Here is a 45,937-nt window from a genome sequence, read left to right as displayed (position 1 = left end):
CGGTACATACTCGTCTTCGTTTTTCTCGGGTGCAATCTGGCCGGAAAGGATTAGCTGGCGCTCTTCCTCTGTAATCCAGGGGTGCGCGTCCGGGCCGCTCTTGTAAATAATCATCCAGGGCACCAGCCAGATGAAGCCGAGCAGCGCGACCACTACAAACGTTGCCTGCCAGCCAAGGAATGCATACAGGAAGGCAACCAGCGGCGGCGCAATGATGCTACCGGCCGATGCGCCTGCGCCGAAAATACCCTGCGCAAGTGCACGCTCCTTGGCCGGGAACCATTCGGCATTGGCCTTGGTTGCGCCAGGCCAGTTGCCCGCCTCACCGAAACCGAGCAGCGTACGGAAAATGCTGAAGGACGCCACGGACGTAGCCAGTGCATGCATGGCAATCGCCACCGACCAGACGATGATGGAAAGCATAAAACCGAGACGTGTGCCGATCGCATCAAAGACGCGACCAAACACCGCCTGACCAATTGCATAGGCAATTAGGAACACGCTCATGATGTTCGCGTAGTCGTGGCTGTCCATGCCGAGGTCATCGGCAATGCCGGGCCACATAACGGAAAGCGCGGTGCGGTCGATGTAGTTAATGATGGTGGCGAGTGCCACCAGGGACACAATGGCCCAGCGTAAGTTCTTCATTATTATTATCCTGATTAGTTATTCAGAAAATCTTCCCGGTAGGGGCTGAAGGTGTCGAGCAATACACCGGCTTTTTTACACACAGCTCCGTGCTCCAGGTGCGGTGCGATGTAAAAACTATCTCCTGCCGTCAGCAGCTTTTTCTGGCCATCGACCTGGACCTCAAACTCACCACTTTCCACATAGCTAACCTGTGTATGTGGGTGTTTGTGTACATAGCCGATGCTTCCCTCCTCAAACCAAACGCGAACAATCATCAGGTTGTCATCGTGGCCGAGGATCTGCCGCTTGATACCACCACCGAGATCTTCGACCTCGACATCCTGGGCTTGGACAAATGCGTCAGTTGCGGGCATAACGTTCTCCGCTAAATCCGTTAGTTAGTGATTTGGAAAAATTTGGCACGGCCGCTAAATGCGTAGCGATTGCCGCGAAATTCAAATTGGCTGTTGCTCTCACTGGTGGTAGAGGCACTACGGTTAAACGCCAGTAGTTGGGTGCTGCCGTTCTTTCTGTCGATGGCCACCAGTTCAACTTCGCCAACCTGCTTATGCGTCAGTCCCTGGATGCCACTCTCTGCATCGAGGGTAAATTCTTTGGCTGGGTTGTATTCACCGTGCGGCTCCAGCACGCTCACGAAGGTGTGTGCCTGCGAGTCTTCACGGCGAGCGATAAACGACTTTTCCGCACGCAAATTGAAGTCGGGATCATTGGCACCGAGTTCGGTGAATAACAACTGGGTATCTCCGTCTACCAAACTCGACTGGGTGTAGAAGCGACCGTTGTTATTCAGCCAGGTTACCTGGGCCAGGCCAGCGCTGGGCTTGGCAGTGGCTTTCAACCACAGGTGTTGATATCCGTTGTTCTTGCCCAGTGCGGAAATACCATCGGCGAAGCCGCGTAGCGCGAAGTTGGTGTCCACCAGCTGGCCACTGTAGTGCACAGGTAAATCAATCTGATGGGACTTCTCGGATGTTACCTCAAACAGGTCAATCGCATAGCTGGATTGATCATCTGGATTGTTTACCAGTGCCAGGGTGCGGGTGAGCGTCACACCGGGATACGCTGAGTCAATCTCTGCTGCGCTGATTTTTACCTGGTCATCAGCGTGGAAGAAATTCAGAGTCGGGTGATGCTGATTGGCAAACGGCAGGTTGTTGTCGAAGTGGGACGTTTCGTCCAGCACAACGGTATTGTGCGCAACGGTTTGTTTTGCCCAGGTCTCATTTTCCGGCAGATAGCGGCCGCCATTTTTGGCTTCAACATTCAGGAAGCGCGCGGCGCCGTAATCGGTGACAATTTCCGCGCCGCGGTCATAAAACTGCCAGCTCAATTTGTCGAAGTGACCATGACCCAGGCCCTGCGCGGCAGGTTTGAATACCAGTGCCTGATCACCATTGGCCTGCTGGCGCATCACCACCAGCGCGCCCTCATCGCCATCTTTGCCGTCACGGAATGCGGTAGATTTGAACTGATAGGGCTGTTGTTTGCCCGCGTCGAGCGCCTGTGCGACTTTCAGGCCATCGCCGGAAAGCAAAATCTGGTTTTGCTGCGCAGCAATATCGAGCAATTGCGGATTCGCAGATTCCCCGTGGGCGATGGTCACACCGAGGACCAATTCGGAGGTATCGATTCTTTTGCTTTTGATCGCATCGTTCAGCGGGAAGAACAGGCCGTTGTAGCTCAGCTGGATCGTAGTATCGATGGCCTTCATCACGATGCCGTCGCGGTATTCGAAAATACCGCGCTCCGGCTCGTTGTTTTCAATCGCCTTGGCGAAGGTTACAAATGGCATCAGCGCGTAGCGCTGGTAGTAGGGGCCTTCGTTGTAGTAGCCATCGGGGGAGAACAGGATATTCAGCTGGCGCAGAAAGCCGCCCTTGCCAGACTTATCCAGGTCCAGCAGCGCCTGTTCCACCCACTCGGGCTCATCCAGCACGTAGCCGGCCATTCCCACGCCGGCAGTTAACCAGGTGCCGTGGTTGTGCACCTTATTGAAGGTTGCCGGGGAACCTACGGACAAAAATTTAACCACCGGGCGCAGCGCACCCTGTTCGATCTTTTCCGCCTCACTTCGATTAAGCGCCGGCCGGATCAGGTCATAGGCCTGGATGGTGTAGACCAGCCAGACTGCTTCGTTCAGGCTCTGCCAGAAAAGCTTGCCGGGGTTATCGGCACCGGGGCGGCGTTTCGGATGCAGCGGCAGTGTCGGGTACAAATCTGCATAGGCCAGCAGCATATCGCGTACGCGTTCCGCATACTTTGGATCCTGGGTGATCTGGAAGAGCACACCGGCGTTGTACATCAGCTGGTAGTTTTTCTTGTGTTGCTCGTGGGTATAGCCACCACCAGCGTCTGCGGGCACTGGTACAACAAAGGGTTGTTGCAGGGCCTTATCCACAGAGGATTGGGTCGACAAAAATGCGTTGCGGAAGCGCCCGGGAACTTTAACTGCACCCTGCATGGCATCGACATCCGCCGCATCGATCACCAGGTTCGGGTGGGAAGCGGCATTGGCAGATAGCGGATATACGCCAAGCGTGGCCGTAGCGACACCACCCGCCAGTGCGATGCGGGCGGCGAAGGTCTTTGGCTTGTTGAAAACGGATTGAGCAAACATGTTAATACTTCTTGGCTCTTATCAGTTTCTAGCTTCGTTATTTGCAAGAATTGCAGTGTGCGGGCCTTCCGCGACCAGTTCCTTCACCTCTGGCAGTGGTGCCTTGAAAAACTGGTTATTGGCGATGCGGGTCACCGGTTCACCTACCGTGTGCTCGACAACAATGCCGGCACTATTTTCGATAAGGTTGTCACGCACATCGGCAACCTGCACACCATGCAGTTTGAGTAGTGCCTTCGCGTTATTACGCTTGCCTTGTGAAGACTCGGCGACCACGTTGTTACTGAAATCGAGATGCGGACCAAAGGTACTTTCGTCGGTACCACCGCGGTACAAGTCGACTAGAGCACCCTGTACCTGAATAAACGTGTTACCAGTGACGGTCACATATTCGGCGTTGTAGACTCCCAGGTCGTCCTTCTCTTTATTTAGCTTGAGCAGATCACCGGTAATATTTTCGAAGTGATTGTTCACCAGGATGATGGTGTCCGCGAAAGCGCGATGGCCAGAATCGAAAAAGTGATACGAGTGGTTGATATCCAGGTTTTCCACGCGGCTATTGGTCATGGAGAAGCGATAGTTCTTCAACATCCCCCAGGGCGCGGTGCGGATCAGAATATTACCGGCATTGTCCGGGCTGTTTGCGCCAGAGATTACCAGGCCATCCAGCGACAGGCTGCCGCCGTTTTGGATTTCAAACATTACCGGGCGTTCGCCGGTGATTGTCACCTTGCCTTGTCGTTTGGCCTTGATGGTCAGCGTCTTGTTCACGGACAGGCGCTTGCGCGCATTGTAGCTACCGCTTTCCAGCACCAGCGTATCGCCATCTTCGGCGTGCTCGATGGCATTGAACAATGCATCTTCGCCGGGGCTGACACGCGTGGTTTTACCACTATCGAACGGCGTAACCGGCTCTGATTTCGGGTACCAGGATACGCCGGTCATTTCCTTGGTGGTGACCGCCAGATCACGGCTTGCGCCTTTGTCGGCTGCCGCCGCATTTTTCGGGTAGAGGAGTCCGTTGGCTGCACGGTCCAGCTTGCCCACACCGCTTTCGATACCCTGGTGAATCTTCTGGTCAACAAATCCATTGGATACATTGTTGGCAAAGGTAATACCGGAAATATCATCAAATACGGAGAAGGGTGATTTTCCATTCTCACTGTAGAAAATATTCTCAGAAATTATGGAGTCTTGCGGTGTCGCGCTGCGTTCCTGGTCGGCGCCTGCGGCCAGATGGATGTGGTTTACATTGATAAAGCTGTTGTTTTCAATGTTCGCGTTGACCACACGGTGGTAACGGTTGATGGGAGAGTTGGGAACACCGTTCATTACGGTGAACCCGCTCCCAAATCGATAGCCTGTGAGACCCTCGAGATAATTGTTGCGCACTTGCTGGTCTGCATTGATTACGCGGATACCGCCGGTGTGATCTACGCCATTGCCGAGAAACACGTTGCCCTCGATCAGGTTGCCGTTGCCGTGACGCATGGTCAGGGTGCCACGTGATTCGAAAAAGGTGTTGTTGCGTAGAATATTTTTGCCGGATTTGACGGAGATGATCTCCACCTCGCCGTCGCAGCGGTCGAAGTAATTGTTTTCCACCACCGTGAAAGAATCGGTCAGAGAATAGTGGCTGGTGCCAATACGCAGGGTCTCGCCGCCGTTGGAGCCCAGGGCCGGGCGCGGACCGAAATAATTGTGGTCGATACGATGGTGGTTTTCCTGGCTCGCTTCGGTATTCAGGCGTACCGCCATGGTCACACCCTTGTTGCGCTTACCGGCAAGATGGTTGTGATCAAAGCGATTGTTCTTGCCGTAAATGCTAACCCAGTAATCCGACTCCATACGCTCAGGCTTGCTGAAGTCTTCGATCACGATTTCGGTCACCCGGGAATTATTCGCCAGGTGTTCCTTGTTGCGGCGGAACGCTACCACTTCACTACTTGGGGTGTAGCCGTCCTTAAACACCAATCCCGATACCACCAGATGCTCACCGGCGAGGCGCAGGTTCGACTGGCCACTTATAAAGACCTTGCCCTTTTCCTGAGCGGTTAGGGTGATCGGATTCCCTTCTTCGCCATTTCCGGTAAACAGAATTTCAAAGTCACGCCAAACACCATTCGCCAGTACTACGGTATCGCCGGCTTCAAGGTTTTCAGCCACTTTGGCGTAAGCCGTCTGGTCGTGTACCAGGTATTCCGCGGCGGATGCCTGAACACAAAACAGGGATGCCTGCGCGCCAGTCAGCAGTGCAGCGGCCAACAGTGGTTTTATTCCTGAAGCTCTCATGATCACCTGTTTTGTTTTTCTGGGTTTGGTTGCCCGCAATTTCCATTTCCAGTCGCACCAATAAGAGGCATTCGCTGGAGTCGCGGAGTTATTATGGGGCCAGACTAAATTGGTAAAAAATAATTGTCAACCAATCGGGTTAACCAGTTAGCGTCGAAATTTTGTGCCGTTTTGGTGCGCCACGCAGAATATTTCGAAAAAATGCACAAAAAGTGTTCAGGGGTCAGTCCAAAATGTGAAGTTTTTCTGAAAATTGGTTGACTGGGGTGTAGGTGGGTGAGAATTTGTGCATGCCAGATCGCGGGCAGCCCACCCAAAAGAGGTTGTCACTGGTCGATAGGCTGATAAAAAAAACCGCGAGATGAGCGATGAGGAGGCGCCATAACAGGGCGCCCTTGTTACTATCAACGAACGCAGACATCCTTGGGGGTAATCATGCGTGATAATAATAAAGACGCGAGAGATGTAATGGCTAACGAGAAAAATTTTAAGAAGTCGCTTCTTGTAAGCGCTATTGCCGCAGTTACTTATGTCGGTTATGCCGGTGCAGTTTACGCCCAGGAAGCAGCATCTTCTGAGCAGGCGCTGGAAGAAGTCGTGGTTACCGGTTCCCGTGCCACTATCCAGTCGACCATCGACATTAAGCGCAACTCCGTAACGATCGTAGACGGTCTGTCCGCCACCGAAATCGGTGAGCTGCCGGCACTGTCGATCGGTGAAGCGCTGGAATCTGTTACCGGTGCCTCGTCCCACCGCGAAAACGGTGGCGCAACGGAAATCTCCATTCGTGGTATGGGCCCTTACCTGAGTGCTACTACCTTTAATGGCCGTGAAGCGACCAACGGTAGTGGCGACCGCTCAGTAAACTTCTCCCAGTTTCCTTCTGAGCTGATGCAAAAAGTTGCTATTCGCAAGACCCAGGATGCCAGCCTGATTGAGGGTGGCGTCGCGGGCCTGATCGAACTGGAAACCCTTAAGCCGCTCGATTACGGTAAGCAGCGTATCCAGATTGATGCCAAGGCAAATATCAACCCGAATCAAGCGAACATTGACGACCCGATGGCCGGCGATACCGGATTCCGCGGTACCGCGAGCTATGTTGACCAGTTTGAATTCGACAACGGCATGGCACTCGGTGTTTCCGTGGGCCTGCAACAGAGCGATATTTCCCAGCCGGAATCTGAAATGCGCTCTTCCAGCCCCACCGGTTCCTCCCGTTGGGCGTGTATCAATGATCCAGGCGTAACCTACGAAGGTTACTACCGTGATTCCGGCGGTGATTGTGAAGACCAGGTGGCTGATGCACCGTTCGATCACGATGGTGACGGCAAGTTCAAAGAAAGCAATATGGGCTACCGCACCGAGGTAGACCCCGCGACCGGTAAAGCGTACAGCGATGGTTTGGACTACGCATTCGCTACCAGCTCCAACGGTTACCGCCAGAACGACACTCGTGATGAGCGTGATTCCGTGTTTATAGCGCTGCAGTTCCAGCCCAACGATAAAACCGATATCAACTTCGATCTGCAGCAGTCCGAACGTGTGCAGTCCGAGCAGCGCCACGACCTGAATTTCGCCAACATGAAGCGTGTAACTCCAGGCGTTACCGCTGAATCCCTGGTGGTTACCGACACCGGTACCGTGCTGAACTGGGAAGGTGAAACTGCGATTGAATCAAACAGCGAAACCTATGAGCGTGCGGAAGATTACTTGGGTTACGGTCTGAATGTTTCCTATGCGTTTACCGATAATCTCACCATGTCTGCGGATTACTCCTTCTCCGAAACCACGCGTACCGAAAACCAGATCCTGCTGCGTACCCAGTCCGACAGCCGCGACGTGTTCGGTGAGTCCACCGATGGCGGCTACCGCCCAATGGTGCAGTGGGACATGGACTCCGAGATCCGTCAGTACACCATTACTGACTTCGATGTAACCGACCACACGCTGTTCTCTGACGAGTATCGTATCCGTGTAGATAACGATGTAGATCGTCGTAACACTAATGAAGCCTTCCGTGCTGATTTCGATCTGCGCCTGGATGGTGAACTTGTTACTGCGGTACGCGGTGGCCTGCGCTTCTCCGAGCTGGAGTACGTCGATCTGGGTAATGCTCGTGATACCTACGAGATTGATCGCGGAGACGATGAAAGTGAAGCGGCACTGCTGGCAATTAACGAAGCCTGTGCGATAGCTTTCCCGGAAAGTGATTTCATGAATGCCGAAAGTACCGGCAGCCTCATCACGATGCTGGACGGCAATGGCAACCAGACCGGAATGACCAACTCTTGGGCCACTTTCGATACCCAGTGTGTTGCCGATATGGTGCTATCGCACCTGGGTGAAGAGTTCGCCTATCCGGAGCTTGAAGAGAAAAGTGACGGGGTTACCGACGTCACCGAGACCACCACTGCCGCATACGTGATGGCAGACTTCAGCAGCTCGCTGGCGGGAACCCCGATCAACGGTAACTTCGGTGTGCGTGTCGTGCAGACAGAAGTGGATTCCCTTTCTTACCGCAATGAATACAGTATCGTTACTAATGAAGATGGTAACTACAACATCATCCCAACAGGTGAGCTTGAGCGTGTAAGCAGTGGTGGTGACTACACCGAAGTTTTGCCCAGTTTTAACCTGGTAGCCGACGTGGCCGAGGATGTGCTGGTGCGCGGTGCTGTTTACCGCGGCCTGTCTCGCCCAGACCCTTCCGATTTGGGTTACAAGCGCGCACTCAGCACTATTGGCCAAGAAGACGAAGCAAGCACTACTGCTGATCTGCTGCGCGGCATTGTTGGTGACGGTAACCCGGAAATGAAACCGCTGACGTCCTGGAATTTCGATACCGCGATCGAGTGGTACCCGAATGAAGACACCATGCTCGCGTTTGGTGTGTATCACAAGCGCTTCCAGGGTGGTTTTGAGACCGTAAACGTTACAGAAAACATGGTGGTCGACGGAGTCGAAATCCCAGTTGCATTTGACCTGACTCGCACCAACGAAGACACCAGCTCCCTGACCGGTTTTGAGGTTACTGGTACACACCGCTTCTCTTACCTGCCGGGCTACCTGAGCGGCCTGGGTATGAAGGCGAGCTACAACTATGCTGACTCCAACTTTGAGTTCGAAGACAGCAACTACGGCGATTCCGTGGTGTTGGATGAGAGTGGCAATGTGGTATCCCAAAATATCGGTATTATCGCTCCGGGCAACATCCCCGGTTTCTCTGAAAACGTCTTCTCCGGCCAGCTGTACTATCAGATCGGCGATTTCGACACCAGCCTGATCTACAAGTACCGCAGCGAGTACTTCCAGCCTTACACCAGTAACGGCACGCGTCTGCGCTTCGTTGGTGATGTTGGTGTATGGGAAGCGAAGGCGTCTTACCAGGTAACCGATAATGTGAAGCTGAGCCTCGAAGCCATCAACCTGTTTGATGAGCCGAAGAAGCAGTACTTCTACACCCGCGATAACCTGGGTGAGATGAATAGCTACGGCCCGCGTGTATTCCTTGGTCTGAAAGCCAAGTTCTAAGCGCGATCCAAGGCATATAGCCTGCAGTCCAGCACCCCGAAAGGTGGGCTGCAGGCTTCGGTTTGATTGGTTGTCTCTTCTCCATCCGAACAGGTGCCGCCTGTCGGACATGATTCGCCCGCCTTGTGCGGGCTTTTTTGTGTCTGACGCTGGGATAGCGCTTGGTCGGCTGCAACAAAAAAGGCCATACCGTTTCCGGTATGGCCTTCTAAAATGCGTGAAGAAAATTCTTAGTGCGCGGACTCGCCCAGACGATCGATGGAGAAGCGCTTGCGGCGCTCTGATACTTCGCGGCGTACCACCTCAACGGCTTTTGCTTCAGAGGCATCGTGCAGCGCATTCAGTGAGCGATTGAAGTGCAGGCGCATAGCCTTGCGTGCGGCATTGGGGTCGTGATTTTCCAGTGCCTGCAGAATCGCTTTGTGTTCTGCAAGGCGCTTTTGCCCATCTTTTTTACACACCGACTTGTGTACTGTCTGGATTTCCGGAGAGTGCCCCTGGATGTCCCACAGTTTATCGATGGTGCTCATTAATACCCGGTTATTGGTTGCCCGGGAAATCACTTCGTGGAACTTGCGGTCGGCGCGCTCTGAGGTGAGGTTGCCTTCCTCGTTCTCACGCACCATGTCGCGGTAGGCCAGACGCAAGTCTTCCAATTGCTCCTCGGTGATCATGGTCGCCGCAAGTGCTGCCAGTTCACCTTCAATAAGAACACGTGCTTCGGTCAGTTCAAACGGACTGAAATCCTTGGCGTCGGAAAACGAATTTACTGGCTCAATAACGTAAACCCCGGAACCGGTGCGCACAGCGACACGACCCATGACTTCCAGCGCAATAATCGCTTCGCGAATGCTGGGGCGGCTTACTTCGAACATCTCCGACAGTTCTCGCTCGGATGGCAGGCGCACACCGGGTGGGTACTCGCCACTGTCGAGAAGGGTCAACATTTTTTCTACCACCTGCTGATAAATGCGGCGGGAGCTTCCTGAAAAATCGCTTTTCATAGCACGTAAATTCTATCGTTGTCTTGCTGGCGCAATAGGCCTGAATACGTACTCGAGTCTACCATAATTGGTCTTACAGGCAATGTTTATTGGCCAGATGGCTGGGGTTGATAGCTAGGTTTGCCAGTACCGCCGGAGAGGCTTTCCCCGGGTAATTACCTGCTAGCTATTGCTCTTGCCGACAGAGCTCAAGCCAGCGCTCGATACCGGCACTGCGGTACTTTTGCCGGTGCAGCACGAAGTAAAATTCCCGGCTGAAATCCCGTTGCGGTACCGGTAGCTCGACCAATGCACCACGGCGAAAGGCGTCGGTCAGGGAAACTCGCGACAAACAGCTGATCCCGAGCCCTGCCTCTACCGCGCGCTTGATAGCTTCGGTATGTTGCAGCTCCAGGCGAATATTGAGTTCTGGCAATAGTCCCGCGAGCGCGCGCTCGAAGGTCTGGCGGGTACCAGAGCCTGTTTCCCGCAGAATCCAGGTTGCCTCGCGCAGGTCTTCGTCACTCAATTGCGCGCGCTTGGCCAGGGGGTGATCCGGAGCGCAGAACACCACCTGCTCATCTTCGCGCCACGGGATCATTTCCAGATCCGGATGATTCAGTTCACCCTCGATCAGGCCCAGGTCCAGTTCGAAATTCAGCACGCCCTGGGCGATTGCCGCGGTGTTGGCGACTTCCAGTTCTACACGCGCTGCGGGCTGCTCTTCCATGTAGCGCGCCATGATGCCCGCCGCCAGATAGTTGCCGATGGTCAGTGTGGCGCCAATCTTAAGGCGGCCCAGGTCACTGTGTACCATCAGGGTGGCTTCCAGTTCGCGCGCGCGCTCCAGCAGTTCCTCCGCACGGGGCCTCAACTGCCGCCCCAATTCGTTCAGGCGCAGGCGTTTACCGGTGCGCTCGAACAGGCGCAGGTCAAATTGCTGCTCAAACTCCTTCAGTGCGGTGGACGCCGCGGACTGCGACATATTCAGGCTCTCTGCCGCGCGGCTGACATTTTCGTAGTGGGCACAGGCCAGGAACACTTCCAGCTGACGCAGGGAATAGCGCATAAGTGCCAGTCTCCAGATATCGGCAAAATAGATAACAAGTATCAAAATATCCCATTTTGCCAATAGGTTTGCCAGCATTAGAATGCAGCGAGAAATTGAGGAATAAGCGGTTCTATTGTTATGTCTAATCTGAATAAAGAGACGGTGCTTGAGGTCCATCACTGGAACGACACGCTGTTCAGCTTCAAAACCAGTCGTGACCCCGGTTTCCGCTTTGAAAATGGCCACTTCACCATGATCGGCCTGGAGCAACCTAATGGTCGCCCGTTGCTGCGCGCATACTCTATTGCCAGTGCCAACTACGAGGACGAGCTTGAGTTCTTCAGTATCAAGGTTCCGGACGGCCCGCTGACCTCACAGCTGCAAAAAATTAAGCCCGGTGATGAGATTTATGTCAGCCGCAAGCCCACCGGTACCCTGGTCGCCGACCACCTGCTGCCGGGCAAGCGCCTGTGGCTTCTCTCTACCGGTACCGGCCTGGCACCGTTTATGAGCATCATCAAGGACCCGGACGTCTACGAACGCTTCGACCAGGTGATCCTCACCCATGGCGTGCGCTTCAAATCTGAGCTGGCGTACCAGGATTACATCGAGAAGGAACTGCCGGAGCACGAGTACTTCGGTGAGATGGTGCAGAACGGCCTGCTGTATTACCCCACAGTGACCCGCGAGCCGTATCGCAATAATGGCCGCCTCACCGACCTGATGCTGTCCGGCAAGATGTTCAGCGACCTCGGCCTGCCGCAGCCGAATGTGGAAGAAGACCGCTTTATGCTGTGTGGCTCCCCAGCCATGCTCAAGGATCTCACCAAAATCCTCGACGACTGGGGTTTCAGTGAAACCCGTGCCGGTATCCCGCGCGAGTACGTGATCGAGCGCGCGTTCGTCGAGAAGTAAGCCGAAGTAAGTAGTTGCTGACGGGGCAGGGCAGCGGCGTCGGTACTTAGGAGTGTTTGCGTGAGGGATCGCGCAAGGACGGAAAAGGGTTTCTCCACTCCCAAGTGTCGACCCCGGTGCCTTGCCGCATAACCGGCAGTACCACACCAGTGAAAGGGTTAACCCCTGTGTTGATAACCACCTTCGGGTGGTTTTTTTGTTACGGCGCCCGTCTCCGCAGAAATGCGTCTATTTAAACCCCTCCGGTCACCGATTCTCCGGTAAACCCTGCGCTTTGGTTCTATTACTAGAGAGCCGCAAGCCGCGCAGGCACACACCTCTTGACATTAGTTACACGCGTAACTAAATTCGTTGCACCTGAAACCAAGCGGACCCCGCGGCCACAAGCCGCTTGCCGGTCCTAATAATGAATCCTGTATAACGGAGGATCACATGGCCGATTTGTTTGAGAACCCCATGGGCCTGGACGGCTTTGAATTCGTCGAATTCACTGCACCTGAGAAGGGTATTCTGGAAACCGTTTTCGAGGCCATGGGCTTCACCAAGGTCGCTCGCCACCGCACCAAAGACGTGGAATTGTGGCGCCAGGGCGACATCAACTTCATCACCAACTATGAGCCGGGCAGCCACGCGGACTACTACGCCCGTGAGCACGGCCCCTCGGCCTGTGGCCTCGCGTTTCGCGTGAAAGATGCCACCTTCGCCTACAACGAGGCGATCAAGAAGGGTGCGCAGCCAGTCAATGTTGCTACCGGCCCCATGGAATTGCGCCTGCCGGCGATCAAGGGAATCGGCGGTGCCACCCTGTACCTGATCGACCGCTACAAGGAAGGCGAGTCCATCTACGATATCGACTTCAACTGGATTGAAGGCGTCGACCGTCATCCGGAAGGCTGTGGTTTCCACACCCTCGACCACCTGACCCATAACGTATACCGCGGCCGTATGGACTACTGGGCCAAGTACTACGAGGACCTGTTCAACTTCCGCGAGATTCGCTACTTCGACATCAAGGGCGAGTACACCGGTCTGCTGTCCAAGGCGATGACTGCGCCGGATGGCAAGATCCGTATCCCGCTGAACGAAGAAGCCGCCGGTGGCGGCGGCCAGATCGAAGAATTCTTGATGAAGTACAACGGCGAAGGCATCCAGCACATTGCCTTTGCCTGTGACGACCTGATCGCCTGTTGGGACCGCCTCAAGGCTCAGGGCATGGAGTTCATGACCGCGCCGCCGAACACCTACTACGACATGCTGGAAGAGCGCCTGCCGGGTCACGGTGAGCCTACCGAAGAGTTTAAGTCCCGCGGCATCCTGCTCGACGGCACCACCGAAGGTGGCCAGCCGCGCCTGCTGCTGCAGATCTTCTCCGCCAACATGCTCGGCCCGGTGTTCTTTGAGTTTATCCAGCGTAAAGAAGACGAAGGCTTCGGCGAAGGCAACTTCAAGGCCCTGTTCGAATCCATCGAGCGCGACCAGCTCGAGCGTGGTGTGATCGGCAAAGAAGACAAGCCGGCGGCCTAAGCGCCCCGGTTCCATCCTGGATAACTTGGATATATAGCTATGGCGATTCAACGAATCCACCATGTGGCCTACCGCTGTAACGATGCCAAGGAGACCGTGGAGTTTTACCGCGATCTCCTCGGTATGGAATTCCAGCTCGCGATCGCCGAAGACAAGGTGCCCTCTACCGGGGCACCGGACCCTTACATGCACGTGTTTCTGGATGCAGGGCAGGGCAATGTACTGGCATTTTTTGAGCTGCCCAATTCCCCGGATATGGGCCGCGATGAAAATACACCCCAGTGGGTACAGCACATCGCGATGGAAGTAGAGAGCATGGACGAACTGCTGTCCATGAAGCAGAAACTCGAAGATGCCGGTATCGACGTGCTGGGCCCTACCGATCACACTATCTTCAAGTCCATCTATTTCTTCGATCCGAACGGCCACCGTATCGAACTCGCTGCCAATACCGCCAAGCCTGGTATGCACAAAGAATTGAAGCGGGTTGCCGAAGATATGCTGGAAGAGTGGTCTCGCACCAAAAAGGCACCGCGCCACGCGGCCTGGATGCATGGTGAAGAAGAGTTCAAGGCTCTCGACCCCTAAACCAATCAATTATTAAGAGGACGGCACAGTGAAGTTAGCCAGCCTGAAAAGTGGCCGCGACGGCAAGCTCGTCGTGGTGAGCGATGATTTAACCCGCATGGCGGATGCCAGCGAAATCGCACCCACATTGCAAAGCGCACTGGATGAGTGGTCAAGTGTTTCTACCCAGTTGGAAGCACTGCAAAGCAAACTCAACAGCGGTGAGATCGCGGGAGAGGCCTTTGACCAGGCCATGTGCCATTCACCCTTGCCGCGTGCCTACCACTGGGCCGACGGCAGCGCCTATGTGAACCACGTTGAGCTGGTGCGCAAAGCGCGCAACGCCGAAATGCCAGAGAGCTTCTGGACCGATCCGCTAATGTACCAGGGAGGTTCCGATACCTTCCTCGCCCCCCGTGCCCCGGTGGTTATGCCCCAGAGCGAAGGCTTCGGCATCGACTTTGAAGCCGAGATTGCCGTCATCACTGATGACGTGCCTATGGGTGTTTCTCCCGAAGATGCACTGAAACACATCAAGCTGGTGATGCTGGTCAATGACGTGTCCTTGCGCGGTCTGATTCCGAACGAGTTGGGCAAGGGCTTTGGTTTCTACCAGTCCAAGCCATCCAGTGCCTTCTCCCCGGTGTGTGTCACTCCGGCGCAGCTCGGCGACGCCTGGCAGCAGGGCAAGCTGCACCTGCCGCTGGTATCGCACCTGAATGGCGACAAGTTCGGTGAACCCAATGCTGGTGTGGATATGACTTTCCACTTCGGCCAGTTGATTGCCCACGCGGCAAAAACCCGCCCACTGGGTGCCGGCACCATTATTGGCTCCGGTACCGTATCCAACAAGCTCGACGGCGGCCCCGGCAAGCCGGTGAAAGAGGGTGGTGTTGGTTACAGCTGCATTGCGGAAATCCGCATGATTGAAACTATCCAGGACGGCAAGCCCACCACGCCGTTTATGCAGTTCGGTGACAGTATCGCCATCGAAATGTTGGATGACAAAGGCCAGTCCATTTTTGGTCGTATCGAGCAGGTGATAGAGCAGCAATAAGCGGCTATTGCGGTGCGTAAAAAAGGCCACCCTTTGGGTGGCCTTTTTTGTTAATCGCTTTCGCTCATGGGCGAAATAACCTAAGTGAGCTTGGCTACTCTTTCGAACCCCACGGGGCCGGTGGTGTAGCTATCGGCTTCTGCAAATCAAACTCCACCCGGAACTTGCGTCCACTTGGACGGGTAAGCTCATATGCAAATATGTTTCCCGGATGTATCTCCATAGCCCAGGTATTTTCTATGGATGCGCTTAGCCCTTCCTTCTTAAACATTGCAATGGATTCTGCATCCACAGGGAATTCCTGACGACTTTCGCTACCCGCCGTTTCACTATCGCCACCGTACATGGTGACAGCATCTTCGCTACCGTCTTTATGCCGGTGGTCGTGCTTCAGGCGCAGGCCTGTACTGGTGCGGGTGAGTATCCAGGTACGGGAATGGTCGTCGCCGACATGAAAGGGGATCTTTATTTGGGTTTCGGGTGTTTCGCAGCCCCGCACATGCATGATTAGTTGCTTGCCTTCAAATGGATCTGGCGTATCGGTTCTTGGCTCATTGGCGACGATTTTGCCGGCAAACGCCTTACCGCAATAGGTAGAAATATTTTTCAGGAACGCATCGGTAGGCACCGCGCCGGCATTCTTTGGTTGGCAGCCCTGCAGCAGACCGATCAGGCCCACAAAGCATCCTGCGGTGACCATGGATAAGCGCATCGCATTTACTCTCAACTTAGATCGAATTTGAACGGGGATGAATGTCATGCTGTATTTTTGTCGTCTATTATGCGCTGCAATTGTGCTTCAAAGGTTGCTGCCTCCTGTGCACCACTTAACGCATATTGCCCATCAAAAACAAACAGTGGCACGCCACGCACCCCTTTGCTGACGATGCCCTGTTCCAGCTGGCGAACTTCATTAGCATAGGTCTGCTGTGCCAACACATCGCGCGCGGCAAAGCCATTCAACCCCACGCATTCTGCCGCGGCAATCAACACGTCGAATGCACTGACGTCTCTTCGATGGCTGAAGAAATCTGTGAAGAGCTGCAGGCTAAGCGCATGCTGTTTGCCTTCACCGACAGCCCAGTGTAACAACTGGTGTGCGTTGAAGGTGTTCACCATGCGCATTTCATCAAAATAATCAAAATGGAAACCCACATCGGCGCCCAGTTTGGTCAGGCGCTCGCGGGCGGCTGTACTTTCCTCCGGGCTAGTACCGTATTTCTCGACGATATGCTCCCGCAGGTTCTGCCCCTCGCTGGGCATATCCGGATTCAGCTCGAAGGGCAACCAGTTAATCTTGGAATCAATAGTATCCTCAAATTTATCCAGGGCCTGCTGCAGTCGATAGTAGCCGATAACACACCAGGGGCAGACTACATCGGAAACAATGTCGATTCGAAGGGGAAGCTTCTGCATAACAATTTGACTTGTGTTGTAGTTTGGGCTGGGGAGACGCGTAGTGTTCAGGGCAACAACCCTCAACATTACCAAGCCGGAATCATCTAAGAAATAGTGCCCATGATATTGCGCGGCCGCGCATAGTGTAGTCCCGCGGACAGAGAACACCACCTTTTTGATCCGCGACTGCATCAAACTAGTATGGAGAACTTTATCGGGAGGTACACCATGGATCTACAGCTAAATGGGCGCCTGGCCTTTATCAGTGGCTCTACCAAAGGCATCGGGCGGGCGATTGCCATTAGCCTGTTGCAGGAGGGCGCCCGGGTAATCGTTAATGGCCGCGCCGGCAGTGCAGAAACGGCGGTGGAGCTGACCCAGTATGGAGACGCCGTCGGGATTGATGGTGACTTGTCGGATCCCGCTGACGCCGAGCGTATTTGTGCCGAGATCGACAAACACGGTGCACTGGAAATCCTCGTAAACAACATGGGGATCTTCAACCCAAAACCCTTTGCCGAAATTACCGATGATGAGTGGCATCAGTTTCTCAATGCCAACGTCATGAGTTCGGTGCGACTCTCGCGCCACTACTTTCCCAAGATGCTGGAGCAGGATTTCGCACGCATCATTAACATTTCAAGCGAAGCGGGCATGCGGGGCCTGGAGAGTATGGTGCACTATTCGGTCACAAAAGGTGCGCAGCTTGTGCTCGGTCGCGGGCTTGCGAACCTAACGCAAGGTAGTGGGCGCGATGTAACAGTCAATTCGGTACTCCCGGGCCCGACCCTTACCGATGGTGTGAAAAACTGGTTGAGGGAAAGCGCTCAGGTGCAGGGGAAAACTGAAGAAGAATTTGTGCGTGATTTTTTCAAGGAAACCGAGCCCGACTCGCTGCTGCAACGCTTTATCAAACCGGAGGAAATTGCTGCGGTGGTCGCATTTATTGCGTCACCACTCAGCGCTGCAATAAACGGCTCAAGTATCAAGGCCGAGGGTGGTCTGATTAAAAATATTGCGTGATACTGGTTGCATCTTTCATAGCCGCCGCATGGAAAGCAGCGGCATACTCTTGCGCACCTTTTCCAGCTTCTTGCCATGCAGGTCAGCGATAATTACCGCTTCGCCCTCATCCGCTTCCGCCAGAACATCGCCCCAAGGGTCGATAATCATCGAGTGCCCCCAGGTACGCCTTTTTGACGAGTGTGCTCCACCCTGGTTTGCGGCAATGACAAAGCAGCCATTTTCGATTGCGCGAGCCCGCAATAGCGTCTGCCAGTGTGCCTGGCCGGTCGTATAGGTAAAGGCTGCTGGGACCATGAATATTTCTGCGCCGGCGATCGCCAGTTGGCGGTACAATTCCGGGAAACGCAAGTCGAAGCAGATACTCAGTCCCAGGTGGCCAAAGGGCGTTTCCTGTACGTAAAGCCCTTCACCGGGCTCAATACTGTTGGACTCCCGGTAGCTGCCAGCAGCGTCATCCACATCCACATCGAATAGATGGATCTTGTCATACCGGGCACGCTCATTTCCCTGCTCGTCAAACAAAAGGAACGCTGAGCGGCATCGTTTCGCAGCGGTAGGCGTGCCATCCGGCCGGCTCCGCAGAGGTATGGCACCGGCCGCAAGCCAGATGCCAAAGTCCCTCGCGTAACGTCGCAATGCGGCCTGAATGGGTTGGGTCTGCGGGTCAGGGGCTGTATCAGCCGCGTAGGTTTCCGCTACCGCAAAGCTGCCTCTGTCTGCCAGGTGGGCAAAGTTTTCCGGCAGCAGGGCAAGCCTCGCTCCTTGGGCAGCCGCCTGCTGTATCAGGAGGCGGGCGCGGGCGAGGTTGTGGCCGACATCGTCACCACTCACCATCTGTATCGCTGCGACCGAAACGTTATCCAAGCTTCCTTCTCCCATGTCGTCATGGATATAACCCAAGACTCTAGCATGCCCGGTGGATAATTGGCGCCAGCGGGGCGAAACCCACCGATCTGATCGTGGTATGTTTGTCGGTAGTCGAGTACTGAATCGGAGAACTCTATGTCGGCCCAATTTCTATCCAGTCGTGCGCTGCCAATGCTATTTATAGCCACCCTGCTTATTTTCTGGGTGTCGGCACCGCGGGCGGCTTCTCCCCAGCAGCAGCTGCAGCAGGTGATCGATGATCACTGGCAGTACTACCTGAAGGAAAATCCAACTAGCGCCAGTCGCATGGGTGACAAACGCTATAACGACAGGTTGCCCGGTGTATCTGAGAAAGATCGCGCTCGTCGTTTGCAGGCCGAGAAGCAATTTGTAGAGCGGTTGGAGAATATTGATCGAACAGGGTTGAGCAGCGATGGCCGGGTAAACCGCGATCTGCTGCTATGGGTTCTGAACAACTCTATTGAATCCAGTGAGCTCTACCAGGAGCGCGTTCCGGTCAATACGTTTTACAGCTTCTGGAGCACTGCGCTCGGCGCCAGCCGCGGCCTCAATATGCCGCAGGTATCTGACTACGAGGATTACATCAAACGCCTCGAGGACACTGGTCGCTTCTTTGATGAAAATATTGCGAATATGCGTGCGGGTATCAAAGACGGTTTCGTGTTGCCGAAAATCGTGATCGAGGGTATTGCGCCGACGGTACGTGCGCAGGTGTATGTGGATCCGACCAAGAGCAGCCTTTACGAACCCTTCAAAAAGTTTCCCGAGAGCTTTGCAGAAAAAGACAAACTGCGCCTGCAGGCGCAGGGCAAGCAGGCCATTCGCAAATACGCCATACCTGCGTTTGATCGCGTGGCGACCTTCCTCGAAGGCGATTACCTGAACGCGGCCAGCGACAGCCTCGGCGCTGAGCAGTTGCCCGGTGGCGAAGACTACTATTGCCATGCCATTCACACTTATGTGACCTTGGATATGGACCCGGATGCCATCCACAAGATTGGACTGGCGGAAGTGAAGCGTATCCGTGGGGAAATGAATCAGCTGATTGAAGACAGCGGGTTCGAGGGCAGCTTTGAGGAGTTCACCGAATTCCTGCGTACCGATCCGCAGTTCTATGCGGAAACACCGCAGGAGTTGCTCAAGGAAGCCGCGTACATCGCCAAGAACATCGATTACCGCCTGCCAGAATTCTTCGGCAAGCTGCCGCGCCTGCCCTACGGCGTGGTACCGGTGCCCGATGAAATCGCCCCCAACTACACCACTGCGTCTTACAATCCCGCAGCAATAGGCGGCACCCGCGGTGGCGCCTACTGGCTGAATACTTATGCCCTGGACCAGCGCCCGCTCTACGAGCTGGTCGCGCTGACCCTGCACGAAGCAGTACCCGGCCACCACCTGCAGGGCGCCCTGTCACTGGAACTGGAAGACGTCCCTGCATTCCGTAAAAACCTGTACCTGAGCGCTTTTGGCGAGGGCTGGGCGCTGTATACCGAGCGCCTCGGTGAAGAGATGGGCGTATACGACACCCCTTACCAGAGTTTCGGGCGCCTGAGTTATGAAATGTGGCGCGCCGCGCGCCTGGTGATTGACACCGGTATCCACTCTCAGGGCTGGAGCCGTCAGCAGGCTCTGAATTTCCTCGCCGACAATACCTCCTTATCCGAAGGCAATGTACGCGCGGAAGTAGACCGCTACATTTCCTGGCCGGGGCAGGCACTGTCTTACAAGATGGGTGAGATCAAGATTCGCGAGTTGCGCGAAAAAGCCGAACGGGAATTGGGCGATCAATTTGATTTGCGCGCATTCCACGATGCGCTGCTCGCCAACGGTGCGGTGCCCATGGAGATGCTGGAAGCGCAGATGACTCAGTTTATTGCTGACCAGCGCGGCGCAAACTCGCACCCAGCACAGTGAAGTAATCCGTAAAGGCAAGATTGATCCGCGTGCGCTGTGCGTCCTGTGGATACAGCCCCAATCTTGCCTCTTCCGTTGCCTTGGTGCCGGCGACCAGAAAATTATTGGAGATGGTCGCATCCTGCACAAAGGCTTCGAAGGCCCGCGCGCACATCTCGGCCGGCGATGCGTAGTAGACGCAGCCATTCGCCTTATCCGCCGCTTTTGATGCACGGAACATATCACTGGGATGTTCTCCACTTTCATCCAGCATAATCGCGCGGAAACAGGCAAACAGCCGGTCATTGATGGGGTGGGGCACCGGTGTGGCTTCGCGCAGCCAGGCTTCCGAGGCAAACATGTTGCCCGGTGCATCGCTAAACGCTTTGCCGGCGAGGTAGTGGTCCAGCGCGTGGAACCACTCGTGGGCAATGGAGCCGGGGCCGGCGTTTTTTGCCAGGGCAAAGGTGCGGGTTCCGGGCTCATAGTGGGCACAGATACCCGGACGGCCGCCGGTGCCATACTGGAAAGCGAGGGTGCCGCGCAGGGAAATGAGTAATTCCGGCCCCTGTAGAATAGTCATCAGATCTTCCAGTGCGCCGTAAAACAATCCCGCCGCACGGGTTTTTTCCGCCTCGGTGACCCAGCGCCCAATAGCAATGGAACGAAAGTCGAAGCGTTTGCGCACATCGTTAAAGCCCACAGTCTCCTGTGCACCCGATTGGGGGCTGAGGTGTGGGTTGAGATGCGGGCTGCGTCGGTAAAACTTGCGATCTAAAACCATGCTTGCAGAAGACTATTCGTTCCAGAACCTTGCCAGTGCGTCGGACAGCGACTGACCGTTGCGGCAGCTGTGTGGTTGCCAGTGCTGTGGGTAAAGGGCCCGATAAAACGGGTCGGCGAAGCGGTAGTCTGCCAGAATCACTACGCCGCGGTCGCTCTCTGTGCGTATTACCCGCCCGGCGGTTTGCAGCACCCGGGTGAGCCCGGGGTAGCGATAGGCGATGTCAAAGCCATTTTCCCCTTGCTGCTCCCAGGTTGCGCGCAACAGTTCCTGCTCTTCATTGACCTGCGGCAGGCCGGTGCCGACCACAATGGTACCGATCAGCTGTTCGCCTACATAGTCGATCCCTTCACCGAAGATACCCCCCATAATGGCAAACCCCAGGGTGCGGTTGCCGGCCTGAAACTGCTGCAGGAATTCCGCGCGCTGCTGATCGGAGCTGCCGGATTCCTGTAGCAGCAGTGGGATCTCCGGGTAGGCACTGGCGAAGCGTTCGGCGACCTGTTGCAGGAAGCGGTAGGAAGGGAAGAACACCAGGTAGTTACCCGGGCGGCTTTGATACGTGCGTGCAATCAGCTCCACCAGCTGCTCACCGGCCCGGTCCCGTGCACGGTAGCGGGTATCTACATATGGACACAGGAACAGCCCCAGCTGTTCGCTGCGAAATGGCGAGGGCAGGGCAAGGTAAGGGGCATCCTGTTGCCAGCCGAGCTGCTGGTAGATGTAGCCGGGCGGGCGCAGGGTGGCGGAAAATCCGATGACCGCGTGGAAGGCTTGGTATCCCTGCCGTAAATACGTGGCGGCATTCAGGCACAGTAATTCGACTTCCTGTTCCCGCCAGCGGCTATCCGGCTTGGAAGCGCTCTGGGCGCGGGTAATACAGCGGTGCTGCTCCGCCACCGACTGTTCAATCACCTGATAGCGAAATAGCGACCGCAGCCAGTCATTGATGTCTTCGGGTGGTTGCTGGCCTTGCTCCCACAACTGGTTCACAACCAGCAGCACTTTTTGCACTGCGGCACTGATCTTTTGCGGTGCGCCGTCGCTCAGTGAAGTTATCCACAGCTCGCGATTTTTTGTTCCCGCGGTGGGAAAATTTGCCGCTGTGGATATCTCGGCAGTGTTCTCTGCCGGACCCTCTGCATTGCCGCGCTGCTCCCCTACCCATTTGTCCAGTGCTCTGACCAGAGACTGGATAGCCCGATGCAGGCTCGGATGGGAACTTTTACAGGTGGCTGCGGCATGGCGGCTGTCGCTGCGTTTGAGGGTTGCGCTGAACATGTTGCGGGCGCGATCCCCCAGATTGTGCGCTTCATCGACTAACAGAGCCCGCTGCCGGCTGGTGTCCAGCAAACCGTGCATTTGCACCAAGGGGTCAAATACGTAGTTGAAATCGCATACCACCAGATCCACCCAGGGGCGCATCTGTAGCGACAGTTCGAAGGGGCACAGCTGCAGGCGGTCGGCTTCCTCGGCAATCACTTCCGGGGTCAGTAGCGGTTTGCCCAGGAGGTTGGTACGCGCTTGCGGCAAGCGGTCGAAGAAGTTGCGCGTGCGTGGGCAAATCCCGGCGTCGTCGCGGCTACACAGGCCCTGGCTGCATGCACAGGTCTTGTCCCGCGCCTGAATCTCCAGCACCGACAGAGTTAGTCCGCGATCATGCAAGCGTGTGGCCGTTTCCCGCACTACCTGGCGGCCGGAATTTTTTGCGGTCAGGTAAACCAGCTGATCGAGCCGGGTTTCTCCCATCGCCTTGATGGCCGGGAACAGCGTACTGATGGTCTTGCCGATACCGGTGGGTGCCTCCACCACCAGCTCGCCACCGTCGCGCAGGCAGCGGTAGGCGGCTACCGCCAGTTCACGCTGGCCGGCGCGGTAATTTGGAAATGGGAATGTCAGCGCTCGAGCTGAATCGTGTACGGCATGCCGGTGCGCCTGCCAGCACCGATGCCATTCTAAGTAGGTGGTGAGCGCTTCGCGGGTAAAGGTCTCAAGTTCTCCCCAACGGAACTCGCGGGATTCGGGGTAGGTTTTCTTGTCCTTGAGGTTGTGCCAGAGCATTTGCAGGGCTACAGGTGTATCGGCCGTGAACTGGTGCTGCAGGCCGTAACAAAAGCCGTAGATTTTCAGCTGTGCCCAGTGCAGGGCGCGTGCGGATTCCGCGAGCATCTCCGGTGGCACGTAGGTAGTTTTGATCTCATCGAGTTGGACAGGGGTGTGCAGGTCCACCTGGGGGTGCAGTATGTCGACGCGCCCATTCAGCGCCACTGCTTGGCCGTCCTGCTCCAGTTCCACCTGCAGGCGATATTCCGCCTCGCTGCCTTTCGGGCGTTTGCGTTGCAGGCGCTGGTGCGCGCGGATGCCCTCTGCGGCAGTGGGGCCGCCGTGCCGTTGTTCGCTGACCAGGTCGCCACTGCGACAGGCAAACTCCACCAACTCCCCGACCGAGAGCTGCAGGACATCTTCGGATTTTGTCTGGCATTCATCCTTGCTTACACGGCTTATCTCGGTGCCGCTCACAAGGTGCCCCACTCAACATGTAGCACCCGGTGGGGGATCTGGTGCTGGGCGAAATAAGCCAGCCAACGCTGCTGGTTTTGTTGCAGGCGGTCTCCAGGGCCCTTGACTTCCACTAGTTCATAGCCGCCCCCGGCGGGGAACAGAATCAGGTCAGGAAGGCCACTGCGGTGTTGGCCAATGTCATCCAGCAACCGGCGAAACAATGCCAGCCAGTGCTCGGTTGGGATCTGGGACAGCGCCAGTGTCAGTAGTGGCTCCGAAAGTGCTTCCCAGTGCACCAGCGGATTGGCAATACCCCACTTCTCGCCGAAGTGGTGCCATACCCAATCATCGAGCCCGGCTTGCTTGAGTTCTGCAAGCCGCTGGGTAAAAGCGGCGCGGCGCTGAGGATAAAAATCTGCGCTGCGAAAATCGCTCGGTGCAACCTGAAATGGATTGAAGAAAGCACCGGGGATCGGCGCGAACAGGATATCCCATATCGCCAGGCCTAATACGCCGTTGATCAGGGTGTTTTCCACATAAAAGCACTGACTGCCGGGTGCGATTTCAGCGAGATATTGTGCAGCCCGGACTTCGACCCTTTGATCGGTTTGCACGAGGGTCACGGTATGTGTGGGTGCCCGATAACGCTTTGGCGCAGGCCAGGTATCGCAGTGTGGCGTTTTCTTGGCGGTGCGATGGCCGAAGCTCGCCGCAAATGCGCGCTCCTGCTCATTCTCGGGCTGCGCCAGTATCTGTGCACAAATTGTCAGTGCGGAATCGGTGTCGCCTTGACTGGCGGCGATACGGGCGCGGCGTTCACGCGCCGGCGGGCGCTGACACTGCAGGTACAGGCTACTGGCCGTGTCCAATGCATGCAGCCGCTCCAGCTGGCGTGCCAGTGCCAGGCGCAAGCGATCCAGTCGCCGTTGCAGCGTGGTATCACCCTCTACACTTTCCGGCAGTTCGGCGGCCAGAGTACTGATGGCCTCCGCATCTTCGCAGAGCACTTGCTCCGCTTGTGCCAGACACGAGTAAAAAAGCAGATGGCGCTCGACCTGTGCGCGGCTTTTAAATGGCAGTTGTGACTGCTCCAACGGATAATTTTCGTAGCGAAACAGTCCAAGATCCCGCAGCACGTAATCGGTAAGGTCCTGATTCAGGTTGCCGAAGAACAATAGCTTGAAGGTCTCGAAGTGTGCCGCCGCTTGTACTGCGAGCAGTGGTTCACCACGGGTGAGCCGTGCATGCACAGTGGCGTGGTCCTGCTCCAGAAGAGCTTGCTCCAGTGCCGGGCGCTTGAGTGCCTTGGGCAGTGGTTCGTTACTGCTGGCAAGTAGTTCGTTTTTGGTGAACAGCGACAGAATTTCTGTCAGGTCCAGTGCCGGGTCGCGCAGGAACAGGCGGTTGGCTACCAGGGTGTCTGCTGCTTGCCGCAGATTGTGAATTTCCTGGTACGCCAGTTTAGATTGTCGAAACAGTGCGCCGGTGGAAGTGGGCACCCCCTTGCGTGACAACAGGCGTACGTAGAGCCGCTGGCTGTCGGTATCGAGTGCACTGAAGCACTGATGGAAGCTCCGTTCTTCGTCAGACAATAGCGGCGCATAGCGCGTCACCACAAAGTCCACGAGGGCGTGGAAATTGCTCAGGTAATAGTCTGGTGCCAGTTCAATAGGCTCGGCCATGGGCGTCTTAGTGGGGGAGACCAATTCTGGTTGCGGGGTATAGGCATCGTCTTTAACTGTATGGTTATACAGCATGAAAGGAAGTGGGACAAACTTCACATCGACCGGTGAGCCATACACAGTTCGCTGGCGCTTGCCCCCGGAATATCGTTACTCTCTTATACCAATCTCAAGACTTCGCGGCACCGATCCCAAGCGGGGCTTGGAAAATAAAACTAAGGAATAGCAGATGGAGCAAACCCGGCACGTATGGCGCACACACAAGGCCGGTGCGATCAGCAGTCTTCGGCTGATAGAAGAGCCTCTTGCGCCCCTCGCCAGTGGCAAGGTGCGCGTGGCAGTCAAATCCGTCGGGCTTAATTTCGCAGATATTTTTGCACTGACCGGTTTGTATTCCGCGACCCCGGAGGGAAGTTTTATCCCCGGCCTGGAATTTTCCGGCGTGGTAAGTGAAGTGGCCGCAGATACGCAAACAGATCTGCAGTTGGGCGACCGTGTATACGGTTGTACCCGTTTTGGTGGCTATGCCACCGTGATCGATGTTCCCGCACAACACTGCCGCAAGATCCCGGATACCTGGAGTTTTGCCGAAGGCGCCGCTTTTCCAGCCCAGAGCCTCACGGCCTACTATGCATTGACCGACCTTGCGGCCGTAAGGCCGGGACAGCAGGTGCTGATCCAAAGTGCCGCGGGGGGAGTTGGCTTGCAGGCGATGCGCATGGCTGCACAGATGGGGGCCAATCCCATCGGCACTGTGAGTGCGGAAAACAAACGCGAATTTCTTGCCGCGCAGGGTTTTTCCGATGTGATTGTGCGCGGCGAGCATTTCTCCGATCAGTTAAAGCTGCAGTTGAGTGGCCAACCACTGCATGCCATTCTCGATGGAATTGGTGGCAAGCTTCAGCAGCAGTGCTTTGCGGCGCTCGCGCCCACCGGACGCTTGGTAGTCTTCGGTGCGGCGGAGTTCACCCCCGGGGATAAACCCAATTGGCTGAAAGCAGCCTGGTTGTACCTGAAGCGTCCGCGCTATGACGTGATGGATATGATCAGCACCAACAAATCGGTGCTGGCATTTAACCTGATTTGGCTGTGGCAGGAACAGGCCCTGTTCGATGAGCTGTTGAGCGGCTGCGCAAGCCTGGATTTGCCTGCACCCCATGTCGGTCATGAATACGACTTTGCGCAGGCCCACGATGCCATCGAGTGCCTGCGCAGTGGCACTTCCATGGGTAAGGTGGTTCTCACAGTGTAACGGCGTTGCTCTCTGACCAGGCGCGCAGCTGTTCCAGTATGTCCAGCGCGCTGCGGCCGAAGGCGGTAAGTTCGTAGGTGACTGCCACTGGTCGCTCGCTGATTACATTGCGAATGACCATGCCACGGGACTCCAATTCCTTTAACCGCTGGTCGATGATTTTCTTACTCGCCCCGCCCAGCATTCGCACTAGATCGTTAAACCGCACTGGCTCATCTTTCAGGTGGTAAATGATGGATCCGGTCCACTTGCCTCCGATCAGACGCATTCCCTTTTCAATTGCACAGGGCTCCATGCAGGGCGCAATACTGCGCTTGCGTCCGCGCTCGTCGGTTTCGATACGGATACTTCCCGTTGGCGCCATGCCGGTACCTCCCAGATCTGACTGATTGTTCGCGCCGTTTTGGTCTGCATACGGCTGTGGGACGAAGCGATTCCAGGTAACCAAAAAGTAACTAATTGAACCGCGCACTAAGGTTACCATAGTATTCCAGGTATACATTAGTAACCTGATTAAATATCGGGGTTGAGCAACGGGAGGTCACGGTGAAAAAAGTTCTTATCATCAATGCACATCAGAAGTATCCGTTCGCGGAAGGGCGTCTGAATGAATCACTGGTCAGTCGCGCTACCGAGCAGCTGCAGTCCAAAGGGCACGCGGTACGCCTGGTGGAGGTCGATAATGGCTGGGATGTAGACGCAGAATTGGAAAGTCACCAGTGGGCGGATGTGGTCTTGCTGCAAACACCGGTGAACTGGATGGGGGTGCCGTGGAAGTTTAAAAAATACATGGACGAGGTGTACACCGCGGGTATGTCCGGCGCCCTGTGCGAGGGCGACGGTCGGCACCATGATGCGCCGAAAAAGAATTACGGTGCGGGCGGTACCCTGACCGGCAAAAAGTACATGTTGTCGCTCACTTTTAATGCGCCGGAAGAGGCATTTAATGATGCCAGCGAGTACTTATTCCAGGGGAAAGGCGTGGATGATTTGTTCTTCCCCATGCATATGAACTTCCGCTTCTTCGGCATGGAACCTCTTGCCACCTTTGCGTGTTATGACGTGATGAAAAATGCGGATGTTGAAAACGACTTCAAACGATTTGCCGCGCACATCGATACGCATTTTTAAGCTCCACTGCGCGGCGTGCTGCATCCAGTTGCCGTCGGCCCGCGTCTAAATGGTCAATTTCATCCATTTGTAGGAATTAGAGAGAAACCATGATGACTCGAGCAGTGTTACTGGCCGCAATTTTCACCAGCCTCACCGGGTGTGTGTCGATCAATGTGACCGAAACTGGCCAGAGTGGCTACAGCAACAGCTGTAAGCGCACTGCCTATCTGGTACAGACTGGCTCACTGCGTAGCGATGATGCGCTCGCCAGTTACCGCATGGCATACGCCGAGCAGGTGGAAGACTTCGATGGTCAGGTGCTGACGCAGCAATCCCCCAGTGCGGTGTTACACGGTGGCCAGTCTGGTGCCGACGTGGTCATGCTGACGCGCTTCCCGTGTGAGAGTCGTGCGAAAGCGTTCTGGCGTAGCCAGGGGAATGCCGAACTGTCTGTGTTGCGCGAGCAAGCCGGTGACTTGACCGTAGCAATTTACGAACGCGGTTTGCACGTCAATTTCTAGGTAGGTTTGTTCGGTGCCAACTGACGCCGGCAGAAAAATCGTCTGTGGTAGTAAGGCCGCGCCAATGATGGCGCGGCCGTACTATTTTATCCCGCTTGTAACTCCTCCAGGCGCAGACACGCACTCTGGTGCTCCATGCTGCCACGAAGGCTGGGAATTTCTTCGGCGCATCCTGCGTCCGCATGCGGGCAGCGAGTGTGGAACACACAGCCGCTGGGCGGGTTAATGGGGGATGGCAGCTCGCCTTCCAGCAGCTGGATCTCTTTGCTCTTCTCCACATTTGGGTCGGGGATCGGTACCGCCGACATCAGGGCCTGGGTGTAGGGGTGCTGGGGGTTAGCAAACAGAGCCTCTGCGGAACCCACTTCCACGGCATTACCCAGATACATCACCACCACGCGGTCGGAGATGTGTTTTACCACTGACAGGTCGTGCGCAATAAAGATAAGCGACAGGTTCATTTCCCGCTGCAGCTGCTTGAGCAGGTTGACCACCTGGGCCTGAATGGACACATCCAGTGCAGATACTGGCTCATCGCAGATGATCAGCTTCGGCTCTAGAATCAGCGCGCGCGCAATGCCGATACGCTGGCACTGGCCGCCGGAGAATTCGTGGGGGTAGCGATTGACCAGGTTGGGCAGCAGCCCCACCTTCATCATCATCGCCTGTACCCGGTCGCTGACTTCCTGTTTGGGAATATCCGGGCGCAGGGTGCGCAGGGGCTCGGCAATAATATCGCCGATGGTCATACGCGGGTTCAGGGAGGCCAGCGGATCCTGGAAGATCATCTGGATATCCGAGCGGGTCGCGCGCAGGGCTTTGTCGTCCAGCTCGGTGAGATCCTTGCCTAACCACAGCACATTGCCCTCGGTGGCCTTGATCAGGCCGATGATCGCCCGGGCCAGGGTGGACTTGCCACAGCCAGATTCACCCACCACGCCCAGGGTTTCACCCGCATACAGTTGCAGGTCGACACCGTTTACCGCTTTCAGGTCGGCCGGTTTGGTCCAGGGCCAGGCATTTTCTTTCTTGATCTGGAAATGGACTTTCAGGTCCTGCACATCCAGCAGTAATTCTTTCTCTGCAATAGTCATTAGCTGGCCTCCAGAATCTGATTGGCATCTGCATGGCAGGCACGCAGGCGTTCGGCATCAAAATTGTGCAGTGCCGGTGCCTCCTGGCGGCAGCGGTCCTGCACCCGGTGGCAGCGTTCCTGGAACGGGCAGCCGCTAGGGAGGTTCAGCAGGTTGGGTGGGTTGCCGGGAATGGTCGGCAGTTCTTCTCCCGCGCTGTCCAAGCGCGGAATGGCTTTGAGCAGGCCTTCGCTGTAGGGGTGGGTCGGGCGATAGAAAATATCATCCGCGCTGCCGTACTCCATGGTGCGGCCGGCGTACATCACCAGTACCTTGTCACAAGCACCAGCAACGACACCCAAGTCGTGGGTGATCATGATAATGGCAGTGTTGAAGTCGCGCTTTAACTCGTTCAGCAGTGCCAGAATTTGTGCCTGTACGGTAACGTCCAGAGCCGTGGTCGGCTCGTCGGCAATCAGCAGTTCCGGGCTGCACAACAAGGCCATGGCAATCATTACCCGCTGGCGCATGCCACCGGAGAATTCGTGCGGATACATGTTGAGGCGCTTTTGCGCTTCGGGAATTTTTACCGCATCCAGCATGCGCACAGCTTCCGCGAGCGCTTCTTTCTTGCTCATGCCCTTGTGCTTCACCAGAACCTCAGCCAGCTGATTACCCACTTTCATATAGGGGTTCAGCGAGGTCATTGGGTCCTGGAAAATCATCGCGATTTTTTCTGCACGAATTTTGTTGAGCTCGCGCTCCGGCAAGCCGAGGATTTCCTGTCCCTTGAATTTGGCACTGCCACTGACGATGCCATTCTTGGCCAGCAAGCCCATCATGGAACACACGGTCTGGGTTTTACCCGAGCCGGACTCACCAACAATACCCAGGGTTTCGCCGGCATTGAGCGAAAAATTCAGATCGTTGACGGCAGTCACCGCCCCTTCCGGCGTGGTGAATTCCACGCGCAGGTCTTTCACATTCAATAAAGTCATGGCGCAGCTCCTTAGCGATCTTTCGGGTCCAGCGCATCGCGCAGGCCGTCGCCGATAAAGTTAAAACAGAACAGGGTGGTGACCATGAATACGGCCGGCACCATCAATTGCCACAGGGCAATTTCCATGGTCTGCGCACCTTCGTTCAACAGGGAACCCCAGGAGGTCATTGGCTCCTGAACACCCAGACCGAGGAAGCTGAGGAAAGATTCAAACAGGATCATTTGCGGCACGAGCAAGGTCGCATATACCGCAACAATACCGAGCACATTGGGCACGATATGTCGGGTGATCATCGCCCACTTGGACACACCGTAAACCGTGGCCGCCTCGACAAATTCCTTGCCCTTGATGCTCAGTGTCTGGCCGCGCACGATACGTGCCATATCCAGCCAGCTCACCGCACCAATGGCGATAAAGATCAGCAGGATGTTGCGACCAAAAAACGTCACCAGCAGGATGACGAAGAACATGAACGGGAAGGAGTACAGGATTTCCAGGGTACGCATCATCACGCGGTCGGTACGGCCACCGACAAAACCGGCTGTGGCGCCGTACAGGGTGCCGATCAACACCGCTACCAGGGCACCCAGGACACCGACCATCAGTGAAATTTGTCCACCCATGGCGATGCGCACAAACAGATCGCGGCCGAGGGCGTCGGTACCGAAATAATGCCCGGATGCCAGCGACGGCGCCGCGTGCATCGCACCCCAGTCTACTTCGTCGAAAGCGAACTGGCTGAGCATGGGGCCAACAACAACAAACAGGGTGATGAGGCTTAAAATAACCAGGCTGGTCAGCGCGGCGCGGTTATTGAAAAAACGACGGCGGGCATCGTCCCACAAGCTGCGGCCCTTGACCTCCAGCTGTTCGGAAAAATTCTCAACCGCTTCTTTATTGGCTGTAGTGGATAACATCTCGTAAGCCTCTTATGAGTAGCGGATTTTTGGGTCGACCACTGCGTACAGGATGTCGACAATCGCATTGAAAGTAATGGTCAACGCCCCCACCAGAATAGTGAGACCCAGCACCATGGAATAGTCGCGGTTAAGCGCACCGTTCACAAACAGCTGGCCAATACCAGGCAGGCCGAAGATGGTTTCGATCACGACCGAGCCGGTGATGATGCCCACCAGTGCTGGGCCGAGATAGGAAAGCACCGGCAGAATCGCCGGGCGCAGGGCATGGCGCACGATGATGTAAGGCATCGACAGGCCTTTGGCCTTGGCGGTACGAATAAAGTTGGAATTCAGCACCTCGATCATGCTGCCGCGCATAATCCGTGAAATAGAGGCGATGTAGTACAGGGACATGCCGATAACTGGCAGGACAACATATGGGGCTGCGCCATTATGCCAGCCACCTGCGGGTAGCCATTCGAGCCCAATGGCAAAGATCAAAACCAGTAGCGGCGCCAGCACAAAACTGGGAATCACAACGCCGGCCATGGCGCTGGTCATAATCGTGTAATCGATCCAGGTGTTCTGGCGCAGTGCGGCGATGGTGCCAAACGTCACCCCGAAGGTGACCGCAACAGTAAAGGCAAACAGGCCGATCTTCACCGATACCGGTAGTGCCTGGGCGACCAGCTCATTCACGGTGAAATCTTTGTATTTAAACGACGGCCCCAGGTCGCCCTGCAGCAGGTTGCCGAGGTAAGTGAAGTACTGTTCATGTACGGGCTTGTCAAAACCGTACTTGGCTTCGATATTTGCCATGACTTCGGGTGTCATGGCAATTTCGGCGGAGAAGGGATTTCCCGGCGCAAAGCGCATCAGGAAGAAAGAGACGGTAATCAAAATAAGCAGTGTGGGAATGGCTTCCAACACCCGCTTGGCAATAAAACTCAACATAAGCGTCTTCTGTTATAGCTTTAGTTTGGAACCTACTTGTTCTGAAGCGCTTCCATACCTCTTGGGAACTTTTGGCTTCCCTGGAACTGACAAAGCCCGGGAGCGGCAAAGCGTTCCCGGGCTTTTTATCAATTAATGTTCGATGATCCACATGTCCTTGGAGTAGTAGTTGTCCAGTGGATCGGGTGCATATCCACCCACATGCGGCTTCACCAGGTGTTGGGTCACGTACTGGTAAATTGGGGCGATTGGCATATCCTGCGCGAGAATTTCTTCGGCCTTGGCGTAGTATTCCGCACGCTTGGTCACATCGATCTCTTTCGCACTTTTCGCAAACAGCTCGTCATACTTCGGATTACTGTATTTTGCGTAATTGCTGCCGCCGTCGGTTAACAGAAGCTTCAGCATGGTGGATGGTTCATTGTAATCACCGATCCAGCCGGCGCGGGCGATGTCGAAGTCGGTATTGGCGCGGGTGTCCAGGTAGGTTTTCCACTCCTGGTTTTCCAGCGTCACATCCACATGGCCAAGAGTTTGCTTCCACATAGCGGTAATCGCTACAGCCACTTTTTTGTGGTTGTCATTGGTGTTGTAGAGCACACTGAACTTAAGCGGATTCTGCTCGTTGTAGCCAGCTTCTGCCAGCAGCTCTTTTGCCTTGGCGACTCGCTCAGCTTGAGTCTTCTGGCTCCATGCGGTGGGCGGGGCATCAAAGCCTGTTACGATTCCTGGAGTCAGGTGGAATGATGGCTTCTCGCCGCGGCCCATCACTTTGTTGGCCATGATTTCACGATCGATTGCATAGGCAAGTGCACGACGCACGCGGGAGTCATTAAACGGCGGCTGGGTGGTGTTGAATTCGTAATAGTAGGTTCCGATATACGGCGCTGTTCTTACTTCATCAGCACGCTCTTTGCGTAGACGATTGATATGTTCAATGGGCACTTCGAAAGTGAAGTCGATCTCGCCCGCTTCGTAGCGTTTCAGCTCAGCATTCGGTGATTGTATTGGCAAGTTGCGCACTTTTTGCAGCTTCACATTGTCGGCATCCCAGTAGTGCTCATTTTTCACATATTCGATGCGTTCATTCACCACCCACTCGGTCAGCCGGAAGGCACCGTTGCCAACAAAGTTGCCAACGCGGGTCCACTGGTCACCGTGCTGCTCAACGGTGCCTTTATGCACCGGCGAGGTGGAAGCATGCACCAGCATAGAGATGAAGTAGGGGACCGGCGCTTGCAAAGAAACCTTTAGAGTATGTGCGTCCAGCGCTTCAACACCGAGGTTTTCTGGTGGCTGTTTACCTTCGGTAATTTCCTGGGCATTTTTCACCTTGCCGGCGGCCAGATACCAGGCGTATTTGGATGCTGTAGCGGGATCCAGAATTCGGCGCCACGAATAGACAAAGTCCTCGGCCGTTACCGGATCACCATTCGACCACTTGGCATCCTTGCGCAGGTTAAAGATGTAATGCTGGTTGTCCTCTGTGGTCCAGCTTTCGGCAACGCCCGGGCGTACACCACCGTCGGCCGAAGCAATAACCAGTGTTTCCATCAGGTCACGCAAGATGGCCGATTCGGGAGTGCCAGAAATCTTGTGCGGGTCGAGGGTTTCTGGTTCTGAGCCGCCACCGCGCACCAGGGTTTGGTCGGCTGCCAGTTTGGTCGGGTCTAATTTGACCGCCGCTTGCTTGCTGGTCTCGGAGCCTGAATCGGAGGCGCCGCAGCCGCCGAGCGCTAGCAGTGCTGCCAGTACCGGCGCAAGTTGCCAGATACGGCTGCGTTTCAGATGCAGTTGGGGAAACATTATTTAGTCCTCAATGGTTCTCGGGGAACCTGTGCTTATTTTGTGTTTGAGTTTCGTGAATTTATTAGTTGGTCAGAATTTATACATCAGACCGGCGCAAAAAGTTCCGCGTTAAGCACAGAAAATACCGGTCTTGTCATTCAATTGCTAGGTATAGCAAAAGGTAGCGACTCCCGCCGAGCGGATTACGGGTGTTGACCGTCCCCCGGGCCCAAGGCGCCTTAAAAATATACAAAGATGCTACTCCTCCTGTCGTAACAGGCCTTCGTATTACCGAAACTGTCCACTGATGGGCCAATAGTGCCAATAAACCGGTTGTGGCCCTGTAGCCAATGCAGGCTTTTCCCGTACACTCAGGTTGGGTGATCTAGTTGCGTACCCAAGGCCTATAAAAATACTTTGAACACATACTCAAGGATGTTTTATGTTGCTTCGTACCGCTCTCGCCGTCCTTTTAGGGTTCACCTCCGCAGTTGCTCTGGCGGATGACAGTCAGCCCAAAGCCATCCCTGTTCAGTCAGCGGTGATCTCCGCCGACAAGAATGTCTACTCACACTTTTTCCGCGATGCGCTCAAGGGCGCCGATGTGGTGGCCTATTACAGCCTGAAACCCGGCGAAAAAGCGGTTAAGGGGTTAGCTAATATCACCTATGAATGGGGTGATGTGACCTGGCGTTTCGCCTCTCGGGAAAACCGTAATCTATTCGCCGCAGACCCTGCAAAGTACGTGCCCGCCTATGGAGGCCACTGTGCCTACGCCATGTCCAAAGGGTTCGAAGCTCCCCCCCGGCCAGACAGCTGGGTCATCATCGACGGCAAGCTGTATCTGAACAACAACGCGAAGTCCTTTGAAATCTGGGAGCGGGATACCGCCGGCAACATCAGCAAGGCGAACCAGAATTGGCTGGAAATCAATACAGCAGAGTGAGCGGCTGATCGAGGGGCACGGAGCGGGAGGGAAGGTTCCGTGCCGTTGCGGTACTGCGGGGGCACGGGCCCGGTCCTGCTGGAATACCTCAGACCCGACTCAACAACTTTTCTGGCTGTGAGTGCCCAGCTCCATTGTTCTAGCTCCAATGTACTAATTCCAATGTAACTGGACCTTGAGCGGACCCGTATCGTCGCCGAGCCCGCACATTTCCTCGTAGGGAGTGCGCTGCTCAAGCCAGACTTCGTCGTAAGCACGGGGGTTGACGTAGTCCTTGATCTCCTCAAGGCAATGGAATCGCAGAGGCCGGTGATCGCGACCCTCAAGTGGATGAACACCGTTCTCATCTACGGTGTTAACCAAGTACGTCTGTCCTTCCAGCGAGATGATCTGCAGATTCATATTGCCTCCTTCCACGGCTCTTTCAGAATGAAGAGCCGCACTTACACAGTAAAAGCTTAATGTGGCGAAGCAGGCGCAAACAGGTCAGCAGTCAGTAGGGTGCTGGCTCCTTGTCAGTGCCTGACTTCGTAATTCAGCGACCTCCACCTGTATCTACGATTACGCTTTGCCAGCGGATGATGCTTGAAACATTCCGGCGCGCTGTTCATTCGGTGCGGCACCCTCTTCTGCCGGTGTTCGGCAGGAGTAGTAAAGCACCGCAATACCGGCTACTGCTGACAGGAAGGATCCAAGCAGTACACCCACTTTCACATTTTCTTGGTAGGAAGGGGGATACCCCTCAAACGCCAGGGTGCCAATAAACAAGCTCATGGTGAATCCGACACCACACAGCAGGGCAACACCGTAAACATGTATCCAGTTGGCGCCAGCCGGCAGCCGCGCGAGACCACTCTTCACGGTGAGCCAGGCGGTGGAAAAGATGCCCACCTGGTTACCGAAAAATAATCCGAGGGCGATGCCAAGGGTGACCGGGTTCAGCAAACGCTCGATAGAAAAACCACTCAGGGAGACGCCGGCGTTCGCAAAGGCAAATACTGGCAGGATCATTAGTGTTACCCAGGGCAGCAAGCCATGTTCCATCCGGTGCAGCGGCACACGGGGCTTTGCGCGGTTGACGCGCAGCGGGATAAACCAGGCGGTAAGGAAGCCCGCGAGCGTCGCGTGCACACCAGACTTGAGCACCGCAATCCAGATGATGATGCCGATTAGCACATAGGGGGCGAGATTAGTAACGCGCGACCGGTTGAGCATAAACAGTGCCGCGAAACCTGCGGACGCGACCCCCAGCGAAACCATGGACAGGTCACTGCTGTAGAACAGCGCAATAATCAGGATGGCACCGATGTCATCAAAAATAGCCACCGACAGCAGAAACAGCTTCAGGCTGACCGGCAGGCGCTTGCCAAACAAGGTGAATACGCCGATGGCAAAGGCGATATCGGTTGCCGAGGGTACCGCCCAGCCGCGCATGGTTTCCGGGTTATCAAAATTGATTGCGGTATAGATGAGTGCCGGGAACGCCATGCCTGCAATGGCCGCGAGGCCGGGCAATATCACCTGATCCTTGGAAGACAGGTGGCCTTCCAGGACTTCGCGTTTTATTTCCAGGCCTACCAGAAGAAAGAACAGCGCCATAAGTCCGTCGTTGACCCACAGCAACAGCGGTTTCTGGATGGCGAAGTCGCCAAAAATGACGGCAACGGTGGTGTTCAGCCCGTCGAAGTAAAAACCCTGCAGTGCGGAGTTTGCCAGAAGCATGGCGATGACGGCGGCGGACACCAGCAGTATCCCGCCGAATGATTCGTGTTCAATCAGTTTTCGTACAGCAGTCATTGCTGCTTGTCCTCCATGATCGCCCCGGGCGCACACCGGCGCGCGGGGCTCATCGTGTTATTTTTCCAGATAGAGGCGCGTTGATTCAGCGCATTATTGTGCCATCGCTCACGCGAACAGCGTGTGTATATACGTTGCGAGCGAGAGATAGATTGGTATCCCGATTAATACGTTGAACGGGAAGGTGATCGCCAGTGATGCGGTGAGTGGCAGGCTCAGGTTCGCCTTTGGCAGGGCGACGCCCAGGGCTGCCGGTGCCGCGATGTACGACGCACTGGCACCGAGCGTTGCCAGCAGCGCGACACCGCCGGTGGAGAAGTCCATGCCTACCGCAAGCAACCCGCCGATGACCGCGCCGATGAGCGGCATGACGATGGCAAAGCTGGTGAGGAAGGCACCGTTGCGCACCACCTCCGGGAAGTACCGGGCTGCCTGACAACCCATATACAGCAGGAACAAGGCCAGAGCGCCATGGAATGCCGTGCTAAACATCGCCATGACCTTAGCGCTGCCCTCGACACCGGCCAGCCAACCAATCAGCAGGCCACCGAGCAACAAAACGCAGCCCTGGTTTAGCAGCAGGGTGCGCCAGTTGAGTGCAGATGCCTCGGCGCCGCGGCGGGTGGCGAGATAGATACCTAGAGCGATGGCGGGTACCTCAAGCAGCACCACGAACAGCGGGAAGTAGGCCTCGTAGGCAATGCCACGGCTCTCCAGCAGTGCGACCGCGACGGCGAAGGTGCCGACGCTAACGGAGCCATAATGCGCAGCCGTTGCGGCGGCGTCCGTACGGTCCCACTGCCCAAATTTGCGCAGGATGGGGTAGGCGATAAACGGCAGAATCAGGCCCAGCAGCAGTACCACCAGTGCCTGGGGAATGAGCGTCGCACTGGCATGTTCGCTCAAGGCAACGCCACCCTTCAGGCCAATCGCCAGCAGCAGGAAAAGGGTCAGGCCCTGGTACAGCCCGCGGGGAAAGTCGATACGGCCGCCAATCAGGGTGGCGGCCATACCGAACAGGAAGAAAGCGACAACAATATCGATGGCCATTTAGCGCGCACCTTCACTGGTCGCCGGGGCGCTGGAGAGATTGGGCAGTCGCGCCGGTAGTGCACGGGCGCGCTTGACCAGTGGGACAATCAGGTCGGCGAGGTTGAGCAGGCACAGGCCGACCCCGACCGCTGCCAGCGCCCAACCGGTAATACCGGCAGAGGCGAGTGCAGTGCCAAGCCCGAGGACCGTGGCGCCGCAGAAAAGACCAAACATCCGTTGCTGTTTTTGCATGTTGCTTACCCTTTTAGTTGGTTGATTCACCCTGTGAGAGGTGTGTCTGATACGAATTGGGGGCAATTATGTGGGCTGTCATGCATAAGCAAAAATAGATATTATCTAATGTTTAATTAGATATTTATCTATACATCTAGACCGAGGGAACTGCTTCGATGAGTCGATTACACGCTCGCGTGGGGACCATCCGCCAGCTGGAGATCCTGTGCGCACTCAAGGATCACGGCAGCGTAATGGCTGCCGCCAAAGCCCTGCACCTTACTCAGCCAACGGTATCCATGCAGTTACGCAAGCTGGCGGAAGCGGTGGAGATGCCGCTGTATTTCCAGGTCGGGCGGCAGATACAGCTCACCGATGCGGGCCTTGCCGTGGTCGCCAGTGCGCGGGAAATCCTCTCGTGCTTTGAACGCCTGGATATGAACCTCACCAAGATGCGCGGGCTGACCGCCGGTACCCTGCGAATCGCCGTGGTCACCACCGCCAAGTACTTTATCCCGCACCTGATCGGCGATTTCTGCCAGCTGTATCCGGATATCAACGTGGAACTGAAAGTGGGCAACCGCGAGCAGATCTCCCAACGTATGGCCGAGGGCATCGACGACTTCTGTGTGTTCAGTCATCCACCCAAGAAGACGGAATACCTGCTCACGGAATTCCTGCCCAACAACTTGGTGGCGATTGCCCCACGCGGGCATGCGCTGAGCCAGGCCGGGCGCATACCACTGCAGGAATTTGCCCGCGCACCGGTATTGATGCGCGAACAGGGCTCCGGCACCCGCTATGCCATCGAGCGCCACATGGAAAAGCACAACTGTGACCTCAACATACGCATGACCATTGAGAGCAATGAGGCCGTCAAGCATATGGTGATGTCGGGTATGGGCGTGTCGATTCTGTCTGAACACGCCCTGAGCGTCGGTGATTCGTCCGGCCTGGTGGTGCTCGATGTCGAAGAGCTGCCGATCAAGACCAACTGGTTTCTGGTGCGCTCGCGCAGCCGGCCAATTTCCCCGGTCGCAGAGGCGCTACTCGACTTCGTAAAGCAGGAAGACCGGCTCGCGCAGCTCACCACGATGCTACCGCGGTGGTGACCATTCGCATGTAATTGGCCAAGGCCGCTGATAGGAAGCGGCCATTGCAGCGCGCCTGGTCAATGACTAAGGTAGGGAACAAATAACGATAATCATGCAGAGGTCCACCGCCGTGGAAACGACCGTGCAACGCCAGCCATCTGAGCCCCCTTCACCTGCTCCCGGATCCGAATCCACAGCCAAATCGGCCCTCAAGCCTAGCCGGCTGCGCATCGGTCGGCGCTATCGTCCCAGCCGTCTCAACGGCCCCTACGATGCCATCATCATCGGCTCCGGTATCGGTGGGTTGACTGCCGGCACTCTGCTCAGTGCCAGCGGCAAAAAGGTACTGGTACTGGAGCAGCATTACACCGCCGGTGGCATGACCCACGCCTATGATCGCAATGGCTATGAATGGGATGTGGGGGTGCATTACATTGGCGACGTGGGCGCTCATCCCACCATGAGCCGTCACCTATACGATTTTCTCTCTGCGGGCACCCTGAAGTGGGCGCCCATGGATCCAGCCTACGACCGGATTATTCACGGTGATAAACAGGCCGATTTGGTGGCCGGCCGCGAGGAATTTGTACAGGAGCTGCTCAAGCGTTTCCCCGACGAAGAGGCCGCGTTGCGCGAGTATCTCAAGCGCTTGGCGGAGGCCAGCCGCTTTATGCCGATGCTGGTGACGGAAAAGGTATTGCCGCGCTGGTGTGGGCCAATGATGCGTGCTCTGCGCCGCTGGCGGTTGCCCGATTATGTATTTAAAACCACGCGCGAAGTCCTGCTGGAGCTGACCAGCAACGAGGAATTGATTGCGGTACTGGCCGGGCAGTGGGGTGACAATGGCATGCCACCGTCGGCAAGCAGCTTTGTGATCCATGCGATGATCGCCCGCCACTATCTGCACGGAGCCTATTACCCGGTGGGTGGCTCCAGCCGTATCGCCGAAAGCATTATTCCACAGATCCAGGCTACCGGCGGCGAGGTGTTTACCTACGCGGAAGTCGAAACCATTTTGCTGGATGGCAATCGCGCGCGCGGCGTGCGCATGAAAGATGGCACCGAAATCGAGGCGCCCATCGTTATCTCCGGTGCCGGTGTATTCAACACTTTCGAGCGACTGTTACCACACAGTGCATCCGAGCGCGCGGGCTACGACCGGGACCTTGAGTCAGTGGAACCTTCCATGTCGCATCTGTGCCTGTATATCGGCCTGCAACACACCGCCGAGGAACTCGGCCTCCCCAAAACGAACTACTGGGTATATAGCAGCGCGGATTACGATCGTGACATGAAGGCATTTATGGAAGATATGGCGGCGGACTTTCCGCTCGCGTATATCTCATTTCCCTCGGCAAAAGATCCCGATTTCCTGCGTCGCTACCCTGGCCGCGCCACCATCGAAATCGTAGCCCCGGCGCGCTACGAATGGTTCAAAAAATGGGAAGAGGAAACCTGGGGCAAGCGCGGTGAAGAATACGAAGCGCTAAAAGAAAAATTCAGCCACCGTATGCTAGAGAAACTGTTTACCCATTTCCCACATCTGCATGACAAGATCGACTATTACGAGTTGTCCACCCCACTATCGACAAAGCACTTCTGTGCCTACGGCAGTGGCGAAATCTACGGCTTGCAACATGGGCCATCGCGCTGGCAGCAGAGCTGGCTGCGACCGAAAACCCGCATCAGGGGTTTGTACCTCACCGGGCAGGACATCGTCAGCTGTGGCGTCGGTGGTGCCATGTTTGGCGGTGTGATTACCGCACAGAGCATCTTGGGTTTACGCCGCGGCCTGCCATTGCTGCGTAAAGTGTTCTCGGGAAAAAAAGTACCTTTTCCCAAGACGGAGTCTGTTGAAACGATATTGCCGTAAAAGTGTGACCTCTTACTGTGGGCCGACGAAGTGGCCCACAGTGTATTCGTCGTAAAATTTCCGCATAAAAAGAACGATAGCTATTCGGGCGAATTTAGCTCGACCCAGGGTGCGCCGTTGTGCCATGCGTGTTCGCCGGTCGTGACCGCATCGAGGCTATAGTCGGCCATCGCCGAACAATCGACAGCAGCTTCCGCCTGGCTTCCAAAAAGGGCGATAAATAAAGTAACTGGCGGTGCGCTATTGCGCCACAGAGAAATATGTTTGAACACGGTACGCCTCATATGTAGTTGAATTTATTACATATTCTCTCTGGCGTAGGGGCTTGTTATTTATATTGGCGGGCTCTGACGGCTGTTATTGCCAAGTAATTTACCAGTTTATTTGCTAGAAAAAAATCCGTTAATGATCAATATCGTCCACGATGGGATATCGGTATTATTCACGTATATGCAGTGCGCCTGTTGTAGAAACTGAAGTCTGGATAATTTCAATTGATTTCTGCCTGTTGGTTGGTTTGATCGATATAAAAAAGGAAAAATGGAAAAACTAAAATTTTCTGAAGAAGAAAAACGGCAGATTATCCAAAAAGTAAAGCTCTACTTTACTGAGGAGCTGGATCAAGATATCGGAAATTTCGACGCAGAGTTTCTTATCAACTTCTTCGCTGAAGAGATCGGAGCATATTTCTATAACCGTGGTCTCTACGACGCCCAGGCACTGTTCGCCAAGAAGGTAGATGAGTTGGCTGATTCTATTTATGAGTTGGAGCGCCCAACAGAATTCAGCAAGTAGTACTTTGGCCGAATCGCGCGTCAGCATATTGTCTATCTCGGTGGAAGTAATGATTGCTACCCGCCTCCGCAGTCGATATGGACTTTTTTTAATCGGAGCCTGCCAGTCATTCTGTGCAGACTGCGCTTTTGGATCTGAATATGGGATACCTATTCCAAAATTCTGGCGCCTCACTAATCGCCAATTGCTAACAGGTGGTACAGCAGACAGTGCCACATGTTATAGAAAGGTAAGTGTCCAAATAAGACAAACTTTAGTCGCGCTCAAATGCTGAAGAGGTGTTGTAGAGGTGCTGACGAGCTGCTGTTAGCTCCAGGACAAAAGCCAAAGAGGCTTGCGTGTTAATCGACAGATAACGGGAAGTGAACCATGACAGACAGCAATACGATTTCCGCCAACCAGTGCCCGGTGGCGCACGGCAGTATGACCGAGTGCGGTGATTCGGTAATGGCTTGGTGGCCCAAGGCTCTGAACCTCGCCATCCTGCATCAGCACGACAGCAAAACCAATCCACTATCCGCAGACTTTGATTACCGGGAAGCGGTGAAGACTCTTGATTTCGATGCCCTGAAACAAGACTTACATGCCCTGATGACCGACAGCCAGGCGTGGTGGCCGGCGGACTGGGGCCACTACGGTGGCCTGATGATCCGCATGACTTGGCATGCGGCAGGCTCCTACCGAATTGCCGACGGTCGCGGTGGCGCGGGCACCGGTAACCTGCGTTTTGCACCGCTGAACTCGTGGCCAGACAATGGCAATCTTGATAAGGCGCGCCGCCTGCTGTGGCCGATTAAAAAGAAATATGGCAATAAACTGAGCTGGGCCGATCTGATTGCCTATGCCGGCACAGTCGCGTATGAATCCATGGGTCTGAAAACATACGGATTTGCCTTCGGCCGGGAGGATATTTGGGGTCCGGAAATCGATACCTATTGGGGATCAGAGCGCGAGTGGTTGGCGCCAACTGGCAGCAAAGGCAGCCGCTATTCTGGTGAGCGTGATCTGGAAAACCCGCTGGCGGCCGTAATGATGGGGCTGATCTATGTGAACCCGGAAGGGGTCGACGGTAATCCGGACCCTGTAAAAACTGCACACGATGTACGCGTGACTTTCGCGCGCATGGCCATGGACGATGAGGAGACTGTGGCACTGACCGCCGGTGGCCACACTGTCGGTAAAGCCCATGGCAATGGCGATGCCGCACTACTCGGTCCTGAACCAGAAGCAGGTGCAGTGGAAGACCAGGGTTTCGGCTGGGTAAACAAGACCAAGCGTGGTATCGGCCGCGACTCCGTGACCAGTGGATTGGAAGGCGCTTGGACGACTAATCCTACTGAGTGGGACAGTGGTTATTTCGACATGCTGCTCAATCATGAGTGGGAGCCGAAAAAAAGCCCGGCTGGTGCCTGGCAGTGGCAGCCGGTCAACATTAAGGAAGAAGACAAGCCGGTGGATGTGGAAGATCCCTCCGTCCGCACGAGCCCGATCATGACCGACGCCGATATGGCGATGAAGATGGACCCGGCGTATCGCAAAATTTCTGAGAAGTTTTATAAGGACCCGGCTGCCCTTGACGACGCCTTCGCCCGCGCTTGGTTCAAACTCACCCACCGTGATATGGGGCCCAAAGCGCGCTACATCGGTCCGGATGTGCCGAAGGAAGACCTGATCTGGCAGGATCCGGTACCCACTGGTACCACCGACTACGATGCTGATGCCGTCAAAGCGGAGATCGCTGCCAGTGGCCTGAGTATTGGAGATATGGTGGCCACGGCCTGGGATAGCGCGCGCACCTTTCGGGGTTCGGATAAGCGCGGTGGTGCCAACGGCGCGCGTCTTCGCTTAGCGCCACAGAAAGACTGGGCCGGCAACGAACCAGAGCGTCTTGCGAAAGTCTTGTCCGTACTAGAGCCAATCGCCAGTGGGGCCGGAGCCAGTATCGCAGATGTGATCGTGCTGGCGGGTAACTTAGGCGTGGAGCAAGCGGCAAAGGCGGCGGGTTTTGATATCACCGTACCTTTCTTACCTGGCCGCGGGGACGCGACCGAAGAAATGACCGATGTGGAAGCCTTTGAAGTACTTGAGCCGTTGCACGACGGTTACCGCAACTGGCTCAAAAAAGACTACGCAGTGCAGCCTGAAGAGATGCTGCTAGACCGCACCCAACTGATGGGCTTGACCGCACCCGAGATGACCGTGCTGCTCGGAGGAATGCGCGTCCTCGGCACCAATCATGGCGGCAGCAAACACGGGGTTTTTACCAATCACGAAGGTGCGCTGAGCAATGACTTCTTCGTCAACCTTACCGACATGGCGAACACCTGGAAACCCACTGGTAAAAACCTGTACGAAATTCGTGACCGCAAAACCGATCAGGTGAAGTGGACCGCAACGCGGGTGGATCTGGTGTTTGGCTCAAACTCTATCCTGCGCGCTTATGCGGAAGTCTATGCACAAGACGACAATAAGGAAAAATTTGTACAGGACTTCGTGACCGCGTGGGTAAAGGTAATGAACGCAGATCGATTTGATACCCTCGCGTAACTTCGTGCGAAAGAGCGATGACTATGCGTGGGGTGGTGTGCTACCCAAGTGAGATTCGCTACCGACGCCCGGTTATCATACACTCAAGACCCTTGGCAGATGTGGCTGCTTGCTACAGTCTCAGGCCAGGTGGAAGGTTGGCGAAAGTCGCTCCTGGCATCACTTACGAATGGGCTTAGTCCACCTTTAGAGCTCTGGATCTGTCCTCCTTTTGTGCCCAATAAAAATTTTTAAGAAGCAGACGTAATCAAGTTATGAAACGATTTGGCAAGGCTCTATTAGCTGGTGTTGCTGTAGCTACACTTCTCAGTGGTTGTGCTGAGAAGGCTGAACGGGTTCACCTCAGTGTTGAGGAAAAAGAGCTGGCTGCGGAAGTTGGTATTTCTGAGCAGCAATACAGCTTTATCAAAGAATCCCAGCTCTATGAGCTATCGCCACGACAGACCGACCAGTATCTACGTGTGCTACACAAGCTCGAACCTGATTTGCGCAAGCGCATTGGTTTGATCGCCGAGAAAAATATTGGGCAGCCGTACGAGCTTTATCTGCTGGGCGAAGGACCCGTCGAGCCATATGATGCCCAGCCACTGTTTGAGTTGGGCAAGAGCGACTGCGTGGTATTTGTTGAGCATACATATGCCATGGGCCTGTCTGACAACTGGAGCGATTTTTTTACCACGCTGCAACATCTCCGTTACAAGCACGGCGAGGTTGGCGTCGTCACGCGCAACCATTACACGGAATACGACTGGAACCGCAACAACGCGTGGCTGGTTGAAGATATTAGTGGTGTTGTAGGCGAAGAGGTAACAGAACGCTATCAGCAGGTGATTAATAAAGAGCGATTTTTTGCCAGTCGGTTTGGCATAGATGTGCCCGCTGAAAATGTGTCCGTTGATGAAGTGTATATTGGCAATGAACACATCGCGCAAATAAGCCCACACTTGCAAACCGGTGATTTCGTGAACTTCGTACGCGGCAATAGTGACAATGCCTGGATCAGTCACGTTGGTATCATCAAGGTGGAAGAAGATGGCAAGGTGAATGTTATTCACTCGACTTCACCGGCGGTGCGCAAAGAGGGCTTGCTAGAGATGGCACAGGAGTCTGTAGAGGCACAAGCCGAGCGTCTTGCCCGAGGTAAGTCGGCGATTCTCGGGTATAAGTTCCTGCGCCTGCGCGAATCACCAATGGCTAACCTGGCGGCGAAGTTTGATGGCACTATTCCACCAGTCACTATGAGTAGCCGCAAGCATATGTACCTGACGGACCAGCAGGTAGAGCAGAAGTTGCAGCGAATGAAGGTGCAAATTCTCGCCGAGCGCAGTGCGTCTGAGGAGGCTGAGGCTGAGTTGTATGCGAGCGAGTAGGTAGGGCTTGGTGCTTGTGGCGGGGCAGACCGGACGCGGGAGGTCACCCGAGAGGATCAGCTCCCTTTGGTCGCTGCTCTACGGTGGCTTTGCCACCTCCGAGTCGAACCTGGGAGTTGGGCGAAGGCTTCGGATTTGGATGGCATATAAAGGAGGTCACCCGAGAGGATTAGCTCCCTTTGGTCGCTGCTCTACGGTGGCTTTGCCACCTCCGAGTCGAACCTGGGAGTTGGGCGAAGCCCTCGGACTTGGACGATATATAAAAAAAGGCGACCGTACGGTCGGTC

At 55.5% G+C, this 45,937-nt stretch carries 39 protein-coding genes; 16 read left to right on the top strand and 23 right to left on the bottom strand.

All coding sequences use genetic code 11. The features are described from left to right. The 4 genes from AS89_RS0104975 to AS89_RS0104960 all read right to left on the bottom strand — a co-directional run. The coding region (locus AS89_RS0104975) for an MFS transporter (protein WP_010131297.1) at window positions 1–648 on the bottom strand (648 nt) is incomplete at its 3' end. A 14-nt stretch (window positions 649–662) separates the two neighbouring features. Then, complete coding sequence (locus AS89_RS0104970; protein ID WP_010131295.1) at window positions 663–1,004, bottom strand: cupin domain-containing protein; 342 nt, start codon at window positions 1,002–1,004, stop codon at window positions 663–665. A 20-nt stretch (window positions 1,005–1,024) separates the two neighbouring features. After that, window positions 1,025–3,268, bottom strand: a complete 2,244-nt coding sequence (locus AS89_RS0104965; RefSeq protein ID WP_010131294.1) for an alginate lyase family protein — start codon at window positions 3,266–3,268, stop codon at window positions 1,025–1,027. Between the two features lie 21 nt (window positions 3,269–3,289). Continuing rightward, window positions 3,290–5,533: a polysaccharide lyase 6 family protein gene (locus tag AS89_RS0104960; RefSeq protein WP_010131293.1), complete on the bottom strand. Its 2,244-nt coding sequence runs from the start codon at window positions 5,531–5,533 to the stop codon at window positions 3,290–3,292. Window positions 5,534–5,995: 462 nt separating this feature from the next. Between AS89_RS0104960 and AS89_RS0104955 the strand changes: the two genes are divergently transcribed. Further along, on the top strand, window positions 5,996–9,091 hold the full coding sequence (locus tag AS89_RS0104955; RefSeq protein WP_029249798.1) for a TonB-dependent receptor: 3,096 nt from the start codon (window positions 5,996–5,998) through the stop codon (window positions 9,089–9,091). Between the two features lie 230 nt (window positions 9,092–9,321). On the opposite strand, the gene AS89_RS0104950 is transcribed toward AS89_RS0104955, so the two are convergent. After that, the gene (locus AS89_RS0104950; protein ID WP_010131291.1) at window positions 9,322–10,095 is read right to left on the bottom strand and encodes a FadR/GntR family transcriptional regulator; all 774 of its coding nucleotides are present in this window, start codon (window positions 10,093–10,095) and stop codon (window positions 9,322–9,324) included. Between the two features lie 166 nt (window positions 10,096–10,261). Continuing rightward, window positions 10,262–11,143: a LysR family transcriptional regulator gene (locus AS89_RS0104945; protein WP_029249797.1), complete on the bottom strand. Its 882-nt coding sequence runs from the start codon at window positions 11,141–11,143 to the stop codon at window positions 10,262–10,264. 120 nt (window positions 11,144–11,263) lie between these two features. Here AS89_RS0104945 and AS89_RS0104940 point away from each other — a divergent pair, with 120 nt between their 5' ends. From AS89_RS0104940 to AS89_RS0104925, 4 genes are all read left to right on the top strand, one after another. Further along, a complete protein-coding gene (locus AS89_RS0104940; RefSeq protein WP_010131288.1) occupies window positions 11,264–12,040 on the top strand; it encodes a ferredoxin--NADP reductase in 777 nt (258 codons plus the stop codon). A gap of 432 nt (window positions 12,041–12,472) precedes the next feature. Then, entirely contained in the window at window positions 12,473–13,564 is a 1,092-nt protein-coding gene (gene hppD / locus AS89_RS0104935) for a 4-hydroxyphenylpyruvate dioxygenase (RefSeq protein WP_010131287.1), read from the top strand. 39 nt (window positions 13,565–13,603) lie between these two features. Further along, entirely contained in the window at window positions 13,604–14,152 is a 549-nt protein-coding gene (locus AS89_RS0104930; RefSeq protein ID WP_010131286.1) for a VOC family protein, read from the top strand. 28 nt (window positions 14,153–14,180) lie between these two features. Next, window positions 14,181–15,188, top strand: a complete 1,008-nt coding sequence (locus AS89_RS0104925) for a fumarylacetoacetate hydrolase family protein (RefSeq protein ID WP_010131285.1) — start codon at window positions 14,181–14,183, stop codon at window positions 15,186–15,188. A 94-nt stretch (window positions 15,189–15,282) separates the two neighbouring features. On the opposite strand, the gene AS89_RS0104920 is transcribed toward AS89_RS0104925, so the two are convergent. Together AS89_RS0104920 and AS89_RS0104915 are read right to left on the bottom strand one after the other, a co-directional pair. Then, entirely contained in the window at window positions 15,283–15,900 is a 618-nt protein-coding gene (locus AS89_RS0104920; RefSeq protein WP_010131284.1) for a hypothetical protein, read from the bottom strand. A gap of 44 nt (window positions 15,901–15,944) precedes the next feature. Beyond that, window positions 15,945–16,757 (bottom strand): DsbA family oxidoreductase, encoded by an 813-nt coding sequence (locus AS89_RS0104915; protein WP_237709631.1) that lies wholly within the window; start codon window positions 16,755–16,757, stop codon window positions 15,945–15,947. Between the two features lie 57 nt (window positions 16,758–16,814). On the opposite strand from AS89_RS0104915, the gene AS89_RS0104910 reads away from it, so the two are divergent. Then, window positions 16,815–17,609 carry an SDR family NAD(P)-dependent oxidoreductase gene (locus AS89_RS0104910; protein ID WP_010131282.1) on the top strand — a complete coding sequence of 265 codons (795 nt, stop codon included), beginning with the start codon at window positions 16,815–16,817 and terminating at the stop codon, window positions 17,607–17,609. A 15-nt stretch (window positions 17,610–17,624) separates the two neighbouring features. On the opposite strand, the gene AS89_RS0104905 is transcribed toward AS89_RS0104910, so the two are convergent. Beyond that, window positions 17,625–18,476: a carbon-nitrogen hydrolase family protein gene (locus AS89_RS0104905; RefSeq protein WP_010131281.1), complete on the bottom strand. Its 852-nt coding sequence runs from the start codon at window positions 18,474–18,476 to the stop codon at window positions 17,625–17,627. 138 nt (window positions 18,477–18,614) lie between these two features. Between AS89_RS0104905 and AS89_RS0104900 the strand changes: the two genes are divergently transcribed. Next, window positions 18,615–20,414, top strand: a complete 1,800-nt coding sequence (locus AS89_RS0104900; RefSeq protein WP_010131279.1) for a DUF885 domain-containing protein — start codon at window positions 18,615–18,617, stop codon at window positions 20,412–20,414. Here AS89_RS0104900 and AS89_RS0104895 read toward each other — a convergent pair. Genes AS89_RS0104895 through AS89_RS0104885 form a run of 3 tightly spaced genes read right to left on the bottom strand, consistent with a single transcriptional unit; the run spans window position 20,371 to window position 25,361 of the window. Next, the gene (locus tag AS89_RS0104895; protein ID WP_010131278.1) at window positions 20,371–21,177 is read right to left on the bottom strand and encodes a CLCA_X family protein; all 807 of its coding nucleotides are present in this window, start codon (window positions 21,175–21,177) and stop codon (window positions 20,371–20,373) included. The genes AS89_RS0104900 and AS89_RS0104895 overlap by 44 nt on opposite strands. A 12-nt stretch (window positions 21,178–21,189) precedes the next feature. After that, the gene (locus AS89_RS0104890; RefSeq protein ID WP_010131277.1) at window positions 21,190–23,697 is read right to left on the bottom strand and encodes an ATP-dependent DNA helicase; all 2,508 of its coding nucleotides are present in this window, start codon (window positions 23,695–23,697) and stop codon (window positions 21,190–21,192) included. Then, entirely contained in the window at window positions 23,694–25,361 is a 1,668-nt protein-coding gene (locus tag AS89_RS0104885) for a VRR-NUC domain-containing protein (protein WP_029249796.1), read from the bottom strand. The genes AS89_RS0104890 and AS89_RS0104885 overlap by 4 nt, the downstream gene beginning before the upstream one ends. A 229-nt stretch (window positions 25,362–25,590) precedes the next feature. Between AS89_RS0104885 and AS89_RS0104880 the strand changes: the two genes are divergently transcribed. Next, complete coding sequence (locus tag AS89_RS0104880) at window positions 25,591–26,613, top strand: zinc-binding dehydrogenase (RefSeq protein ID WP_010131275.1); 1,023 nt, start codon at window positions 25,591–25,593, stop codon at window positions 26,611–26,613. On the opposite strand, the gene AS89_RS0104875 is transcribed toward AS89_RS0104880, so the two are convergent. Then, window positions 26,603–26,977 (bottom strand): winged helix-turn-helix transcriptional regulator, encoded by a 375-nt coding sequence (locus AS89_RS0104875; protein ID WP_029249795.1) that lies wholly within the window; start codon window positions 26,975–26,977, stop codon window positions 26,603–26,605. The genes AS89_RS0104880 and AS89_RS0104875 overlap by 11 nt on opposite strands. Before the next feature lie 182 nt (window positions 26,978–27,159). Between AS89_RS0104875 and AS89_RS0104870 the strand changes: the two genes are divergently transcribed. After that, entirely contained in the window at window positions 27,160–27,744 is a 585-nt protein-coding gene (locus tag AS89_RS0104870) for an NAD(P)H-dependent oxidoreductase (RefSeq protein ID WP_010131273.1), read from the top strand. Window positions 27,745–27,833: 89 nt separating this feature from the next. Beyond that, window positions 27,834–28,247: a DUF1330 domain-containing protein gene (locus AS89_RS0104865; RefSeq protein ID WP_029249794.1), complete on the top strand. Its 414-nt coding sequence runs from the start codon at window positions 27,834–27,836 to the stop codon at window positions 28,245–28,247. 86 nt (window positions 28,248–28,333) lie between these two features. Here AS89_RS0104865 and oppF read toward each other — a convergent pair whose 3' ends face one another. From oppF to AS89_RS0104840, 5 genes are all read right to left on the bottom strand, one after another. Then, entirely contained in the window at window positions 28,334–29,341 is a 1,008-nt protein-coding gene (gene oppF / locus AS89_RS0104860) for a murein tripeptide/oligopeptide ABC transporter ATP binding protein OppF (RefSeq protein ID WP_010131270.1), read from the bottom strand. Next, window positions 29,341–30,318, bottom strand: a complete 978-nt coding sequence (gene oppD / locus AS89_RS0104855) for an oligopeptide ABC transporter ATP-binding protein OppD (RefSeq protein ID WP_010131269.1) — start codon at window positions 30,316–30,318, stop codon at window positions 29,341–29,343. The genes oppF and oppD overlap by 1 nt, the downstream gene beginning before the upstream one ends. An 11-nt stretch (window positions 30,319–30,329) precedes the next feature. Continuing rightward, window positions 30,330–31,238 carry an oligopeptide ABC transporter permease OppC gene (gene oppC, locus AS89_RS0104850; protein ID WP_010131268.1) on the bottom strand — a complete coding sequence of 303 codons (909 nt, stop codon included), beginning with the start codon at window positions 31,236–31,238 and terminating at the stop codon, window positions 30,330–30,332. A gap of 12 nt (window positions 31,239–31,250) precedes the next feature. After that, entirely contained in the window at window positions 31,251–32,174 is a 924-nt protein-coding gene (oppB, locus tag AS89_RS0104845) for an oligopeptide ABC transporter permease OppB (protein ID WP_010131267.1), read from the bottom strand. Between the two features lie 132 nt (window positions 32,175–32,306). After that, window positions 32,307–33,980, bottom strand: coding sequence for a peptide ABC transporter substrate-binding protein (locus tag AS89_RS0104840; RefSeq protein WP_010131266.1), 1,674 nt, complete (start codon window positions 33,978–33,980; stop codon window positions 32,307–32,309). 424 nt (window positions 33,981–34,404) lie between these two features. Here AS89_RS0104840 and AS89_RS0104835 point away from each other — a divergent pair, with 424 nt between their 5' ends. Beyond that, window positions 34,405–34,908: a YHS domain-containing (seleno)protein gene (locus AS89_RS0104835; protein ID WP_010131265.1), complete on the top strand. Its 504-nt coding sequence runs from the start codon at window positions 34,405–34,407 to the stop codon at window positions 34,906–34,908. Window positions 34,909–35,061: 153 nt separating this feature from the next. Here the strand turns inward: AS89_RS0104835 and AS89_RS0104830 are convergent, their stop codons facing one another. From AS89_RS0104830 to AS89_RS0104815, 4 genes are all read right to left on the bottom strand, one after another. Beyond that, complete coding sequence (locus tag AS89_RS0104830) at window positions 35,062–35,310, bottom strand: DUF6482 family protein (protein WP_010131264.1); 249 nt, start codon at window positions 35,308–35,310, stop codon at window positions 35,062–35,064. A gap of 159 nt (window positions 35,311–35,469) precedes the next feature. Next, window positions 35,470–36,705 (bottom strand): Na+/H+ antiporter NhaA, encoded by a 1,236-nt coding sequence (gene nhaA / locus AS89_RS0104825; RefSeq protein WP_010131263.1) that lies wholly within the window; start codon window positions 36,703–36,705, stop codon window positions 35,470–35,472. 108 nt (window positions 36,706–36,813) lie between these two features. Continuing rightward, window positions 36,814–37,755 (bottom strand): sodium-dependent bicarbonate transport family permease, encoded by a 942-nt coding sequence (locus AS89_RS0104820; RefSeq protein ID WP_010131262.1) that lies wholly within the window; start codon window positions 37,753–37,755, stop codon window positions 36,814–36,816. Further along, window positions 37,756–37,989, bottom strand: coding sequence for a hypothetical protein (locus tag AS89_RS0104815; RefSeq protein ID WP_010131261.1), 234 nt, complete (start codon window positions 37,987–37,989; stop codon window positions 37,756–37,758). A gap of 158 nt (window positions 37,990–38,147) precedes the next feature. Between AS89_RS0104815 and AS89_RS0104810 the strand changes: the two genes are divergently transcribed. Continuing rightward, window positions 38,148–39,083, top strand: coding sequence for a LysR family transcriptional regulator (locus AS89_RS0104810; protein WP_010131260.1), 936 nt, complete (start codon window positions 38,148–38,150; stop codon window positions 39,081–39,083). A 94-nt stretch (window positions 39,084–39,177) separates the two neighbouring features. Next, window positions 39,178–40,938: a phytoene desaturase family protein gene (locus AS89_RS0104805; protein WP_010131259.1), complete on the top strand. Its 1,761-nt coding sequence runs from the start codon at window positions 39,178–39,180 to the stop codon at window positions 40,936–40,938. 80 nt (window positions 40,939–41,018) lie between these two features. Here the strand turns inward: AS89_RS0104805 and AS89_RS0104800 are convergent, their stop codons facing one another. Further along, window positions 41,019–41,210: a hypothetical protein gene (locus AS89_RS0104800; RefSeq protein ID WP_138976367.1), complete on the bottom strand. Its 192-nt coding sequence runs from the start codon at window positions 41,208–41,210 to the stop codon at window positions 41,019–41,021. A 268-nt stretch (window positions 41,211–41,478) separates the two neighbouring features. Here AS89_RS0104800 and AS89_RS0104795 point away from each other — a divergent pair, with 268 nt between their 5' ends. From AS89_RS0104795 to AS89_RS16930, 3 genes are all read left to right on the top strand, one after another. Next, window positions 41,479–41,733: a DUF2164 domain-containing protein gene (locus tag AS89_RS0104795; protein WP_010131257.1), complete on the top strand. Its 255-nt coding sequence runs from the start codon at window positions 41,479–41,481 to the stop codon at window positions 41,731–41,733. 369 nt (window positions 41,734–42,102) lie between these two features. Beyond that, a complete protein-coding gene (gene katG, locus AS89_RS0104790; RefSeq protein WP_010131256.1) occupies window positions 42,103–44,280 on the top strand; it encodes a catalase/peroxidase HPI in 2,178 nt (725 codons plus the stop codon). A 254-nt stretch (window positions 44,281–44,534) separates the two neighbouring features. Further along, window positions 44,535–45,650, top strand: coding sequence for an N-acetylmuramoyl-L-alanine amidase-like domain-containing protein (locus AS89_RS16930; RefSeq protein WP_010131255.1), 1,116 nt, complete (start codon window positions 44,535–44,537; stop codon window positions 45,648–45,650). The last annotated feature ends 287 nt before the right edge of the window (window positions 45,651–45,937 follow it).

It is taken from the genome of Microbulbifer agarilyticus S89 (genome assembly GCF_000220505.1).
In the GTDB taxonomy this organism is placed as follows: Bacteria; Pseudomonadota; Gammaproteobacteria; order Pseudomonadales; family Cellvibrionaceae; genus Microbulbifer; species Microbulbifer agarilyticus_B.
Note: the sequence above shows the minus strand (reverse complement) of the source record. Positions and strands in the feature narration are given on the sequence as shown.

What these genes read in the sequence shown, in the direction of transcription:
- AS89_RS0104970 (WP_010131295.1), bottom strand. Translation starts at nt 1,004, where the DNA reads ATGCCCGCAACTGACGCATTTGTCCAAGCCCAGGATGTCGAGGTCGAA.
- AS89_RS0104965 (WP_010131294.1), bottom strand. Translation starts at nt 3,268, where the DNA reads ATGTTTGCTCAATCCGTTTTCAACAAGCCAAAGACCTTCGCCGCCCGC.
- AS89_RS0104955 (WP_029249798.1), top strand. Translation starts at nt 5,996, where the DNA reads ATGCGTGATAATAATAAAGACGCGAGAGATGTAATGGCTAACGAGAAA.
- AS89_RS0104950 (WP_010131291.1), bottom strand. Translation starts at nt 10,095, where the DNA reads ATGAAAAGCGATTTTTCAGGAAGCTCCCGCCGCATTTATCAGCAGGTG.
- AS89_RS0104945 (WP_029249797.1), bottom strand. Translation starts at nt 11,143, where the DNA reads ATGCGCTATTCCCTGCGTCAGCTGGAAGTGTTCCTGGCCTGTGCCCAC.
- AS89_RS0104940 (WP_010131288.1), top strand. Translation starts at nt 11,264, where the DNA reads ATGTCTAATCTGAATAAAGAGACGGTGCTTGAGGTCCATCACTGGAAC.
- hppD (WP_010131287.1), top strand. Translation starts at nt 12,473, where the DNA reads ATGGCCGATTTGTTTGAGAACCCCATGGGCCTGGACGGCTTTGAATTC.
- AS89_RS0104930 (WP_010131286.1), top strand. Translation starts at nt 13,604, where the DNA reads ATGGCGATTCAACGAATCCACCATGTGGCCTACCGCTGTAACGATGCC.
- AS89_RS0104920 (WP_010131284.1), bottom strand. Translation starts at nt 15,900, where the DNA reads ATGCGCTTATCCATGGTCACCGCAGGATGCTTTGTGGGCCTGATCGGT.
- AS89_RS0104910 (WP_010131282.1), top strand. Translation starts at nt 16,815, where the DNA reads ATGGATCTACAGCTAAATGGGCGCCTGGCCTTTATCAGTGGCTCTACC.
- AS89_RS0104900 (WP_010131279.1), top strand. Translation starts at nt 18,615, where the DNA reads ATGTCGGCCCAATTTCTATCCAGTCGTGCGCTGCCAATGCTATTTATA.
- AS89_RS0104895 (WP_010131278.1), bottom strand. Translation starts at nt 21,177, where the DNA reads ATGGTTTTAGATCGCAAGTTTTACCGACGCAGCCCGCATCTCAACCCA.
- AS89_RS0104885 (WP_029249796.1), bottom strand. Translation starts at nt 25,361, where the DNA reads ATGGCCGAGCCTATTGAACTGGCACCAGACTATTACCTGAGCAATTTC.
- AS89_RS0104880 (WP_010131275.1), top strand. Translation starts at nt 25,591, where the DNA reads ATGGAGCAAACCCGGCACGTATGGCGCACACACAAGGCCGGTGCGATC.
- AS89_RS0104875 (WP_029249795.1), bottom strand. Translation starts at nt 26,977, where the DNA reads ATGGCGCCAACGGGAAGTATCCGTATCGAAACCGACGAGCGCGGACGC.
- AS89_RS0104865 (WP_029249794.1), top strand. Translation starts at nt 27,834, where the DNA reads ATGATGACTCGAGCAGTGTTACTGGCCGCAATTTTCACCAGCCTCACC.
- oppF (WP_010131270.1), bottom strand. Translation starts at nt 29,341, where the DNA reads ATGACTATTGCAGAGAAAGAATTACTGCTGGATGTGCAGGACCTGAAA.
- oppD (WP_010131269.1), bottom strand. Translation starts at nt 30,318, where the DNA reads ATGACTTTATTGAATGTGAAAGACCTGCGCGTGGAATTCACCACGCCG.
- oppC (WP_010131268.1), bottom strand. Translation starts at nt 31,238, where the DNA reads ATGTTATCCACTACAGCCAATAAAGAAGCGGTTGAGAATTTTTCCGAA.
- oppB (WP_010131267.1), bottom strand. Translation starts at nt 32,174, where the DNA reads ATGTTGAGTTTTATTGCCAAGCGGGTGTTGGAAGCCATTCCCACACTG.
- AS89_RS0104840 (WP_010131266.1), bottom strand. Translation starts at nt 33,980, where the DNA reads ATGTTTCCCCAACTGCATCTGAAACGCAGCCGTATCTGGCAACTTGCG.
- AS89_RS0104835 (WP_010131265.1), top strand. Translation starts at nt 34,405, where the DNA reads ATGTTGCTTCGTACCGCTCTCGCCGTCCTTTTAGGGTTCACCTCCGCA.
- AS89_RS0104830 (WP_010131264.1), bottom strand. Translation starts at nt 35,310, where the DNA reads ATGAATCTGCAGATCATCTCGCTGGAAGGACAGACGTACTTGGTTAAC.
- nhaA (WP_010131263.1), bottom strand. Translation starts at nt 36,705, where the DNA reads ATGACTGCTGTACGAAAACTGATTGAACACGAATCATTCGGCGGGATA.
- AS89_RS0104820 (WP_010131262.1), bottom strand. Translation starts at nt 37,755, where the DNA reads ATGGCCATCGATATTGTTGTCGCTTTCTTCCTGTTCGGTATGGCCGCC.
- AS89_RS0104815 (WP_010131261.1), bottom strand. Translation starts at nt 37,989, where the DNA reads ATGCAAAAACAGCAACGGATGTTTGGTCTTTTCTGCGGCGCCACGGTC.
- AS89_RS0104810 (WP_010131260.1), top strand. Translation starts at nt 38,148, where the DNA reads ATGAGTCGATTACACGCTCGCGTGGGGACCATCCGCCAGCTGGAGATC.
- AS89_RS0104805 (WP_010131259.1), top strand. Translation starts at nt 39,178, where the DNA reads ATGCAGAGGTCCACCGCCGTGGAAACGACCGTGCAACGCCAGCCATCT.
- AS89_RS0104795 (WP_010131257.1), top strand. Translation starts at nt 41,479, where the DNA reads ATGGAAAAACTAAAATTTTCTGAAGAAGAAAAACGGCAGATTATCCAA.
- katG (WP_010131256.1), top strand. Translation starts at nt 42,103, where the DNA reads ATGACAGACAGCAATACGATTTCCGCCAACCAGTGCCCGGTGGCGCAC.
- AS89_RS16930 (WP_010131255.1), top strand. Translation starts at nt 44,535, where the DNA reads ATGAAACGATTTGGCAAGGCTCTATTAGCTGGTGTTGCTGTAGCTACA.